Below are 41,734 nucleotides of genomic sequence, written 5' to 3' on the forward strand. Positions count from 1 at the left end.
GCTGAGCAGGGGGCCGCTGAGCAGGGGGCCGCTGAGCAGGGGGCCGCTGAGCTGGAGGCCGCCGGGCAGGGTAAGGCCGGGCAGGGGAGCGGGCGGGAAGCGGTCGCGGCCGACGCCGTCGCCCCGGCCGACGAGCGCCCCACCACCGCCCAGATCGCGGCGCTCGGTGCGGTCGGCCTCAGCGCCGCCGCCATCGGTCATTCGCGGGGCGTCGACGACGAGGCAGCCGCCGGCACAACCGAGCCCGGGGCCTCCGGACCCCGTTCGGGGAGTGCCACGGATGAGGGTGGGCTCGACGGAGCAGCCCCCTCGGAGCGAGGCAACCGCGCTGCCGACGTGGCCGCCTCGGAGCACCCTGCCGCCGGGGCCGCCGGGGCCGCCGGACCGGCGGACACCGCAGCCCCGTCCCGTTCCACCGGCGCGTCCGCCGACCAGGCCGGCGGTTCCGTCCAGGAGGCCGCCGGGGCAGCTGACCTCGGGCCGGCCACGCCCGCTGCGACGGCCGACCAGACGGTTGACTCCGCCGGAGCAGCCGACCTCGGTTCGGGCGTGAGCGCTGCGGCCACCGATCACACCGCTGACTTCGCCGGAGCAGCCGGTCTCGGGCCGACCGCCAGCGTTGCGTCCGCCGACCAGGCCGCTGACTCCCCCACAGCGGCCGACCTCAGGCCGACCGCAGCCGCCGATCAGACCGCCGGCTCCGCCGGGACAGCCGGCTTCGGCCCGACCGCCGGCGGTGCGGCTGACGGTCAGACGGCTGCATCCCCAGAAGCCGCCGACCTCGGACCGACCGTCGCCGCTGCGGCCGCAGGCTCGGTCGGCGGGGCGGCCGTGGCACCCGATGCCGGACGCACCGCCGAGGCTCGACCTACCGACACCACGCCCGAGAGCGGGCTCGCTGCCGAGGACGGACGCCCGACCGAGCGGGGACCTGATGCCCGCACCCCGGCCGAACAGGGTGACACCCTCGACCCGGACGCCGGGTCCGAGCGCCCGGGCCCCGGGCCGCAGTTCGACCGGCAGGACGAGTCGGCCGGTGTGCTGGAGCCGCTCAGCGCCGAGCAGCCGGGGCCGGAGGAGGCGGGGTCCAGCCGCTCCGTCGCCGCGGCCGTCCAGCACGCCCTGGCGGCACGGGCCCGCGCCGCGCAGCCGAACGGCGTGGTCGACCCCCGCCGCGGCGACGCCCGCGACCGGCTCCTCGCCGTGCTCCTCGACGACCCGGTGCGCGCGGTCGGCGCGACGGTCGAGCTGCAGAACCAGCAGGAGGAGTTGAGCCGACTCGCGGAAGAAATGCGGAATCGGCGCGACGAGCTCGGATCCGTCGTCCGCCGGCTGGCCGCCGCCGGCCTCGGCCCGGACCAGGTCGCGAAGCTCGCGGGCCTCGACCGCGCCGAGGTCGACCGCATGCTGAACACCCGCCGCCCCTGACCCACCGCTCGGCACGTGAGCTCCACGATCACTCCGAGCGGCACAGGAGCGCAGCTCCGACCGCGTTGAGGTGGCCGCCGGAACGATCACCGTCCACATGATCGTCGCGAGCGTCACAGGAGCGCGTAACGGGCAGCATCGTGGTGGCCCTCGGAACGATCACGGACTCGCGCAGTGTCGCTGCGAGTTCGACAAGAGTGCTCCACGGACCGCGCTGACGTGGCCGCCGGAACGATCACTGCGACCATGATCGTCGCGAGGGCGACAGGAACGCTCGGCGGGCAGCATCACGGTGTCCGTCGAAACGATCACCCGCCGGCCGGTCGCCGCGAGCGCCACCGGAGTGCGCTGCGGACGGCGTTGAGGTGACCGTCGGATTGATCAGGAGCGACGATGCAGGATCATTGCGAGTGGCACAGGGCACAGCTCGGACCGCTCTCACGTCACCGTCGAAACGAGCATGTGCTCGCAGCATGATCGATGCCAGCGCGACGGGAGCGCTCCTCGACCAGCGTCACGGTGACCGCCAGAATGATCACCGCACCCGTGATCGTCGCGAGCGTGACAGAAATGCTTGACGGGCAGCATCGAGGTGACCCTGGGAACGATGACGGGCTCGAGCATGCTCGCCGAACGATCACTCGCCCGAGCAGCGCTCCGAGGGTGACCGGAGCGCTCCTCCACCAGCGCCCCCGTGACCGCCGGAACGATCACCGCACGCGGATCAGCAAGGGCCTCAGCCCGCCACCCGGTGCAGCAGCGCGGACATGTGCGGCTGCATCGGCTGCCCCTCCATCGCCCGCTCGTCGACGTAGGCGAGGTCGCCCTGGTTGACCAGGCCGTAGAGCCGCTTGGCCGCGACGACGTCCTTGGCCGACGGCGTGCGCACCACGGCGTCGGTCTCGATCTGCCAGGAGCGCAGGTCGCCCTTCTCGCCGTACCACGCCTCGATGATCCCGGTGGCGTGGGCGATGAGGACCTCGAGCGAGCCGTCGGGCTGCGGGCGCCAGAACCCGGTCTCGCGCGCGGCGGGCCGGATCACCTTCCCGTCCTCGTCGAGCAGCCAGGCCCGGGCCTCGTACGAGACGAACGGGCGGCCGTCGTGCGCGAACACGAGCTGCTGGCCGAAGTGGAAGGGCCCGTCGATCGTCGGGTAGACGACCTCGCCGGTCCCGCGCCACACGCCGATCAGCGGGAGCAGGCCGACGCACTGCTCGTGCAGGTCCGGGCCCTGCCGGAGGTTCGCGGTGTCGTCGGGAACCGGCAGGTCGTCCCACTGCGGCCGGTTGCGCTGCGGGGAGTCCGGCGCGGCGTTGACGGGGCCGGTGATCGTGGTGGGGACGTCGTTGCCGTCGGGCTGGGTCATGCGGAGGGCTCCTCCGGGACTTCCTCGGTCGGCCGGGCCGCGAGCGCGGCGGCGGCGTCGGGCGCCGTCGTGAAGAGCCGCCGCAGCAGGAAGCCGGTGAAGGCGACCGTGCCGGCGCTCGCCGCGATCAGCAGCACGGTGAAGAACCAGTGCACGGCGGGCGAGCATAGTCCCGCCGACCCCCCGTTCGCCCGACCCGGGTGAGGGCGGCGCGCCTCCGTCCGGACCAGGCTGCCGGGCGGGAGGCGGAATGGGTGCGCTCGCGGCCGGGCCGGAGACGACGGTCGTCCGGCTGATGGACGGTACGGCGGTGGCCTTCGAGGTGCTCGGCGCGGCCGTACTGGTCGTCGGTCTGGTCTGGTCGGCCGTGCTGTCGGCCCGGGTCTGGCGGGCGACCGGGCGCGGCCGTGACGGCTACCTGACCCTGCGCGAGACCTTCGGCGGCACGCTCCTGCTGGCGATCGAGGTCCTGGTCGCCGCGGACCTGCTCCGCACGATCGCGGTCGAGCCGACCCTGCAGAACGTCGCGATCCTCGGCCTGATCGTCGTGATCCGGACCTTCCTCAGCTTCTCCCTGGAGATCGAGATCGACGGCGTCCCGCCCTGGCGCCGGGCGTTGACGAGCGGCCCGGAACGGATGGTCGCCGCGGCCGTGCGGGGGCGCGACCGGACCGCCACGTCGGCCGGTGGGAGCGGCTGAGTCACCCGCTCCGGGCGGTGCCGCCCGCGCGCCCGGCCGCGAAGGTGGGCGACCGGCGCGACGACGGGAGAGTGGTGATGGCCCAGGCGGACGAGGCCGCGAGGACGGGGACCGGCACGGGCACGACGGCACCGCTGTCCCCCGAGGCCGTCCTCCGCTCGTCCGGATACACCCGGCTCCTGCTCCTCGGCGCGATCGTCGGGGCGCCGATCTCGGCGGCCGCGTACTTCTTCCTCCAGCTCGTCATGGGGCTGCAGCACTGGACCTACACCGACCTGCCACGGACCCTGGGGCTCGGCGCTGCGCCCGTGTGGTGGCCGTTCCCGGTGCTCGCCGTGGCGGGCCTGGCGGTCGGGACCGTCATCCGCTACCTGCCCGGCCACGGTGGGCACTCGCCCGCCGACGGCTTCCAGACCGGCCGTACGCCCCTCCCACGGGACCTTCCCGGGATCTTGCTGGCCGCGCTCGTCGGGCTGGGGCTCGGGGTCGTCCTGGGGCCCGAGGCGCCCCTGATCGCGCTGGGCGGTGGGCTCGGTGTCCTCGCCCTGCAGCTGGCCCGGAGGGGCGCCGACGCCCGCGCGGCCGCCGTGCTCGCCGCGACCGGCAGCTTCGCGGCGATCAGCACACTGTTGGGGTCGCCGATCCTGGGGGCCTTCCTGCTGATGGAGGCGTCGCTGGCCGCGGGCGCGGCGCTCGGCGTGATCCTGCTGCCCGGCCTGCTCGCGGCCGGGATCGGCTCGCTGATCTTCCTCGGGCTGGACTCGCTGACCGGGCTCGGAACGGCGTCGCTGAGCCTGCCCGGCCTCCCGCCGTTCGGCCGCACCGACATCGTCCAGTTCGGGTGGGCGGTGCTGGCCGGCCTGCTCGCGGCGCTGGTCGGCACCGGTATCCACCGGCTGACCGCCGTCGTGCGGCGGCAGGTCGAGCCCCGGATCGTCGCGGCGGGGCCGGTGATCGGGGTGGTCGTGGCCGGCCTGGCCGTGCTGGCGGCGGTCCTGAGCGGGCACGACGTGTCGTTCGTGCTGTTCTCGGGACAGGATGGCCTGGGTCAGCTGTTGGCCGGCCAGGCCGGGTGGGCGCCCATGGCGTTGGCGGTCGTGCTCGTCGCGAAGGCGCTGACGTACGCGCTGTGTCTCGCGAGCTTCCGCGGCGGCCCGATCTTCCCCGCGCTCTTCATCGGTGGCGCGGGCGGCCTGCTGCTGTCGCACCTGCCCGGGCTGCCGCTCGTGGCCGGGGTGGCGATGGGCATCGGCGCGATGGCCGTGGTGATGCTGCGCCTGCCCCTCACCTCGGTGCTGCTGGCGACGCTGCTGCTCGGCTCCGACGGGCTGGCCGTGATGCCGCTTGTCATCGTCGCGGTCGTCGTCGCGCACGTGACCGCCGCGCGCCTGGCCCCGGCACCACCGACGGTCTGATCCCGACTCGCGGAAGCTCAGGCCCCGACTCGCGGAAGCTCAGACCCCGACTCGCGGAAACGACACCGCCCCGGTCGCCACGAGGGCGACCGGGGCGGTGGTCGTACGGATCCGTCAGGCGACTGCGATCTCCGTCCGGTGCAGGCCCGGCGCCTCCGGCGCGAGCGTGGCCTCGCCGTTGCCGCTGCGGGACAGCGCCCGCACGGTCCAGGTGCCCGGCGCGGCGAAGAACCGGAAGTCGCCGGAGGCCGACGACACGACCTCGGCCGTGAACTCGCCGGTGCCGTCGAGCAGCCGCACGAACGCGCCGCCGACCGGCTTGCCGGCGGACACGACGCGCCCGGCCAGCACGGTCTCCTTGGTCAGGTCGGTCCCGGCGGGCAGCTGCGCCGCCTGGTCAGGTGCTCCACACATACGTCACTTGCTCCCCAGCTCGATCGGCACGCCGATGAGCGAGCCGTACTCGGTCCAGCTGCCGTCGTAGTTCTTCACGTCGGTGTGCCCCAGCAGCTCGCGCAGCACGAACCACGTGTGGCTGGAGCGCTCGCCGATGCGGCAGTAGGCGATGGTCGACTTGCCGGCGTCGAAGCCCGCCTCGCCGTACAGGGCGGTGAGCTCGTCGTCGGACTTGAAGGTGCCGTCCTCGTTGGCCGCCTTCGACCACGGGATGTTGATGGCCGACGGGATGTGACCCGGCCGCTGCGACTGCTCCTGCGGCAGGTGCGCCGGAGCGAGGATCTTGCCGGAGAACTCGTCCGGCGAGCGGACGTCGACCAGGTTCTTGGTCCCGATCGCCGCGACGACCTCGTCGCGCAGGGCGCGGATCGAGGCGTCGGCCGGCTTGGCGGTGTAGCTGGTGCCGGCGCGCTCCGGCACCTCCGTGGTCAGCGTGCGGCCGTCGAGCTCCCACTTCTTGCGGCCGCCGTCGAGCAGCACGACCTTCTCGTGGCCGTAGAGCTTGAACTCCCAGTACGCGTAGGCGGCGAACCAGTTGTTGTTGCCGCCGTACAGGACGACCAGGTCGTCGTCGGCGACGCCCTTGCTCGACAGCAGCTCGGCGAACTGCTCCTGCGACACGATGTCGCGGCGGACCGGGTCCTGCAGCTCGGTCGTCCAGTTGATCTTGACGGCACCCGGGAGGTGGCCGCCGTCGTAGGCGGTGGTGTCCTCGTCGACCTCGAGGAACACGACGCCCTCGGTGCCCAGGTTCTTCTCCGCCCAGTCGGCGGTGACCAGGACGTCCTCGCGGCTCATGCTGATGTCACTCCTGTGTGTCGATGTGTGTCGTGAACGTGTGGGTGGTTCAGGCGCGTGCGGCGCGCGCCCGGGCGAGCAGGCCGTACATCTCGCAGCCGAGGCAGAAGCCGAAGGCGGCGTTGAGGAAGGCTGCCACCAGCGCGAACGCCGCGGCGACGATCCCGAGCACGGTCAGCCCGGAGAAGTAGCCGATCGCGCCGACCGCGGCGAAGACGAAGCCCACGGTCTGGGAGAAGCGGACCGGTGCCGCCTCCTCGCGCTCGGCCGGCCGCCCCAGGCGAGGCGCGACCGCCAGCCGGTAGAGCACGCCGTAGGGCGCGAACCGCATGCCGGCGAACGCGCCCGCCGCGAACACCAGCGCCTGCGCGGCGGCGAGCCAGCCGCTGCCGCTGACGAGGACCAGCGCCAGGACGACGGTGGTCAGTCCCGCGGCGAAGCGGACGCCGCGAGGGTCCAGGGGCGGGTCGGCCGAACGCGCGGGCGCGCCGGACCCGTCCGGTGCGGACATGGGGGAACTCCTGAGGTTCTCGACGAGAGCGGTCGGTTCAGGAGCGCCGACACAGGCAGCCGGCGACGCGGCACAGATCGACTGCGCGGCGTCGGGTCAGCGGCCAGTTCACGGCAGCGAGGGTAACCGAAACGTCCGGTCGGCGGGAGCGGCGTCCCGGAAGATGGACGCCCGTCACGCCGGACGTCCGCGCAGCTCGGGGGCCAGGGCCGCGTCGAGCTCGGCACGACGGGGCACACCGGACACCCGCAGCAGCTCACGGCCGGTGCGATCGAACCCGATCGTGGTGGGCGTCCGCATCACGGACAGGGCGCGTGCGACGTCGGGGCGGTCGGCGACGTCGATCTCGACGTGCCGCACCCCCGGCTCGCCCGCGGCCAGCTCACCGAGCACGCCCGCCGTCTGCCGGCAGGGGGTGCAGACCGGCGACGAGAGCTGCAGCAGGAGCACCTGCTCCGCACCCTCGGGGGTCGATCCGGTGAGCGCCCAGCCGTCCGGGGAGCCGGCGCCGGTCGTGGTGCGCACCCGGCCGTTGCGGGCGCGCAGCACCAGCCCCACCGCGGTCGCCAGGGCCAGCGCCGCGATCAGGACCACGAGTCCCGTGCCGCTCATGTCCCGGGCCAACCCGGCGGCCCGCCGCGATGTTCCCGGGTCAGCCGGCCGCACCCGATCCGGGGACGGCCCCGATGACGACGTCGCGCGTCTGGCCGGAGATCTCCAGCGTGCCGTCGCGCGCCTGGAGCTTCGTGGGCACCACGCCGAACGGGAGCCCGCCCGGGTCGATGCGCAGCGCGAAGGTCTGCTTCGCGAGCTCGGTGATCGCGTCGGGCAGCGGCTTGCCGTCGCTGCCGCGGACGTCGCGCGGCACCACCCGCATCGCGCCGTCGGCCACCTGGAGCTCGGCGAGCACGACCGGCTGGTACTTCTTGCCGGCGACCGTCACCGTGCCGGCGAGCCGCGCGACGGAGTCCGGGTCGAGCTGCCGCATCGTGGGGTCGCCACCCTTCTTCACGACGTCCGCGATGCCGTTGGCGTCGATGTTGCCGACGCTGAACTGCTCGACACCCGGGAGCATCCGCTGCAGGTCGTCGGCCCCGACCCGGGCCGCACCCTCGGCCGTGCTCACGCGCAGCCCGGGCGTGCCGGAGCCGAGCAGACCGGACAGCGGCGCCTCGACGTCGCGCAGGTCGGCGCGCAGCTGCACGTTGTGCAGGTCGCCGATCTGGAGCCGGTCCGCGCGGACCTCGACCGAGCGGTACTCGCCCGAGACCGCCTGGGTGAGGAAGGGGAACCCGTTGATCCGTACCGAGGGGTCGTCGGCGAGGCCGAGGCGGTCCCGCAGCTGGCGGGACACCACCGACTCCGCGGCCGCCGCCGTGGCGTAGTCCGCGGCGACCAGGACCCCGGCGAGGACCAGCACCGCGACGATCAGGCGTTTCACTCTCGGACCTCCGGCTCGCACGCGTCGCGCGAGCCAACCTAGAGACCCCGGTGAACGGCGCGGACGCCGGGCCCGTCACCCGCCGTCCGTCACGGTGCCTTGACGACGGCGTAACGCGCCTGAAACGACAACGGCGTCCGGGTGGGGGAATTGGTCACGCAGCGGTATTTCTGCAGCGCACGGGCTCGTCGAACGGGGTGAGCTGGCTCGCGGAACTCGTGTCCGCGCCCGCTGCTCGCTTATTCTTGACCGATCCGCGTGACGGACCCGCCGGGTCGCGCGGTGCGAACGGAGGTCGGCGTCGCCCACCGTGACCCGAACGACGGACGCCGGTCGTGGTGTCCGCCGTCGACATCTCCGGTGGAGAGGAGGCAGCGGTGGAACTACTACTGCTGACAGCGGATACGGACCCCGGTTCGGTGCTCCCCGCGCTGACCCTGCTCCCGCACGGCGTCCGCACCGCGGCGCCCGAGGTGGCCGCCCTGCTCGACGCCGGCCCCCACGACGCGGTCCTCGTCGATGCACGCTCCGACCTGGTCGCCGCGCGGAGCCTGTGCCGGCTGCTCGGCAGCACCGGTACGGACGTGCCCGTCATCGCCGTGCTCAACGAAGGCGGACTCGTGGCCGTCTCCGGTGAGTGGGTGGTCGACGAGATCCTGCTCCCGTCCGCGGGACCCGCGGAGGTCGATGCGCGCCTGCGGCTGCTCAAGTCCCGTCCGGGGGCCGACGCGGCGAACGCCGGCGGTGCGCTGGTGCTGGGCGAGCTGGTGATCGACGAGGCGACCTACGCGGCGCGGCTGCGCGGGCGCCTGCTCGAGCTGACCTACAAGGAGTTCGAGCTGCTGAAGTACCTCGCGCAGCACGCGGGCCGGGTGTTCACCCGCGCCCAGCTCCTGCAGGAGGTCTGGGGCTACGACTTCTTCGGTGGCACCCGCACCGTCGACGTCCACGTGCGGCGGCTGCGCGCGAAGCTCGGCCCGGAGCACGAGCAGATGATCGGGACCGTGCGCAACGTCGGCTACAAGTTCGTCCGCCCCGGCCGGGCCGGGCTGGGCGTGCCGGCCGGCGGGATCCCGGAGGAGAGCGACACCGACACGGACGACGACGGCGACCGAGCCGCCCTCCGTGGCCTCCACCAGTTGCACTGAACAGGTCGGCTCCGGCCGCCGGCGCTCCCCGTCGACACCGGTCCGTCGAGCACGGCGCACCGGGACGGCCCGCGGGTAGGGTCGTCCCGGTGAGCGCCGTCCGGGTCCTGTCCGAGATCGACACCGTCACCACGGCCGGCGTTCGCGCCCTGGCCGAGGCGGCGGAGCGGGCCGACGGGCGGGAGCCGTTCTCCGAGCAGTTCCTGCTGAACCTCCGCGGCGGCGCTCGCGAGAGCGTCGTGCACCTCGTCGTCGGGACCGAGGGCGCGACCGACCGGGCGGGCAGCGAGTCCCCGGGCGTCGAGGACGTCGTCGCCGGGTACGCCCAGCTCGACGGCACCTCGGCCGAGCTGGCCGTCCACCCCGACCACCGTCGCCGCGGGATCGGCACCGCGCTGCTCGCGGAGCTGACCACGCGGGCCGAGAAGCTCGACGTCTGGGCGCACGGCGACCTCCCGGCCGCAGCCGCCCTCGCCGCGTCCCGCGGCCTCGAGCGCGCCCGGGTGCTCTGGCAGATGCGCCGCACCCCCGACGCCGGCCCACTGCCCGCACTGACCGTGCCCGAGGGCGCCACGATCCGGCCCTTCGTCGTGGGCGAGGACGAGGCCGAGTTCCTGCGCGTGAACAACGCCGCCTTCGACTGGCACCCCGAGCAGGGCGGCTGGAGCATCGACCAGGTCCGCGAGCGCGAGGCCGAGGAGTGGTTCGACGCCGAGGGCTTCCTGCTCGCGGTCGACGCCGGTGGCACGCTGCTCGGCTACCACTGGACCAAGGTGCACCCGCCGACTGCGACCGAGCCGTCGATGGGCGAGGTCTACGTGCTCGGCGTGGACCCGGCCGCGCACGGCCGGGGCCTGGGCCGGGTGCTCACCCTGGCCGGCCTGCACCACCTCGCGGGGCGCGGGCTCGACACCGTGCTGCTCTACGTCGAGGCGGACAATGCGCCCGCGGTACGGGTGTACGAGAAGCTCGGCTTCACCGTCCACACCGCGGACGTCATGTACTCCTCGTGAGGCGCTCCTAGCCGGGTGTCACCGGTCCGTGCGGCACGTCACGCCGCAGGTCACGGGCCGGTCACGTGCAGTCCAGCACGCGATGAAGCCCGTGCCGTTCGGGTTACCTGTTCATCCTCCGTTCATCCGTAGTGGGTCGAGCGTCCACCGGACCCACTTAGCGTTCGTCGCCGTGCGGCCGTCCGGGCCGCGTGTGCGGCCGGTTCCGACCGGCGACCCCGAACACGGAGGAACCAGCAGTGAAGACCATGCGCCCGAAGCGCGCGCGGATCGCCGCCGTCGGCCTTGCGGCCAGTGGAGCCATCGTGCTCGCCGGCTGCGGTGCGGCCAACGAGGGCTCGTCGTCGGGCGGGGCGTCCGCCGCCCCGTCGGCCACCGTGTCGGGCACGATCGCCGGCGCCGGCGCCAGCACCCAGCAGGCCGCCACCCAGGCCTGGGTCGCGGGCTTCACTGGCAGCAACCCCGACGCCACGATCAACTACGACCCGAGCGGCTCGGGCGCGGGCCGTACGCAGTTCATCGCCGGCGGCGTGGACTGGGCGGGCAGCGACGCCTATATCAAGGGCGACGAGGTGGCCAAGGCGCAGCAGCGCTGCGGTGGCGACATCGTCGAGGTCCCGGTCTACGTCTCGCCGATCGCGGTCGTCTACAACTTGCCGGGCGTCGACAACCTGCAGCTCTCGCCGTCGACCCTGGCGAAGATCTTCGACAAGAAGATCACCACCTGGAACGACCCGGCCATCGCCGCGGACAACCCGGGCGTGACCCTGCCGTCGACCGCGATCGCGCCGGTCAACCGGTCGGACAAGTCCGGCACCACCCAGAACTTCACCGACTACCTGAAGGCCGCGGCGGGGGCCGACTGGCCGTACGATGTCAGCGACAGCTGGCCGGTCCAGGGCGGCGAGGCCGCGCAGGGCACCTCCGGTGTCGTCGGCGCGGTCAAGGCCGGCGCGGGCACCATCGGCTACGCGGACGAGAGCCAGGCCAAGGGCCTCGGCCAGGCGAAGATCAAGGTCGGCGACCAGTTCGTCGCCCCGACCCCGGGCGGGGCGGCCACGCTGCTCGAGTCGTCCGAGCGCGTCTCCGACGGCGGCCCGAACGCCTTCGCCTACAAGCTCAACCGCACGGTGACCGACGCGAGCGCCTACCCGGTCTCGCTCGTGTCGTACACCATCGCGTGCAGCAAGTACTCCGACGCCGGGAAGTCGGCGCTGGTCAAGGCGTACCTGAACTACGTGATCAGCCCGGAGGGCCAGCTGGCCGCGCAGCAGGCCGCCGGTTCGGCCCCGCTGACCGACACGATCCGCCAGCAGATCACGCCGGCGGTCAGCGCCATCGCCTGATGAGCACCTGAGCCGGCGGGCCCGGTGATACCGCCCCCCGCCCACCCCCGCCCCCGACCGGTGCCGCCCCACCCCGCATGCAGAGAGGACGCCGTGAGCGCCCCCACCACGACCCCCGCGACGGCGACCCCGTCGACCAAGCCCGTCCGTCAACTCGGCGACCGGATCTTCGCCGGGTCCGCCACGGGCGCCGGCGTCCTGATCCTGATCGTGCTCGCCGGTGTGGCGGTCTTCCTGATCGCCCAGGCGATCCCGGCCTTCACCGCCTCGCCGGCCGAGCTGCCGGGTGGCAAGAGCCTGACCGCGTACATCGGCCCGCTGGTCTTCGGCACGCTGCTCTCCGCCCTGATCGCGCTGGTGATCGCCACGCCGCTGGCGGTGTGCGTCGCCCTCTTCATCACCCACTACGCACCGCGCCGCCTCGCCCAGGGGCTCGGCTACGTGGTCGACCTGCTGGCCGCGGTGCCCAGCATCGTCTACGGCCTGTGGGGCGTGGCCGTCCTCGCGCCCGCCTCGCTGCCGTTCATGACCTGGCTGCAGGACTACCTCGGCTGGATCCCGCTCTTCGCCGGGCCGGTGTCGGCCACCGGCCGCACGATGCTCGTCGTCGGCGTCACGCTCGCCGTGATGATCCTGCCGATCATCACCGCCGTCTCGCGCGAGGTCTTCCTCCAGACGCCGAAGCTGCACGAGGAGGCCGCCCTGGCCCTCGGCGCCACGCGCTGGGAGATGATCCGCATGGCCGTGCTGCCGTTCGGCCGCTCCGGCATCATCTCGGGCGCCATGCTGGGCCTCGGCCGCGCGCTCGGCGAGACGATGGCCGTCGCGATCATCCTGTCCGGCTCGGGCATCATCACCTTCAACCTGATCAGCTCGAGCAACCCGTCGTCGATCGCGGCGAACATCGCCCTGCAGTTCCCCGACTCCACCGGCGTCGCGGTGAACACCCTGATCGCGTCCGGCCTGGTGCTCTTCGTGATCACCCTGCTCGTCAACTCCATCGCGCGCTGGATCATCAACCGGCGGCGCGAGTTCTCGGGGGCGAACTGATGACCAGCGACACCCGCACCGACACCGACCGCTCCCGGACGGACGGCGAGCTGGCCGAGCAGGCCGTCGTCCCGATGCCGCTCGTGCGCGCGGAGCTCCCGCGCTGGGCGCCGTGGGGCATCCTCGTCGCCTCCCTCGTCGTGGTCGGCGGCATCCTCGCTGCCACCGGCAACTTCGGCATCGGGCTCACCCTGGTGCTCGGCGCGCTCCTCTACGCCGTCGTGACCTACGTCGTCTCCCGCTCCGTCGAGGGCGGGCGCAAGGCCACGGACCGCGTCGTCACCATCGTGGTGAACGTCGCCTTCCTGATCGCCCTGATCCCGCTGATCTCGGTGATCGTCACGGTGCTCCAGAACGGGATCGCCCGCTTCGACGGGGCGTTCTTCACCAACTCGATGCGCGGCGTCGTCGGTGAGGGTGGCGGCGGCTACCACGCGATCATGGGCACGCTGATCATCACGGCCCTGGCCGCCGCGATGTCCATCCCGGTCGGCATCCTCACCGCCGTCTACCTGGTGGAGTACGGCAAGGGCCGCCTGGCGCGGGCCATCACGTTCTTCGTCGACGTCATGACGGGCATCCCGTCGATCGTCGCCGGCCTGTTCGCCTTCGCCTTCTTCGCGCTCTTCGCCGGTCCGGGCATCCGCTTCGGTTTCGGCGGCGCGGTCGCCCTGTCGATCCTGATGATCCCGGTGGTCGTGCGCTCGACCGAGGAGATGCTCAAGATCGTCCCGAACGAGCTGCGCGAGGCGGCCTACGCGCTCGGGACGCCGAAGTGGCGCACGATCCTCAAGGTCGTCATCCCGACGTCGATCGCCGGCATCGCCTCGGGCGTGACCCTCGCGGTCGCCCGCGTCATCGGCGAGACGGCGCCCCTGCTGATCATCGCGGGCCTGACGACCGGGGTGAACCTCAACCCGTTCAGCGGCCGCATGACCACACTGCCGGTGTTCGCGTACAACTCCTACGCGGCCCCCGGCGTCCCGCGCGAGCCCTTCATCGACCGCGCGTGGACCTCGGCCCTGGTCCTGATCATCATCGTCCTCATCCTGAACCTGCTGGCGCGGCTCGTCGCCACGCTGTTCGCCCCCAAGACCCGCTGAACCGAGGTAGCGACGTGAGCAAGGCAGTCCACGCCAAGGACCTGAACATCTACTACGGCTCGTTCCTCGCCGTCGAGGGCGTGAACATCGAGATCAAGCCGAAGACCGTCACGGCGCTGATCGGCCCGTCCGGCTGCGGCAAGTCCACCTTCCTGCGGTCCATCAACCGCATGCACGAGGTGATCCCGGGCGCGCGCGTCGAGGGCAGCCTGACCCTGGACGGCAAGGAGCTCTACGGCGCGGGCGTCGACCCCGTCGGGGTGCGCCGGCAGATCGGCATGGTCTTCCAGCGGCCGAACCCCTTCCCGACGATGTCGATCTACGAGAACGTCATCGCCGGGCAGAAGCTCAACAACAAGCGCGCCGGCAAGAAGGCGACCGACGAGCTCGTCGAGCGCTCGCTGCGGGGCGCCAACCTGTGGAGCGAGGTCAAGGACCGCCTCGACAAGCCCGGCTCGGGCCTGTCCGGTGGTCAGCAGCAGCGGCTCTGCATCGCCCGCGCGATCGCGGTGCAGCCCGACGTGCTGCTCATGGACGAGCCCTGCTCGGCGCTCGACCCGATCTCCACGCTCGCGATCGAGGACCTGATCAACGAGCTGAAGACGGACTACACGATCGTCATCGTGACCCACAACATGCAGCAAGCGGCGCGGGTCAGCGACTTCACCGGGTTCTTCACCATCGAGGGCACCGGTAAGCCCGGCCACCTCGTGGAGATGGACGAGACGAAGACGATCTTCTCGCAGCCGAAGCAGAAGGCGACCGAGGACTACGTCTCCGGCCGGTTCGGCTGAGCCGACCGAGGACCTGCGGGAACGGACGCCGGCGGTGCGCGACACCGCCGGCGTCTGGCGTTCTCGGGGTCCGGCCCTCCCTAGAGCTGGAACGCCCCCGATTGCTGGCCGGTCACGACGTAGACGGTGCGCTCGGCCAGGGAGACCGCGTGGTCGGCGATGCGCTCGTAGAAGCGCGCGAGCAGTGTCAGGTCCACGGCGGCGGGGATGCCGCAGTTCCACTCGTCCCCGAACATCAGGGTGAACAGGTCGCGGTGCAGCGCGTCGACCTGGTCGTCGTCGGTCTCGAGTTCGAGGGCGAGGATGACGTTGCGGGTGCGGAGCACGGTCACGGCCTTGCTCATCATCGCGCCGACCTGCGTGCTGAGCTCCACCAGGACCTCCCGCGCCTCCTCGGGGACGCACGAGTCCGGGTGCCGGCGGCGGGCCGACTCGGCGATGTGCTGGGCGAGGTCGCCCACCCGCTCCAGCTCGTGCGCCGACTGGATCGCCGCGACGACCACGCGCATGTCCGGCCCGACGGGGGCGAAGATCGTGATCGTCTCGGTGGCGAGCACCTCGATCCGCGCCCGCAGGTCGTCGATCGCCGGGTCGCCCTCGATCACCCGCTCGGCGAGGCGGGGGTGCCGGTCGAGCAGGGCGGCGCAGGCCGCGCGGAACGCGGCCACGACGGCGTCGCCCATCTCGCCCAGCAGCGCCTGCATCCGGGCGGTGTTGCCGTCCAGGGTGTCCCGTGCCACCGGGCCAGCCTAGGAAACGGGCGAGTCGGTCACGGCCGGAGGTGCGTGAACGGTCGATGAACGGCGGGCGTTCCCAGGAGACCGCCGAAGAACCCCGGCCTCCTACGAGGACCGGGGTTCTTCAGCGATCTCCTACGGGTCGAGACGGAAGCCCACCTTCATGCCGACCTGGAAGTAGTCGACGGCCCCGTCCTGCAGGTTCCCGCGGATCTCCGTGACCTCGAACCAGTCCAGCCCGCGGAGTGTCTCGTGGGCACGGCTCACGCCGTTGCGGATCGCCGCTTCGACGCTCTCGGGGGAGGTGCCGACGATCTCGGTGATGCGGTACACATGATCCGACATGCACCTGTGTAGCCCGATCACGGGGTGCCCCAAACGCTGGAGCGGCGATCAGACGGCGAGCGGCCCCGGCATCTGCCCGGTCACGACGTAGACGATCCGGCGCGCGACCGCGACCGCGTGGTCGGCGTAGCGCTCGTAGAACCGGGCGAGCAGCGTGACGTCGACCGCGGCCTCCACGCCGTGGGTCCAGTTGCGGTCCATCAGCACCGTGAACATGTGCTTGTGCAGGTCGTCCATCGCGTCGTCGTCCGACTCGAGCTCGGCGGCGGCCGCGAGGTCGCGGCTGCGGATGACCGCGCCGGCCTTGCGGGCCAGCGCGACGCCGACCCGGCCCATCTCGGCGAAGTACGGCGCGATCTCGTCCGGCAGCACGGGCTGCGGGTGGCGGCGCCGCGCAGCCTGTGCCACGTGCAGCGCGAGGTCGCCCATCCGCTCGATGTCGCCGGCACCGTGGATCGCGGAGACGACGATCCGCAGGTCCGTCGCCACCGGGGCCTGCAGGACGAGGAGCGCGAAGGCCCTCTCCTCGGCGGTGTGCCGGATCTCGTCGATCCGGATGTCCTCGTCGATGACCTCCTCGGCCAGCCGGAGGTCCGCGTCGAGGAGTGCACGGGTCGCCTTCTCCATGGCTGTCGCGACGTCCTCGCACATCCCCGCGAGGGCGTCGGCGAGCTCGTCGAGCTGTTCGGTGTAGGCGTCGCGCATGCTCCGAGGGTAAAGGGGTGCGATCAGGCGCACAGCCTCAGGACGTGAACCGGCGATGAACGCTCGGGGCGGGATCAGCCGCAGGAGGCGGTCGGCGCGGTCTGCGCGGCCGGGGCGGCGGTGTCCGTCACCGGGGCCCGGACGGTGCCGTCGAAGGAGCTGCCGAGCACCAGCTGCAGGGTGCCGGTGCTGCCCGGGTCCTGGACGAGCCGCGCGCCCGGGACGACCTCGCCGAGCAGCTCGGCGGCGTCGGCGCGGTCCGGGGAGAAGCGCAGGAGCGTCTCGGCGGCGGGCTTCGGGGCGTTGCCGACCTCGCCCACGCCGAAACCGAGGGACCGCAGCGCGTCGCCGACCTGGCGGCCGAGCCCGTCGCGGCCCGCGGCGTTCACCACCCCGACCGTGACGTCGGCGGGCTTCGGGCCCTCGGACGACGCGACCGGAGTCGTGGTGGTCGGGAGGGGCTGGTCCTTGCGCAGCGCGGAGAAGAGCCGGGAGGACTCGGTGTCGCGCAGCTCCAGGTTGCCGCGGGTGTTCGGGACGGGCGAGACGGGTAGCGGGAGGAAGGTGACGCCGTCGGCGTTCGGCCGGTCGAGCGCGGAGGTCAGCCGGACCATCTCGTGCACGCCGACGTCGTCGGCGAGCATGCTGCGGCCCAGCGCGCCGGCGAAGTCCCGGGTCGTGCCCGGGGAGAGCAGGGTCGAGGCGGAGAGGGCCTCGCGGAAGGTGGCCGCGAGCAGCCGCTGCTGGCGTTGCAGTTGGCCGAGCGCAGGGGAGGGGTCGGTGGGCACCGACGCCGCCTCGGCGAACCGGACGGCCTGCGCCCCGTCGAGCCGCGTGGTCCCGGCCTTCGGGATCACGGTGCCGAGCGTGCGGTCGTCGACGGGCTGCTCGACGCAGACGTCGACGCCCCCGATCGCGTCGACCATGCCGGCGATACCGGGCAGGTCCAGCGCGACGAACCGGGTCACCGACATCCCGGTCATCTGCTGCACCGTGCGGACGAGGCACCGCGGCCCGCCCACCGCGTAGGCCGACGACAGCGCGGTCCGGGTCTCGGCGGGAACGGTCTCGTCGAGGTAGGTCGCGGCCGCGGGGTCCCAGCGCGGGCAGGGCGGCCGGTTGATCTCCAGGTCCATCGGGAAGGAGACGCCGACGACCCGGTCCCCGCCCGCCGCGACGTGCGCGAGCATCAGCGTGTCCGTGCGTTCGCCCGTCGCCGCCGGGGTGCCCGAGCTGCCGGAGGCGGTGCCGAGGACCAGCACGTTGTCGTCGCTGGCCTGGCCCTTGGCGTCGATCACCCCCGACTCGGGGTCGAGCGCGGCGACCGTGCGGATCGTGGAGTCCATCCAGCGGGTGGCGCCCCAGCTCAGCGCGACGCCGAGGAAGGTCAGGAGCGCCAGCGCGGCCGCGGTGATCCGGCCGGCCACGGCGAGGCGGGACGGGGGCTTCGGCGGGGTGTCCGTCGCTGCCCGGCGGTCGGCGCGCCGGCTGTGAGGGGCCCCGTCCCCGTCGGCGGCGTCCTCGTCGCTGTCCTCGTCGCTGTCCTCGTCGTCGAGGTCGACGCCGGCGTGGGCGGCGGTCAGGCGGGTGAGGCTCGCGTCGATCGCGCGGGTGCGATCGGCGAGGGCGTCGGCGTCGTCATTGTCGTCGTTGTCGTCGCGGTCCTCTGCCGGTCCGGCGCCGACCGGGGGGACGAGGGCGGTGTCATCGCCGCGGGGGGTGCGCAGGGCGCGGCCGGGGGTGTCCGGCCCTGACCTGGCACGCAGTCGGGTGGTGGAGTCGGCGGGCCGGCGTGTCGCGCCGGTGCTCGTCGTGGGGGCGGCGTGCTCGGCTCCGTTGGGCGGCAGGGGAACTTGCGGTCCCGTGCCGAGGGGAGGCTGTGGTCCAGTGCCGTACGGCGGCAGGGGAGGTTGCGGTCCGGTGTTGTGGGGGGGTAGGGGCGGTTGCGGGCCGGTGCCGTGGGGCGGCAGGGGCGGTAGCGGTCCGGTGCCATGGGGCGGCAGGGGCGGTAGCGGGCCGGTGCCGGGTGGCGGCAGAGGAGCTTGCGGTCCGCTGCCGGGTGGCGGCAGAGGAGCTTGCGGTCCGCTGCCGTGTGACGGCAGGGAGGGTTGTGGTCCGGTGCCGATGGGCGGCATCTGCGGCCCGGTGCCGTGTGGCGGCAGAGGAGCTTCTGGTCCGGTGCCGTACGACGGCAGGGGAGGCTGCGGTCCGGTGCCGTGTGGCGGCAAGGGAGGGTGCAGGCCGGTGCCGTGCGACGGTCCCGTGTGGTTCGGCTGTCCGGCGCCGGGAGCGTTCGAGGTGCCGGGCCGGCCCGCGGAGCGCGGGGCGGTCCGCGAGGTGGTGCCCCTGGCGCCCGCCGGAGCCGACGGCGGCGCTGCGGAACCGGTCGATCGGCGCGAGGGTCCGGTCGTGGGGTCGGAGGGCCACCCGTCCTGGCCGCGAGTCCGCGCGCCGGCAGCACCGGTCGGGAGGCCGAGGGTGCTCGCTGGGTCGGCGGGCACGCCATTGGGTGGCCGGTTCGGTGGGCCGACGGTACCGGTCGGCACGCCGACGGCGCCGTCCGCGGGGTCCGCGCTCCCGTGCGGTCCGCGCCGGTGGGACCCGTGAGCGCGGATCCCGGTGGTCGCGGTGGCGTCGGAGGTGTCGGGCTGTCGCGGCTGCCCGCTCCGCACGTCGCCGCCCGCTCGCGGCGGTTCGGCCATGCCCGGCTCCTCGCGGCGCCCGCCGCCGCCCCCGGGCAGCTGCGTACGGCCGGTCGGCGCGTCGGTGGTCGGCCCGTATCCGTCGCCTGCGGCGCCGTCCCACCCGCTCCCGACCGGCGCGCTACCGGCCTGGCCGGAGGCGTCTGACCCGCTCCGGCCGTCGCCGGCGGGCCGGTACCCGTTCCGGCCGTTCCCGTTGCGGCCGCCTTCGGTGGGGCTGTTTCCGGTCCGGCCGTCGCCGGCGAGGCCTTCCCCACTCCGGCCGTCGCCGGCGGGCCGGTAGCCGTTCCGGCCGTTCCCGTTGCGGCCGCCTTCGGTGGGGCTGTTCCCGTTCCAGCCGTCGCCGGCGAGGCCTTCCCCACTCCGGCCGTCGCCGGCGGGCCGGTACGTGTTGCGGCCGCCTTCGGCAGGGCCGTCCTCGTTCTGGCTGCTTCCGACGGATCCGTATGCGCCGCGGCCGACGCCGTTCTGCCCGGCGCCGTGGTGCGTCGTGCCGTTCGGGCCGTCTCCGTTCGCGCTCCCGTTCGGGGAGCCGTAGCCGTTCCGAGCGGCGCTGTTCGCGCCGAAGGCGGTGCGCTCGTCGCCGTATCCGCCGTTGCGGGGCTGCTCGTCCCAGCCGGACAGCCCGGCGGACCACGGGGCACCACCGCTCCGGCCGGCGCCGTCGCGGGCTCCGTCGTCCCGGTTCCGGCCGTTCCTCGGTGACGCGGTGCCGTACCCACCGGAATCCCTCGAGCCGGGGGAGAAGTCCCCGGGAGCGCTGGGCGGCAGGTCGTCGTCCTGCTCCAGCCACGGGGAGGGCCCGGGTTCCTCCGCGGCGCGGATGCCGAGCCGGGCGAGGACGTCGTCCGCGGGGGGAGGCCCGTCCCCCCGGGCACGCCGGCCCGCGCGGGAACCCCGCGACCGCCGGTCGTCCTCGTCCTGCACGTCACCTCCGGCCCACCGACAGCGGGAAGGGCGGAGTAGCCGTCACCGGCAGTGTCCGCCCCGCGGTCGAGTTTACGGAGTCGTGATGCTCCGTCCGGCGGAGGGTCAGCCGGTCGTGCGAACCGGCTGGGGTATGGATCGGCGCGCCCCGGCCGCCCCGGCGAGCCGCACACGGCCACCGCGCGCGGCCCGGTAGGCGACGGCGTTGCGCCCCGCCTCCTTCGCCGTGTAGAGCAGCATGTCCGCCTCGCCGATCAGGCGTTCGACGTCGGCGACACGCCCCGCGGCGTGCGCCACCCCGATGCTCACGGTGACCCGCAGGTCGGGGTGCAGGTCCGCCCAGTCGTGCCGGGCGATCCGGTCCCGCGCCAGCTCGCTGATCTCCACCGCCTGGGCCAGGTCGCGGCCGGGGAGGACCAGCGCGAACTCCTCGCCGCCGTATCGGGCACAGAAGCCGCCCTCGGGCAGCGCGGCGTCGAGCTCGGCGACCATGCGCTGCAGGACGCGGTCGCCGAACAAGTGACCATGGGTGTCGTTGACCAGCTTGAAGTGGTCGATGTCCACCAGGGCCAGGCACAGCCCGGTGGTCCGGAAGGGTGTGCCGTCGAGGTCGGCCAGCAACGCGGCAAGCCGTTCGTCGAGGTAACGGCGGTTGTAGCTGGCGGTGAGGCTGTCCCGGCGGCTCTGCTCGCGGGCCTCGGCGTGCTCGCGGCGGAGGCGGTCGAGCTCGTCGTGGGCGTCGGGCAGGGGTTCGTCGCCGTGCAGGAGCTGCAGCGCGGCGTGGAGATGGCCGTACGCCTGCTCCCACTCACCCTCGGCGGCCAGGCGTTCGGCGGCGGCGGTGTGCAGGGCGGCGCGGTTGCGCGGGGAGGCCGGCGGGGTGTCCGTGACCGTCGGTGCGTCGTGCACCAGGGTCCGTACCGTCGTCATGCCGTCCATCGCGATCACCCCCTTGCTGCCCCTATCGTCGTCGTGACGCGTGTGGTTCTTGAGACGGACGGGACGTTCCTACCCGTTCGCGCCCCACTCCACCCGTCCGGGCGAGCGGTGATCCACAGGGCGTCGGCGCGCGAGGTCACCCGCCGGAGTGCTCCAGCTCCGCGCCGAAGGGCACGGACGGGTCGTCGGCGTCGTCGAGCCAGTGCTCGGGGAGCACGACCTTGCCCGGCGAGCCCTGTCGCCCGCGCGGGCCCTCGGCGTCGGCCGGGAACTCCTGGTCGAGGTCGAGCTGGGCGAGGAGCTCGTCGAGCTGGTCGATGCTCTCGACCATGCCGAGGCTGCGCCGCAGCTCGCCGCCGACCGCGAAGCCCTTGAGGTACCAGGCGATGTGCTTGCGGACGTCCCGGATGCCCTTGTGGTCACCCATGTGCTCGCAGAGCAGCACGGCATGCCTGCGGAGCGTGGCGGCGACCTGGCTCAGGTTCGGCGGGGTGGGCAGCGGGCGGCCGGCGAAAGCGGCCTCGAGGTCCCCGAACAGCCACGGCCGGCCGAGGCACCCCCGTCCGACGACGACGCCGTCGCATCCGGTCTCGCGGACCATGGCGAGCGCGTCGTCGGCGCTGAAGATGTCGCCGTTGCCCAGGACGGGGAGCCCGGCGGGCAGGTGGTCGCGCAGGCGCGCGATCGCTGACCAGTCGGCCTGGCCGGAGTAGCGCTGTGCCGCGGTCCGCGCGTGCAGCGCGACGGCTGCGACACCGGCGTGGGCCGCGATCCGGCCGGCCTCGAGGTAGGTGTGGTGGCCGTCGTCGATGCCGATCCGCATCTTGACGGTGACGGGCAGGTCCCCGGCGCTGTCGACGGAGGCCCGCACGATCCGCTCGAACAGCCGCCGCTTGAACGGCAGCGCGGCCCCGCCGCCCCGCCGCGTGACCTTGGGGACCGGACAGCCGAAGTTCATGTCGATGTGGTCGGCCAGATCGCGCTCGACGATCATCCGCACGGCCTGCCCCATCGCCGCCGGGTCCACGCCGTAGAGCTGCATGGACCGCGGCTGCTCGTCCGGGTCGAAGGCGATCATCCGGAAGGTCAGCGGGTTCTTCTCGACCAGCCCGCGACTCGTGATCATCTCGCAGACGTAGAACCCCGCCCCCTGCTCGCGGCAGAGCCGCCGGAACCCCGGGTTCGTGATGCCCGCCATGGGTGCCAGCACGACCGGCGTCGCCACCTCGTGGCGACCGATACGCAGCGGCGGCAGCACCGGGCGGGTGGTGCTCTCGGGGGTGTCCAGCAGTGTCACGGGACCCCATTGTCCACGTCGTCGGCGTGGGGGGTGGAGCAGGCGTCGCCGGCCGTCGGACCGCTCCCCGTGGCCGACGCGCACCTCGGACCCGCCGCTCGAGACGGCCGGGTCCCGCCACGGTCCAGTAGGCTCGTGCCGCGGTGGACCGGGCAGAGCCCGGCCGCGGCCAGGGCCTCTAGCTCAATCGGCAGAGCAGCGGACTTTTAATCCGCGGGTTCAGGGTTCGATCCCCTGGGGGCCCACCTTATCTGAGCAGGCAAGATAAGCGTCCAACTCGATCTTTCAACATCAGCTGTCAATGGCTCTGTCATTGGTAGGATGACAGCCGTGGCGAAGACCGCGGCAAGCTCCCGTCGAGCACGCGGGCACATCCGGCGACGGGGTCGGTCGTTTCAGGTGCTCGTCTACGCCGGCGTCGATCCGCTGACGGGTAAACCTCACTACCTGACCGAGTCGACGCTGGACGAGGCCGAGGCTCAGAAGATCTTGACCCGATTGCTCGCCACCGTCGACGCGCAGCGCAGTCCGCGAACCAAGGCGAATCTCGAGTCCACGCTGGAGGCTTGGCTTCGCACGCACGATGCCGAAGGCACGACGCTCGATACGTACCGCGGCTACGTGAACCGGACGATCCTTCCGGCGCTGGGCAACGTCGCCATCGCGAAGATCACGCCGCAGGTGCTGGAAGAGCTCTACGCGGAGCTGCGGCGCTGCCGGCAACGTTGTCACGCCGTCGGAGTGTCTGTCGATCACCGCACCAGCGTCGAGCACGAATGCCGGACAGTCCGCCACCGCCGCCGTCCCGGACGCCCCGGACCCGAGCCCCACGACTGCGAGAAGGCCGCATGCGTCATCGTGGAGTGCCCTCCTCACGTATGTCGGCCGATGGCCGCGTCATCGATCAGGCAAATTCACTGGATCCTCAGTGCTGCTCTGGCGGCAGCCGTCCGCTGGGGCTGGATCTCGTCTAATCCCGCTGACGCCGCGAAGAAGCCGCGGCAGCGTCGGCCGCAGCCGGAACCGCCAAGCGCCGAGGAGGCTGCGCGCATCGCCGAGGCTGCCTGGGCGCAGGACGAGGAGTGGGGCGCCCTGGTCTGGCTGGTGATGGTGACCGGCATGAGACGCGCCGAGGTGCTGGCTCTGCGATGGTCGGATGTCAATCTGGGAACAGGCATGCTCACGATCCGCCGTAGCTACGTCCGAACAGGCAGTCGAGGGATCGAGAAGGACACCAAGACTCACCAGATGCGCCGCATCTCCCTTGACGCGGAGACAGTAGCCATGCTGTCTGAACACCGAGCCCGATGCCAGACGCAGGTCCGCGCTCTTGGAGCGCAGCTATCAGAACAGACATTCCTGTTCTCGTACCGGCCCGTTCGGGATGCGCCTGCGGATCCGAGCGGTGTCACCCATCGGTATGGGCGCATGTGCAGCGAGCTCGGAATTGATAGTCACCTGCACGCATTGCGGCACTACTCGGCGACTGAGCTGCTCGCCGCTGGCGTTGACCTACGCACCGTCGCTGGCCGGCTAGGGCACGGCGGCGGCGGTGCGACGACGCTTCGTGTCTACGCGGCTTGGGTTGGCGAGGCGGACCGGCGAGCGTCGGAGATCCTTGGAAGCCGCATGAAGCGCCCTGGCCGGAACCCGCAGTAGCTACCGGTGTGCAACGAGCAGTTCGAGATGGCCCTTAAATAGCGCCGAAAAGGCGTCGAGAAGCGCATGCCCCTTCTCGGCAGACGCTAAAGAAGGGCGTCCGATGATTCCGCTGCTCGTGTAGCCGGCCATGCCGGCGGTGAGCAGGTACCGCCGATCAGGAACTGTATGATCTGCCGTGGTGTAGTCGTGTCGCACCGTTTCAGGTGCCTGGGCGAGAAGGATCGAGGTCTCAGCTTCGCCTCCATGCATATCTTCATGGTTATCGGTAGCAACACCGGCCGCGATTCTCGCCTCACGCCAGTCCTCGCTCCGCGGAAAAAGCAGCATGGAGCGCTTAGTGACATTAGATTCCTGTACGACGTTCGAGAGCGCGTAGTTTCCGCCATGTCCGTTGACAAGGACGAGATACGGCACGCCAGCCGTTGAGAGGGAATTGGCCACGTCTCGGACGACGGCGCTCAAGGTTGCCGATGAGATGCTCACCGAGCCGGCGAAACCTGCATGCTCATGAGAACAGCTAATTGTCACCGGTGGCAGGAGGAGGAGGTCGAAGTCCGCTGCGAGCCGCCGCGCGATCGCGCTTCCTACTAGGGTGTCGGTGCTGAGTGGGAGGTGCTCCCCGTGCTGTTCGAAGCTGCCGACGGGTAGAACGGCGACAGTAGCCGCTCGTTCCGCTTCATCTCGACTGGTGGCCGTGGAGATGAACACCTAGGTGGCTCCCTACTCACGCGACCTCTGCCAAGGCGTCGGTCAACTCTCGGACGGCGGGCTTCCGACCCAGCGGCCGGAGACGGGACGCGATGACGCGTATGGCGTGCAGCGACCGGCCCGACGGGGCTGACCGTACGCCCTCCAGGGCGAGCAGCGCGGCGTGGCAGGCCTCATCGAACTCGTGGAGTTCGACCAGTGCGATGCCGCGTCGAGCTAGACACAGCGAGCGGTCGCGGACGAGAGCATTTGGCCACCCCTCGAGCGCGGCGGTGCAGGCTTGCTCGGCAGCTGACGGCCGGCGCAGGAGCAGCAGACAGTGGGCGGCCTCCATCTGCACGTACGACGTCGTGCAATACGAAGCCAGATCCTCGGCCCCTTTCCGTGCAGCGTCGTCGTCCGCCAGACCCGCCGCGCGCTCGATTGCTTCCAGCGCCCCGCGCTCGTCTCTCAATCGTGCTGCAATCAAGGCCCGCTGTCGGAGGCAGACCGGCATCAGCTGCGGGAAGGCCTCGGCGGCATCTACGAGGGCCCGCTGCGCTGTGGACGCCGCTAGATGAAGGTCGCCTACCGCCGTGAGTACGTTCGCCTTGCGCATCCGGCTATAGGTCGTTAGTTCGGAATTCCCCGACATCTCGGCGAGATCGACGGCTTTGCAGGTGAGCCGGACAGCTACTGCGTCATTGCCGAGATCCTGATGCAGCCAACCCGTGAACTCCGCGTACTTGGCGGCCAGGGCCGCCAGCCCGCACGGCCGGGTTGATGTCAACTGCTCGATCTGCTGAAGCTGACAGATTGCGGTTCCGAGGACGAAATTCGGCCCCGCCACATTGTCAAAACGGGCGTGCTCCTTGAGCTGGCGTTCGAAATAGTCGACGACCGGGGTCGGGACTGCAAGGTGCCGTGCGGCGTGGCCCACGAGCCCTGTGCTGTCGATGCGGTCCCGCTCCCGCTCACCGCTGAGTCCCAAGGACTCAGCGTCGAGACCAAACACCTCCTGGAGGAGGAGCTGGTTCACAGGATCCGGTACGGCGCGATTGTTCTCCCAGCGGGAGATCAGAACTCGCAGGCTCGCGTCGCTCGCTATTGGGATGCCAAGGCGGCTCGCGGCTCGCGCGAGCTCTCGTCGCATCTTCACCGACGACCAGCCACGCGAGTGTCGCGCCTCCTGAAGCAATGACGACATACCTTCCTCCGGGTCGACTTGCCGTCAGCTCCCTTTCCAGGAGCCCGAGCAGTCTGCTTTCGAGGTGATGCATCGCCTCGGTACTGGCTGCTGCCAGCAGCGAGCGGCGTCAGAGGCCCAGCTGCGAGACTGCGACTCAGTCCAGACGACGATCCGGGAACTGGTCGGCGATGTGCGCCGCGATCTCAGTAAGAGCGTCCTTGGTTCGGAGCCGGAGCCGGTGGAACTCGATCCGACCGCCTGCGGCAAGGTGTGGGTCGCGCGGCAGGCTCACAACCGCGCGGACACGTGTGCGGAAGTATCGGGCGATCCGGTCGGTGTCGACGTCGGTCGAGCCGTCCTTGCAGTTCAGGACCACTACCGCGTTGCGCGCCTTGTCCTCGTGGCCGTGGCTTTCGAGCCAGTCGAGGGTGTGGCCGGCGCGGCTGGCTCCGTCGACCGTAGGGCTGCCGACCACGACCACGGTGTTCGCCATTCGCAGCGTCGGCCCCATCGTCCGATGCGAGATGCCGGTGCCGCAGTCGGTCAGAACGAGGTTGAAATACTTGGACAGAAGTGTGGTGACCTTTTCGTACTCCTTCGCGGTCAGAGCCTCGCTGACGGCCGGATCCTGATCCGAGGCCAGCACTTTGAGTCGGCCAGCGAGGCTCATATACGAAGTGATCTCCGTCAGGGTGTCGATGCTGCCTAGATCGCGGAGCAGGTGCCGGATCGTGACGCTCGTGTTCCCCGTAAGACGATCGGCGAGCGTGCCAGCATCCGGGTTCGCGTCGATTACGCTCACCTGATCGCCTCGAATCTCCGCCATTGCAAAGCCGATGCATGCGGTCACTGTGGTCTTGCCGACGCCGCCTTTGGTGCTGCTGACCGCCACCCGATACGGCTCGTGCAGTGGGTGCATAACCCGTGCCCGGAGCTGCTGGCGAGCACGCTCGGCGTCTCCGATTCCGGGGTTGATCAGGCCGCCGGAGGCTCGGTAGAGGGCGCACCGCCAGCCGTGTCGCGGAACATCGGCGCGGTGTCGTGTCAGGGTGTCGTGATTGAGCTCCTTTGAGGTCAGGTACCGCCCACGCGGGCCACCGGCCGCTTGTATACGATCTACAAGCTGGTCGGGTTGTAGGCCCGTCGAGGGCCGCCGTTCAGAGCGGGCGGCGGGCTGCGCCTTGGCTGGCGGCGCTTCCTCGAGGTCTGGGTCCGACGCCAGGGCCTCGTGGTGGCTGTCCTTCCCTGAGCGCTTGCTCCGGCTGACGAGGCCGTCCTGTGCGGCGTCGGCTGTGCTGAGTTCGTCTCGCTCGTCTTCCCCGTGCTCATCGACGTCCTCAGCAGGGGGCCAGGTGAGGGACAGCACAGGGCGTCCTCCTCCCGTGGGCAGGCCGTTCGTCGGCTGCGGAGCCGCGATCGGTCGCGACCGTGGCTGGACCGGGGGCGGGGGAGGAGTGCCCTCTTCGTCCCAGCCCTGCTGAAACATGTTGTTCGTCGTGCTCATCGGTGACCCCTGATGGTTTTCGAGAAATGAAAAAGTGGAGTGCTCTATTTCGGTAGCCCTAGTTGGTCGGCGCAGGCCGGCCAGGCGCTGTAGCCGCCGCGATCAGATCGCACTCTCTCCGCTACCGCGATCTGCTGTTCCTTCGTAGCCTGGTCGGCGGACGACGCGAACTTGTCGCCGCCATAGGCGGCCCAAGTTGCGGAGTCGAATTGTAGTCCGCCTTGGCGGCCGGTCCCAGTGTTGGTTGACCAGTTCCCCCCGGTTCGCATTTCGCGAGGCTTTCCACGTCGCATCCTCGGCCGGTACAGCCGCTGGTTGCTGGTCCTGCTGGTGGTCGCCCTGGTCTCCAGCGGTGCTGTCTCGACTCTCACCGCCTTGTGGCTCGTTCGTCGGGGCATCCCCGGCTTCAAGGTTGTGAATCTTCTCGGCGAGGTCCTGGGCCTTGGGGTCGTCGGTGGTGGCGGAGAGCTGGTCGACGAGGGCCTTCTCCTTGTCCTCCCAGGTCCCCCCGGCATGGCTGGTCCTGTTGGAACTGGCGTCCGGGTTTCCGACGGCAGAGCCGCTGGTGCCGGCCGCGGTGTTGTTCCCCGGCTGCTCGGGTGCCGTGACCTTGCCGCTCCTGCTGGGATGCGCTGGCCCTTCTCGCCGCGGGCTGGAGGTACCGGCATCCTCGGCCCCCAAACCGTCAAGAAGCTGCTGTGCCTCCATGTCGCTCGGCGCTGCTTGATTCAGCTCGTCGGCGAGCTTCTGGAGTTGGGCCTGGATGTCACTTGCACCCGTCGAGCTCCCGAGGCCACATACCTGCGTGCCTCGCAAGGTCGAGGAGTCATCGCTGTCGACGACGGGGAGGAGCGCCCGTCCGCCTGCGCCGCTTCCGAGCAGGGCGGCCATTGCGCTTGGGCGTGCTGCCTGGCCTGACGCTTCGGCGGTGCTGACGGATCCGCTGCCCGCGGTATAGGGGGCCGCGACCATCGGCCCGGCTTCATGCGCGGCCTGCTTCGGAGCCGGCGTTCCTTGAACGACCGGAGCCCTCTGCAGGTCTGCGGGAGTCGGACCATAGCCGGCCCTGGCGAGCACGATAGCTGGCCCACTCCCCGGTGTGGCCGTGCTGCGGAGCAGGACGTCGGAGGTGTCGTGCGCGGGTCTGGCGCCAGCCAGAGGCGATGGCCGGCGTAATCCCGGAGCTGCGCAGGACCTGATCGAGCGCCGCTGCCTGTGCGCCATCGCTGATCCCGCTGAGTGCGGTGACGAGCTCGCGAGCCTGCTGGATCAGCTCGGCCGCCCGTTGGAGCTGCTCGGGGGTAGGCTGCCAGCCCCCGTCGCTGTCGGTCTTGCTTCTCGATTGTGTACAGGTCGACGTGGCGCCTTCGCTCGGGCGCCCCTCGTTTGCGGTGACAGTTGGGCCGACGGCCAGCGCCGCGGTCAGCGCTGCCGCGGCGATGGTGATCAAGGCAGGCATCAGAGTCTCCTCGGTTGATCGCGAGGTGCGACGTGGGTCAGAGGTCAGCTGTCCGAAGAGCTGGAGTGGGAGTCCGAGCGGCCACCGTCAGAACCACTGCGGCGGGTGCGGTCGCGCCGTGAGTCGCTATGGCCCGTCCGCGAGCTGCGGGACGCATCGGAGCCACCGCTGAAGGCGTCGGAGGGGGTAGTGGACCCGTCTGCGGAGAACTGGCGGACCCAGTCGACATGCTCCTGGGTCTCTCTGTCCGGGTGGCCGAAGTTGTCGAGCTGGATGGTCAAGTGCATTGGTCCGGGCGGTAGGTGGGACTTGTCGGTGGTCTCGAACCACTGCTTGCCGTCGACGTAGTAGGCGATGTGGTCGGCGGTCCACTCGACAGCGAAGGCGTGCCACTGGCTCGCGTCGACGTCGACTGACGCCTTCTCCTGGGAGTTGTCGGCGCCGTAGTGCAGGAACCCGTCGATGGACTGGCGGGCCGGGTCGGAGATCTCCATGAAGTCGACCTCGCCGCCCTTGGGCCAGTTCTCCGCGTCCGGCCAGAGCAGCAGCAGGCTGTGCAGATCATTGGAACCAGCGGGGGAGCGCACGCACCCCTCCCAGCGGCCATACTTCTGCCCCGGGTTCCAGGCCATGCCGCCGCTCTGCCCGGAGGTGTCGCCGGTGATGGTGAGGAGGCCGTTGAGTACGGAGATCGCCGTCGGGGAGCGCGTGCCGTTGCCAGCGTGGCCCTGCCCGTCATAGAGACCCCAGTCGCCTTTGGAGGACTCGGAATCGAAGTCGTCCGAGCGGTTCGGCATGCCCCACCCGAACTTCTCTGCGGCGGTTGTCGAACAGTTGCCATCTCTGCTGGCGCTGCCAGTGCCACCGGTGGGAGTGGTCCCAGGTAAGGCGCCTGACCGGGACGAGCCACCGCCGCTCGTCCCGGTCGAGCTGTTCTCCGAACCTCCGATATCCCTGGTTCCGGACGTATCGGTCCTACCCGTGCAGTCGGCGGGCACGAAAGCGGGGTCGCTGGCGCCAGCATCCGCCAGGATCTGACGCAGGTTCTGCGCTCGGTTGCTCGTCTCGATGCTCAGTTCTTGGTAGAGCACCTTGGCCGCCAGCCGCCAGGAGCAGTCCTCTGTGCCGTTTGCAGCTCCGGCCGTGGTTGCAGGGAATGATGCTGCTGCGACGGACAAGGCGGCAGCCGCGGCGACCGCGGTTACGGTCAGTGCCATCGCTTGGGTCCCTGATCGCTTGAGTGTCTGGGCATCGGGTTGACCTCCGTGAGTGGGGATCGGGCCTGACGACGCGTCAGCAGGCGCCCCGTCGGGTTTGGCTGTGCACGGCTCCGTGATGGGTATCGCCGTCGTCGTTGAGGTCCTGGCTCAGGTCGACGGTGAGCCCGCCGTAGCGGTTTCGAGTAATCGGAATGCGCAACCGCTTCCACTCCGAGTCACACGCGGCCCAGCCGGGCGCGGTTGGGCTCGGGGCCGCGGCGGGGACGGCGCGTCCATCTGGTTCGTGGTCCGGAGCTGGGTGCAGCGGCCAGACGACCTGCTGTACCCGCGTGTAGGGAGTGACTCGCACCCGCACATCAACGGTCACATGCGTGTCGTCGACGCGTATGACCCGGCCCGCTGTCGCGGTCTCCGCACGCTGCCGGCCGGTGCCGTCCCAACCGAGATGCTCGGTCTTGACGTGGGGCAGGTAGCGCGCGAGCACCGCGTTGCGCCGCTGCGGGTGCTCCTCGTCCCAGCTCTCGAGGTCAAGGGCGAAGGCCCACGCCAGAGCGGCTGCCTCACTGTCCTCGATAGGTTGCTCGTGTGGCTCGGGCTCAGGCTCGGGTTTTGCGTGTCGGCCGCCGGTGCTGACCGCTCGCGTCTGCGGTCGAGGTTGAGGCGGCCAGTGGAACCGGGATTCCGTCCCCGGCGGGCATGCCGTCCTCGGATGTTGCCCCTCGTCCCGTGAGTTGCACGCGCGTGGCTCAGTGATCAGCTGCAGGGGAGCTGTGATCTCAGCGAGTGTCTCTGGAGGCAACAGTCGCGCGGCCGGCGGCAGCGTTGCGGCCGTCCCCCGATCAAGCTGCTGACCTTCTGCTGTGGACGCCGCGGGCAAGGCGAGCTGCGCGCGACGCTGCGGTCGGTAAATGACGGCACCGCTCGTCAGGGCTCGCTGATGCTCGGCGAGCCGATGTACGGGCGGTTCGGTGCTCCGCCGAGCGCGTCGAAGGCGCATCAGGGGCCCTCATGAGCTGCGGCGTCGGATGGAGTGATCATGGCGACGGCTCCCCTCGGCGGTGGGCGTGCAGGGGCTTGGCGGAAGCAATACGGCGGCGAGTCACATAGCTAGCTATCCGCCGAGCAGGTGCAGTTATACCAGCAAAGAGCAAGATGTGTAAATTAGCCAGCGATAGCGCCACGCCGCCCGGGCGGCGACCAGCGGAAGCGCGGTGGCTGAGCAGGGCAGGTTGGACACCGCGCGCTGCACAAGGGCCCTGCGATCCTGCCCCGTGGTCGAGGAGGGTTGTCCTTCTCCCCGCGGGCATGACGTGACGTGATCAATCGGACGCGGAGAGGTAGCGTCCGATTCGGAGCGGTCGGCTGATCGAAAGGCTGGTCAGCGGTGAGAGGGGTTACCAGAGCGTGTTGAATCGGAGAGAGGCCGTGGTGGTCGAGGGCACCCCGCTGCACTACGAGACCACCGGCTCGGGTCCGGCGCTGCTCGTGATCCAGGGCGGCGTGAGCGACGCTGGTGGCACCGCCCAGCTCGTCGAGCTGCTGGCCCCGAGGTTCACGGTCATCACGTACGACCGACGCGGTCTTTCCCGCAGCTCGACGCCCGGTCCGCCGCGTCAGGGTGCAGTGCTGGAGCAGCACGCGGACGACGCTGCCGCCCTGCTGTCCGCGCTCGACGTCGGCCCCGCGCGCGTCGTCGGCGCGAGCCTCGGCGCCGTCATCGGCCTGCACCTGCTGGTTAGGACGCCGGACGCGGTGACGGGGCTACTGGCCCACGAGCCTCCACTGCCCAGCCTCGTGCGCGATCCGATGAGGGAGGACGGGCTGGACCAGATAGCGGCAAGGGCGGCAACCGGCGACCTGCTCGGCGCAATAGGTGACATGGGCCGGCTGACCGAGCCCGAGCCCGACGCGGAGCCAGGTGCGCAGCCCTCCGCGCCCCCGAACCTGCTTGAAAACCTGGCATACTTCTTCGCCCACGACTTCGCGGCCGTGCGAGCCAGCACGCTGCGCCCCGAGGCCGTAGCTGAGGCCGCGAGCGGCGAGCGTGTGTGCCTCACCGGGGGAGTCCGGTCCCGCGGGCGGTGGGAGTACCGATGTGCGGCCGCGCTTGCCGAGATGCTGGGCCGTCAGCTCCTCGAACTGCCCGGAGGCCACAACGGGCTTGCGAGCCACCCGCGCGGTGCTGCCGCGCTCATCGGTGAATTCATCGACACGGGACTGCTGTAGTGGCTCGCCGCAGCAGGGACGCCCGGGGCTGGCGAAATGACCTGCACCTACGCCGCGGAGTCCGGAAGATCCTTCGAGAGCTGGACATTCAACCCCCGCTCGATGTGTTCGAGCTGTGCGACCGGCTCGGCGAGCTGCGGGGCAAGCCGATCCAGTTGTTCGACTACCCCTTGCCCGCACCAGGGGTGTTCGGCTTCTGGCTCGAAGGAGAGTCGTCGGACTACATCATCTACCAGCGCGACACCACGACCGTGCACCAAGATCACATCATCCTGCACGAGATCGGGCACATCATCAGCGGCCACGGCGGGAACGGCGGTGACCTGCCGATGATGGCTCAGCTGATGTCCCGCCTACCGCCTGACAGTCTGCGCAAGGGACTCCGACGCGAGGGCTACGACCAAGCCATCGAGCGGGAGGCCGAGATGGTCGCCACGGTGATCAAGGAATGGGCCACGCTGCTCGACCGCCTGGAGTACGGGGGCAGGCGCACGGCCATCGCTCGGCGAGTCGACGCCGCATTCGACGATCATCAGGGGTGGTTGTGACCGTTTCCAGCATCGTGATGTGGGTGGTCACCACGATCGCCACCGTCTGGAAGATCTCGCAGGTCATACGCGTGCCCGACGACCGCTATCTGCGCGCCGTCACGGCCTGCACAGTCTTCGTGTTCATCGCCTTGAGCGCGCAGCTCGCCACGAGTCTACCGATCAACATTCTGGGCCCCTACCTGCCTAAGCTGGTCCAGAACGTGGTTCTGACGTTCTTCTTCGCCCTGCTGCTGATCGTCTTGCAGGCCTCGGTGTCCCCGTACCGGGCGGCGCGACGTGCACGCGGCGAGGTCCTGCTCGGCGCAGCCGCCAGTGTTGGCCTGGTCGTCACGTTCGTCGCCACCTCGCCTGAGCACCGTGGCGTGAGCTACGAGATCGCGACGGGCGACGCTGGCGCAGTGTGGTTCTACCTGGTCGGCAACGCTTACATGGCTTACGCGACCGCTCGAGGTGCTGTGCTCGCCTGGCAGGCGGCTCGTCAGACTCGCTCCCGGGCGAGGCTGAGCCTGCGCGTCGCCGCGGCGGGGCTGGCGATCTGCTTCGCCGGTACGCACCTCCCGAGGGTCATCGCCACCTCCGGCCACCTCGCTGGGCAGCCCACTGAGATGCTGCGGACCGAGGTGTGGACGACACCGCTCCTGGCGGGCGGCATCGCGGTGTTCTTCATCGGCATCGCCTACCCCGGAGCCCGGACGGGGATGCTCAAGGCGCACCTGTGGCTGGAGGCGCGACGTAGGTACCACCAGCTCCGACCGCTGTGGTTCACCGTCTGCAAAGCGTTCCCGACCATCGCTCTGTTCGCACCCGTGCCGCTCGTGCGGGAGCTGTTGCACTTCCGCTACATGCGACTGCGCTACTACCGACGGCTCATCGAGTGCCGTGACGGCCTGGTCTGTCTGAGTCCGCGCCTCTCCACTGAGGGCCTTCCGGCACCCGAGCTCGCCCAGCAGATCAGCGATCTGGTGGGCACTGGGACACGGGAACGGCCGGCTCCGGCGCAGATGATCCTGGCGGAGCCGGTCGGCGACAGCGTCGAGGAGGACGTGGGAGAGCTGGTCAAGCTTTCCCGAGAGCTGCGGCGGCTCGGCCGGCCGTCAAGCAGGCGACCCCGTCTCGGGTTCGCCGGCGCCTGACCGGCCCGCCGGGTTATCCCCGATCACCCCTCGCCGGAGTCGCGCCGGCGCCGTCGTCGGCCCTGCTGGCCGGTCCGCTGCTCCAGGTCACTCATCTCCTGGATGATCCGCACGATGGACTGGCGGGTCTCGGGGCTCAGGTCGAGTGTGCGCAGGGCGATGTCCTTGATCCCCTGGTCGCGGATCGCCTGCAGTAGCGCGATCTCCTCGTCGACGGCCCGGGCCTCGGTGTCATCGAAGAAGTAGGCCACAGGAACCCCGAAGAACCGGGCGATGGCCTCGAGGTTCAGCTTCGTCGGGTTGTCGCGCTTTCCCCGGTGGAGCTGGTTGAGGTAGGCAGCCGAGATCGAGGGCCCACCCTGCGCACGGATGCCGTCGGAAATCTCCTCCAGCGTGTACGGCCCCCGGTCGGCAGGGTGCACCGTCTGGATCAAGTGGTCGATCCGCTCCGCTAGCGATTTTCCCGCCAGCTCCTCGTGGCTGGTCATGACACAGCCCCCCTCGTTCGCCTGCCAAGCGGTATCAGTCAAGCGCGTCAACCGTCCGGCCACCAACTCAACCATGGCCCATTCTGCTGCTCCGAGCGGGTGCTCTCCGGAGACCTGGTAGCGGAGAGCTGCCAGGTTGGCGGCGGGCGCAGGCCAGATGGGTGAACGGTTCCGCTGAGGCTGGGACGTCAAGTGTTTGCCAGACCTGAGGTTGACAAGGTCGGTCAGTGCCAGCATATTTCTATGCGCTGGATTTAGCTGACTTCCTGCAGGTCGGCTGGCTGGGGGACCCGAACGGCCCAAACCTGCGGTGGGACGTAATGGCGACGTCAGCCCAACCAGGCGGCTGCTGCTCGAGGGGGTGGTGAGCCTCCTCGCGACCCCGAGTAGCACCTCCGAGTTCGAATGGCTCGCCGCCGCGGGCCGTAACGCCTATGAAGGGACTCGCTTGCGATGACTAGCTACTACTTCGCGCAACTGTCGACCGAGGGCGCGACCGGGTGGTTGGCGAAGAACGCGATCCCCCTAGCAGCCGTCGGGATCGGCCTCGTCGCGATGATGGCCGCGGCCAAGCAGGACATTGGCAAGATTGCCTCGATGCTGATCGGCGTCGTCCTGGCGTTCATCGTCATCGGCATCGGACTGATCCCCGGCGCCTCCGAGAACGTGGCGAAGTTCGTCGCGGGCCTATTCACTGGGTCCTGAGCCGATGCGCTCGCGCTCCGACGACGAGCTGTACTCGCTCCAGAACCGCTACCTGGGCCCGCCCGGGCGCACCCTAATGTGGCAGGCGCGGTACTCCGCTTACGGGCTCTGGCTGGCCTACGGCTTCGTCTTCTTGATCATCCGCGCGCAGCTCGGACTGTTCGACGGCTTCCTCGGCTACGTGATCGTCGTGGTCGCCGCCGTGGTCGCGACCCAGTACACGATGCGTGTGATCACTCCCGACCGGCCGACGGTCGCGGTTCTGCGCATGTTCGCCGCCGAGCTGCGCGCTCCTCGCCCGGAGAGTGACACCGTCGTCTCGGTCTCAGATCCGCGCCACGTGCTCGTCTCCCCAACCCGTCCCCGCCCGCGGGAGGTTCGCCGATGACCTGGGACAACACCGCTCCGCGCCGCACCAGGCAGGCGCCGCTCAGCTCGAGCTTCCCGTTCCAGCTGGCTCCCGACCCCCCTTCCCCTGCGGGCGTGTCCTTCAACCGCGGAGCCGGGAGGGCTGCAACCCACCGGCCCTCCCGCAGCGAGCGCCGAGCCGCGCGTCGTGCGGCCCGCTGGACCGACGCGCACCAGCTCGGCGGGCCACCGCGGGCCAAGGAGTACCGCCCCCGCCTCGCGCTTCGCGGGATCAGCGGCCACCTCACCCGCACCGACTCCGGGACGATGGCCTGGTACGCCCTGGCGCCCCGCCCCTGGTCGATGCGAGCCGACCACGAGCGGGAGGCCCTGATGGCCGCGGTCGGCCTGGCCCTGGCTGCGCTGCCGGGCCGTTGGCTGCACTGGCGGGTGACCTGGCGGCCTTACCCGGCGGCGGAGTGGGCACGCGCGCACGACAAATGGGCGATGCCGCTCCCCGACCAACCCGACGGCGTGAGCTGGGAAGATCACGTGATCGCCGAGCAGGAGCGCGCTCTGGCTGTGCCGAAGGCAGTCAAGGAGGTCTACCTCGGCGTCGAGATCCGGGGAGGTCGAAGCCGGCTCGGCAGCATCGGCGACCAGCTCGCCCGCAGCCGCAGCGCCACGATCAGTCGCTTGGCCGGCGGATGGGTCGACGCCGAGCTATCGGCGCTCGACGAGGAGATCCGCCGGGTCGACTCGCTGATGGCGACCTCCGCACTGGGCGGGGAACCGGTCACCGCCGGACAGATGCTGCACCTGCTCTACCGGTCCTGCGCGCTGGGCCTGCCGCCGGAGACGGTCATGCCGGCAGCCCCACACGCACAGTGGGAGACCGAGGACCTGGCTGCGGTCGACCAGCTCGCCCGGTGGACCGCCGAGCCCTACGCCCCCACCCTGCGCGTCACCGGCGCGGCCGGCGGCGAGCGACACAGCCGCCACGTCTTGATCGCTTCGCTTGGTCGGATGGGCGAGGTCGACGTCCCGGCCGTGGACCTGCCCTGGATGACCGTCCCGGACAACGTAGCGGTCCCAGTGGAGTGGTCGGCACGGATGCGGGTGCTGCCACAGGAACAGGCCAGCCGCAGCCTGCGCCACGTCGCCGACCGGGTCGATGCTCAGCAACGCCACTACGAGCACGACCACGGCATCGAGGCCCCGCCCATCCTGGCCCGCCAAATCGAGTTGGCCTCCGCGGTGCGCGACGAGCTCGACACCGACCACACCGGGCTCTCTGCGCGCTGTGAGGGCTGGTGGCGCATGGCGATCCCCGGCCGCACCGAACACGAGGCCATGGAGACCTTCGATCTGATCCGTCACCTCTACCACCCGAAGATCGCCGTCGAGCGCTCCGAGGCGCAGTACACGCTGGCTCGCGAATTCATTCCGGGCGAACCGCTGGCGACCACCGCCTATCGACGCCGGATGAGCCTGCGGCACGTGTCGATGGCCGTCCCGACCTCCACCGAGATCATTGGCGACGACCATGGCCTGCTGCTGTTCAACGCCCGCACCTCGGGCCGAGTGATCCCCTGGGATCCCTGGTACGACATGGACACCCGCCAGGTCTCCGGGCTGACCCCGGTCGTCGGTGGGCTAGGTTCGGGCAAGACCTTCCTCATGGGCACCTTGGCGGCGCAGGTAGTCCGCGCCCACGGCGCCTACGTCACCCTGCTCGACCCGTCCGGCCCACTCACTCAGCTCACCGGGATGCCGGAGCTGCGTGGTTACGCCCGCGGCCTGTCGCTGATGGACGCCCCGGCGGGAACCCTCAATCCATACGCGATGATCGCCGACCCGAATCGTCGGCAGTACCCACCCGGGCCTGCGGGAGACGAGGTGTTCGGTCGGGATCTCGATGCGGCGCAGGCGCAGCGCTCCACCCTGGTGATCAGCGTTGTGACGCAGTTGCTGCCCGCGTCGATCCGCCGCGAGGCCGGCGTCCAGCAGCTCCTGTTGCAGGCGGTGGACCGGGTCGGGCCGGGCCCAGACCACGACCTCGCCGAGGTAATCTCCGCGTTGCGCACAGCCGGGGCCGAGGGCGAGCGTCTGGCCGGATCGCTGGGCCCGATCCCGTCCACCTCGGGGCCGGCCCGACTGCTGCTGGGCGGCCCAGCAGGGGAGCGGTGGGCCAGCGACACCGACCGGCTGCTGGTGCTGTCAACCAAAGGCCTGATGCTTCCTCGTGAAGGAGTCGATCAGCAGGACTGGGGACTCGATGAGCAACTGTCGCTGCCACTGATGCACCTGGCGGCCTGGCTGGCCTACCGGCGGGTCTACGAGCTGCCGAAGGCCGCACCCAAGATGGTCGGGCTCGACGAGCTGCGCTGGCTGTCAATGACCGCCACCGGGCGCACGCTGATCACCCAGTTCTCCCGCGACAACCGCAAGTACCGGGCCCGGGTCATCGTCGCCGGCCAGCTCGCCTCCGACGTGCTCCGGCTCGGCGGTGACGACAGCGGCCTCGCCTCGCTGTGCCACGATGTATTCGTAGGTCGCACCACCGACACCGCGGCCCAGCGCGACGCACTGCGGCTGCTGCGCGTCCCGGTCGACGTCGGATATGAACCCCGGCTGGGCGAGCTGAGCAGCGGCGTCGGCGTCCTCGGCTCCGGCCTGGCCGCCGACGCACCACGCGAGTTCATCTGGCGCTCGGGCGACTACTGCGAAGACGTTCGGCTCGATGTCAGCGGTCACCACCTTGCTGGGCTCCGCGAAGCGCTGGACACCAACGCCGCTCGCTCGCGGGAGCAGCGATGAACAACCGGTGCTCGCACCGGACGCGGCGCTGCACCTGGCGCGTACCCGTCCCCCCGCGAGTTCGACTGCACGACTGTCTGCGGTTCCGTCGAAAAGAAGCTCCCGCCGCGCTGCCGTGCCCCGGCCGTCGGTCTCGCCGCTTCCTCCGGTTCGGCGTCCTGGTCACGCTCGTGTCGGTCCTGCTGGTTTCCGCCGCGCCCGGAGCATCAGCGTTTCCGCCGTTCGACGACTGCAAGAGCCCGCCTATGCCGAGCGACCCGGCCGGCGGTTTCCTGAGCACCCTCGACCCGATGGTCCTGCACGACGTGATCTCCGGCCCGCTGCCGACGGACAGTTCGAAGGTTCAAGGCGAGCTGATCACCTGGTACGGCTACGCCGGCCTGCAGTGGTCCACCTACGACCTCGGATGCGGCGGCAGCGTCCGGGACCCCGGCGCATCGGTGGACACCATGTTCGGCGGATTCTTCCTCTGGACGGCCAAGGCGCTGTTCGCCGCCCAGCAGGGGCTCGAGGATCTGGTCTACGGCGACGAGACAAAAGAGGACGTCACCGACGCCGCAGACAAGACCGGACTAGCGCTTTACAACGCGATCTTCTCGCCGTGGGCCGGAGCAGCGCTGGTCCTGGCTGGCTCGGTAATGATGATCGCCAGTCGGCGCGGCGACGTCGGGGAGGTCCTCACCCGCCTGGTCCTGGTGCTCGTCGCGGTCGGCATCGCCGCGCTGTCATTTGGCTCCGGCGCACAATTGTCGCGCGAGCTGAGTGGGACATTGAAGTCGGCGCTCCAGGATGCCAAGAGCTCTGTTGCCGCCAAGGCGTTTCCGCCGCGGGACGGCTCCACGCCGAGGTACGCCATGCGGGATGCGGTCTATCAGCAAATCCTCTATCGGTCCTGGAAGAACGGCGAGGTCGGCTCGTACGGCCGCGACGAGATCGCCTGGGAGCTCTACCAGGCACAGGCCCTGGACTACAACGAATGGTGGTCGATCCTGGACGCTAAGGTCGACCAGGAGCAGCTCTATAAGGACAAGGGCCAGCGATGGATGGACGCTGCTGACAGCCGGACCACGCCCACTGAGTACACCAACATCCAGGGGAAGGGCGAGTCCCGAACCGCGGCCGGCGCGGGCGCCTTGATGATGATCGCACCCATAACCGTCTTGCAGATATTCGCGCTCCTCATCCAATACCTGATGTTCCTTTTCCTGGCGTTCCTGCCGGCGGGCGCTCCACTTGTCGCGTTGCTCGGAATTGTCAATCCAGACACCCCGGAGAAGGCAGTCAAGGTCGTCGGTGCGGTCGTTTTCGGCGGGATCGTGGCGAGCGTCTGCGTGCTCGTCCACTCCATCGTCGTGATGACGATTGCCAGCCGCGGAGACATGACCGACGCGAGCATGATCCTTGTCTCCTGGGGGAGCGCGGCAATCCTCTACAAGGTTCTCAAACCCATCGTCGCCCTGACAGGGATTTTTTCCTCGGCCCGTGCCATGACCGGCCACGTCAGCCGTCGCGCAGGCCGGGTCAGCCGATGGCTCAAGGCCGAGGCCCGCCACAGGGAGGCGGCGAGCGTCGGAGCCCGTCAGCATGAACAACTTGTCAGCGCTCTTCGTGCGCGAAATGGCAGCGGAGGTCGCGGCCCGGAAAGCAACGGGCCCTCCACTGGCCGCGGCGGACCGCCCGGTCCCGGGGGCCCAGGTGGTCCCGGCGGCGATGCCGGCGGAGGCCGCCGACCGGACGGGCCGACCGGTGGTCCGACCGGCGGTCCGCGAACACCACGACCGAACGGAGGGGGCGCGAGCCCGATGAACAAGGCCGACGACCGCCGACCTGGAGACGAGCCCGGAGCGCGCCCGAGTACCCCGCCTTACGAAAGCGGGCCCGGCCCACGGGGCAGTCGCGGTGGTGGCGCGAGCTTGCGTGGCGTCGTCGCCGAGCTGCTGGCTGGGACTCGTCCGGCCTTGGGTGGGTCCGGCAACGGGCACTTCGCGCAGTCCTCCCCGGGAGCCCCTCAGATCCCTCGCCTCGGCCCGAGGTCCGGCACGGCGGCTACGGCACGCCTCGGGGTGGATCACACCGCACCCGAACGGGCAGCAGCCGAACAAGCCCGTCGCCGCGGCCCAGGGCTCTACCGGCCTCCGGCGCGTGTTCGTGGGTCGATTCGACCGGAGGCGTCGTCTGCAGTCGTCGCTCCGCGACCTGAAGTGCGGAGGTCGCGGCAGTGGTGAGGAGGCCGATCTTGCGGTGGCTGCTCCACAGCCGGCGTCGCTTCTACACGGTGGTCGTTGGAGCCTTCGTGGTTGTGGTCGTCGCGGCCCGAGTGGCTGCCGCGGCGAACGTCCCGCACTCCCTGACGACCGCCGCGGCGCCAACGCCGGCTGCGAGCTCGTCGGTCCCGGCGCCGAGCACCCAGGCCCCGCCGCCAGCCACGATGGCCCCGCTGGCGGAGCCTTCCTCACCGCGGGCCGTCGCCGAGCAGTTCGCGCAGCTCTGGGCGTCGCCGGACACCCCGTCGTCCCAGTGGTTGAAGCAGCTGCAGCCGTTGGCTACCGAGGAGTACGGCTCCGTCATTCTCACTCAGGTGAACCCGGCCAACGTGCCTGCTCGCGCTGTCGCCGGCCCGGCCCGGGTCGTCTCGCAATCGGCGGATTCCGCGACCGTGACGGTCCCACTCGACACGCTGGGCATCCGTATCGAGCTCGTCGATGTTGGCGGCGGAACATGGCGCGTCTCGGACGTGCAACCACTCTCGGACGCCTGACCGATGCCCGGGCTGCTCTGCGCGCCGCCCTCACCGCCCCGGCGCCGCGTCGTTGGTGGCGTGGCTGGCGGGCTGGTCGTCTTGACCGTCGCGCTTCTTGCTGCAGTCAGCGCAGTCGTGGTCACCGAGCCTGCCTTTGGCTCTTTCAGGGCAGGATGCGTCGCGGCCCTCGCGGCGCCCCCGCCGAAGCGACCCGGCAGAAAACAACCGGGCGTGCTGGCGGTGTGGTCACCGGACCAGCGTGCTAACGCTCAGAGCATCGTCGACGTCGGTCGACAGTTGGGAGCGCCCATAAGGGCACAGTGGATCGCGCTTGCTACCGCGATGCAGGAGTCGATGCTGGTCAATCGCCTCGGCGGCGACCGCGACTCGGTCGGGCTGTTCCAGCAGCGCCCGTCGCAGGGCTGGGGCACCCGGGAGCAACTGACCAACCCAGAGTTCGCAGCACAAGCGTTCTACGAGCGGCTGCTTGCGCTGGCAGGCTGGGAGGCGATGCCCCTGGCTGAGGCCGCTCAGGCGGTCCAGCGCTCGGCGTTCCCGGAGGCCTATGCGAAATGGGAACAGCCTGCAGCTGACCTTCTCGCCGAATCAGGCAACTCGGTGGACTCCCTGGTGTGTGGCATTGCGACAGTCGCGGCCGGCGCGGCCGGGGTGGCGCTGGAGTTCGCGGACGAGCAGTTGGGCAAGCCCTACCAATGGGGCGCAACTGCCGGGGTTCCACAGATGATCCGGGTCTGACGACTCGTCCGAGGCTCGCACCGCT

At 70.8% G+C, this 41,734-nt stretch carries 43 protein-coding genes and 1 tRNA gene; 21 read left to right on the forward strand and 23 right to left on the reverse strand.

Annotated features, from left to right (window positions below; translation table 11 throughout):
* Positions 1-201, reverse strand: a 201-nt coding sequence (locus tag LWC33_RS29060; protein ID WP_233307887.1) for a hypothetical protein, incomplete at its 3' end; no start/stop codon positions are given.
* A 630-nt stretch (positions 202-831) separates the two neighbouring features.
* Between LWC33_RS29060 and LWC33_RS29065 the strand changes: the two genes are divergently transcribed.
* Positions 832-1,428, forward strand: a complete 597-nt coding sequence (locus tag LWC33_RS29065) for a hypothetical protein (protein WP_233307888.1) — start codon at positions 832-834, stop codon at positions 1,426-1,428.
* Positions 1,429-2,164: 736 nt separating this feature from the next.
* Here LWC33_RS29065 and LWC33_RS29070 read toward each other — a convergent pair.
* Entirely contained in the window at positions 2,165-2,794 is a 630-nt protein-coding gene (locus LWC33_RS29070) for a heme-binding beta-barrel domain-containing protein (RefSeq protein WP_232872407.1), read from the reverse strand.
* A complete protein-coding gene (locus LWC33_RS29075) occupies positions 2,791-2,949 on the reverse strand; it encodes a hypothetical protein (RefSeq protein ID WP_156067801.1) in 159 nt (52 codons plus the stop codon). The genes LWC33_RS29070 and LWC33_RS29075 overlap by 4 nt, the downstream gene beginning before the upstream one ends.
* 95 nt (positions 2,950-3,044) lie before the next feature.
* Between LWC33_RS29075 and LWC33_RS29080 the strand changes: the two genes are divergently transcribed.
* Positions 3,045-3,494, forward strand: a complete 450-nt coding sequence (locus LWC33_RS29080) for a DUF1622 domain-containing protein (RefSeq protein WP_233307889.1) — start codon at positions 3,045-3,047, stop codon at positions 3,492-3,494.
* A 77-nt stretch (positions 3,495-3,571) separates the two neighbouring features.
* A complete protein-coding gene (locus LWC33_RS29085) occupies positions 3,572-4,909 on the forward strand; it encodes a chloride channel protein (protein ID WP_233307890.1) in 1,338 nt (445 codons plus the stop codon).
* Between the two features lie 114 nt (positions 4,910-5,023).
* On the opposite strand, the gene LWC33_RS29090 is transcribed toward LWC33_RS29085, so the two are convergent.
* From LWC33_RS29090 to LWC33_RS29110, 6 genes are read right to left on the reverse strand one after another with little or no spacing between them, the layout of a single operon-like run.
* On the reverse strand, positions 5,024-5,323 hold the full coding sequence (locus LWC33_RS29090; RefSeq protein WP_233307891.1) for a DUF1416 domain-containing protein: 300 nt from the start codon (positions 5,321-5,323) through the stop codon (positions 5,024-5,026).
* 3 nt (positions 5,324-5,326) lie between these two features.
* On the reverse strand, positions 5,327-6,163 hold the full coding sequence (locus tag LWC33_RS29095; RefSeq protein WP_233307892.1) for a sulfurtransferase: 837 nt from the start codon (positions 6,161-6,163) through the stop codon (positions 5,327-5,329).
* Between the two features lie 49 nt (positions 6,164-6,212).
* Positions 6,213-6,674 carry a DUF4395 domain-containing protein gene (locus tag LWC33_RS29100; RefSeq protein ID WP_233307893.1) on the reverse strand — a complete coding sequence of 154 codons (462 nt, stop codon included), beginning with the start codon at positions 6,672-6,674 and terminating at the stop codon, positions 6,213-6,215.
* Between the two features lie 37 nt (positions 6,675-6,711).
* A complete protein-coding gene (locus tag LWC33_RS36650) occupies positions 6,712-6,852 on the reverse strand; it encodes a putative leader peptide (protein ID WP_372476714.1) in 141 nt (46 codons plus the stop codon).
* Positions 6,849-7,286 (reverse strand): thioredoxin family protein, encoded by a 438-nt coding sequence (locus tag LWC33_RS29105; protein WP_233307894.1) that lies wholly within the window; start codon positions 7,284-7,286, stop codon positions 6,849-6,851. The genes LWC33_RS36650 and LWC33_RS29105 overlap by 4 nt, the downstream gene beginning before the upstream one ends.
* 40 nt (positions 7,287-7,326) lie before the next feature.
* Positions 7,327-8,115, reverse strand: a complete 789-nt coding sequence (locus tag LWC33_RS29110) for an LmeA family phospholipid-binding protein (RefSeq protein ID WP_233307895.1) — start codon at positions 8,113-8,115, stop codon at positions 7,327-7,329.
* Between the two features lie 377 nt (positions 8,116-8,492).
* Between LWC33_RS29110 and LWC33_RS29115 the strand changes: the two genes are divergently transcribed.
* From LWC33_RS29115 to pstB, 6 genes are all read left to right on the forward strand, one after another.
* Entirely contained in the window at positions 8,493-9,263 is a 771-nt protein-coding gene (locus tag LWC33_RS29115) for a winged helix-turn-helix transcriptional regulator (protein ID WP_233307896.1), read from the forward strand.
* 89 nt (positions 9,264-9,352) lie between these two features.
* Positions 9,353-10,276 (forward strand): mycothiol synthase, encoded by a 924-nt coding sequence (gene mshD / locus LWC33_RS29120; RefSeq protein WP_233307897.1) that lies wholly within the window; start codon positions 9,353-9,355, stop codon positions 10,274-10,276.
* 248 nt (positions 10,277-10,524) lie between these two features.
* On the forward strand, positions 10,525-11,622 hold the full coding sequence (gene pstS, locus LWC33_RS29125) for a phosphate ABC transporter substrate-binding protein PstS (protein ID WP_233307924.1): 1,098 nt from the start codon (positions 10,525-10,527) through the stop codon (positions 11,620-11,622).
* Positions 11,623-11,715: 93 nt separating this feature from the next.
* On the forward strand, positions 11,716-12,672 hold the full coding sequence (gene pstC, locus LWC33_RS29130) for a phosphate ABC transporter permease subunit PstC (protein ID WP_233307898.1): 957 nt from the start codon (positions 11,716-11,718) through the stop codon (positions 12,670-12,672).
* The gene (pstA, locus tag LWC33_RS29135; protein WP_372476715.1) at positions 12,672-13,775 is read left to right on the forward strand and encodes a phosphate ABC transporter permease PstA; all 1,104 of its coding nucleotides are present in this window, start codon (positions 12,672-12,674) and stop codon (positions 13,773-13,775) included. Before pstC ends, pstA begins: the two co-directional genes overlap by 1 nt.
* 14 nt (positions 13,776-13,789) lie before the next feature.
* Positions 13,790-14,569: a phosphate ABC transporter ATP-binding protein PstB gene (pstB, locus tag LWC33_RS29140; protein ID WP_233307899.1), complete on the forward strand. Its 780-nt coding sequence runs from the start codon at positions 13,790-13,792 to the stop codon at positions 14,567-14,569.
* 80 nt (positions 14,570-14,649) lie between these two features.
* Here the strand turns inward: pstB and phoU (LWC33_RS29145) are convergent, their stop codons facing one another.
* The 4 genes from phoU (LWC33_RS29145) to LWC33_RS29160 form a co-directional block, all read right to left on the reverse strand.
* The gene (gene phoU / locus LWC33_RS29145) at positions 14,650-15,309 is read right to left on the reverse strand and encodes a phosphate signaling complex protein PhoU (protein WP_233307900.1); all 660 of its coding nucleotides are present in this window, start codon (positions 15,307-15,309) and stop codon (positions 14,650-14,652) included.
* A 132-nt stretch (positions 15,310-15,441) separates the two neighbouring features.
* Complete coding sequence (locus LWC33_RS29150; protein ID WP_233307901.1) at positions 15,442-15,651, reverse strand: dodecin; 210 nt, start codon at positions 15,649-15,651, stop codon at positions 15,442-15,444.
* A 48-nt stretch (positions 15,652-15,699) separates the two neighbouring features.
* Positions 15,700-16,356: a phosphate signaling complex protein PhoU gene (gene phoU, locus LWC33_RS29155; protein ID WP_233307902.1), complete on the reverse strand. Its 657-nt coding sequence runs from the start codon at positions 16,354-16,356 to the stop codon at positions 15,700-15,702.
* Between the two features lie 74 nt (positions 16,357-16,430).
* Positions 16,431-17,783, reverse strand: a complete 1,353-nt coding sequence (locus LWC33_RS29160) for an LCP family protein (RefSeq protein ID WP_233307903.1) — start codon at positions 17,781-17,783, stop codon at positions 16,431-16,433.
* Positions 17,784-17,846: 63 nt separating this feature from the next.
* On the opposite strand from LWC33_RS29160, the gene LWC33_RS29165 reads away from it, so the two are divergent.
* Complete coding sequence (locus LWC33_RS29165; protein WP_233307904.1) at positions 17,847-18,110, forward strand: hypothetical protein; 264 nt, start codon at positions 17,847-17,849, stop codon at positions 18,108-18,110.
* 1,980 nt (positions 18,111-20,090) lie between these two features.
* Here LWC33_RS29165 and LWC33_RS29170 read toward each other — a convergent pair.
* Entirely contained in the window at positions 20,091-20,915 is an 825-nt protein-coding gene (locus tag LWC33_RS29170; protein ID WP_233307905.1) for a GGDEF domain-containing protein, read from the reverse strand.
* A 145-nt stretch (positions 20,916-21,060) separates the two neighbouring features.
* On the reverse strand, positions 21,061-22,221 hold the full coding sequence (dusB, locus tag LWC33_RS29175; protein ID WP_233307906.1) for a tRNA dihydrouridine synthase DusB: 1,161 nt from the start codon (positions 22,219-22,221) through the stop codon (positions 21,061-21,063).
* A 172-nt stretch (positions 22,222-22,393) separates the two neighbouring features.
* On the opposite strand from dusB, the gene LWC33_RS29180 reads away from it, so the two are divergent.
* A tRNA-Lys gene (locus tag LWC33_RS29180) sits at positions 22,394-22,466 on the forward strand.
* Between the two features lie 85 nt (positions 22,467-22,551).
* Positions 22,552-23,880 carry a tyrosine-type recombinase/integrase gene (locus LWC33_RS29185; RefSeq protein ID WP_233307907.1) on the forward strand — a complete coding sequence of 443 codons (1,329 nt, stop codon included), beginning with the start codon at positions 22,552-22,554 and terminating at the stop codon, positions 23,878-23,880.
* Here the strand turns inward: LWC33_RS29185 and LWC33_RS29190 are convergent, their stop codons facing one another.
* The 7 genes from LWC33_RS29190 to LWC33_RS29220 all read right to left on the reverse strand — a co-directional run bounded on the left by LWC33_RS29190 (position 23,881) and on the right by LWC33_RS29220 (position 30,426).
* Positions 23,881-24,591, reverse strand: coding sequence for a creatininase family protein (locus tag LWC33_RS29190; protein ID WP_233307908.1), 711 nt, complete (start codon positions 24,589-24,591; stop codon positions 23,881-23,883).
* Positions 24,592-24,607: 16 nt separating this feature from the next.
* Positions 24,608-25,777, reverse strand: a complete 1,170-nt coding sequence (locus tag LWC33_RS29195; RefSeq protein WP_233307909.1) for a helix-turn-helix domain-containing protein — start codon at positions 25,775-25,777, stop codon at positions 24,608-24,610.
* 136 nt (positions 25,778-25,913) lie between these two features.
* Positions 25,914-27,125 (reverse strand): MinD/ParA family ATP-binding protein, encoded by a 1,212-nt coding sequence (locus LWC33_RS29200; RefSeq protein WP_233307910.1) that lies wholly within the window; start codon positions 27,123-27,125, stop codon positions 25,914-25,916.
* Between the two features lie 182 nt (positions 27,126-27,307).
* Complete coding sequence (locus LWC33_RS36305; protein ID WP_308191023.1) at positions 27,308-27,931, reverse strand: transglycosylase family protein; 624 nt, start codon at positions 27,929-27,931, stop codon at positions 27,308-27,310.
* Between the two features lie 314 nt (positions 27,932-28,245).
* On the reverse strand, positions 28,246-28,722 hold the full coding sequence (locus tag LWC33_RS29210; protein ID WP_233307911.1) for a hypothetical protein: 477 nt from the start codon (positions 28,720-28,722) through the stop codon (positions 28,246-28,248).
* Between the two features lie 44 nt (positions 28,723-28,766).
* A complete protein-coding gene (locus LWC33_RS29215) occupies positions 28,767-29,939 on the reverse strand; it encodes a glycoside hydrolase family 16 protein (RefSeq protein ID WP_233307912.1) in 1,173 nt (390 codons plus the stop codon).
* A 76-nt stretch (positions 29,940-30,015) separates the two neighbouring features.
* A complete protein-coding gene (locus tag LWC33_RS29220) occupies positions 30,016-30,426 on the reverse strand; it encodes a hypothetical protein (protein WP_233307913.1) in 411 nt (136 codons plus the stop codon).
* A 941-nt stretch (positions 30,427-31,367) separates the two neighbouring features.
* Here LWC33_RS29220 and LWC33_RS29225 point away from each other — a divergent pair.
* From LWC33_RS29225 to LWC33_RS29235, 3 genes are read left to right on the forward strand one after another with little or no spacing between them, the layout of a single operon-like run.
* On the forward strand, positions 31,368-32,168 hold the full coding sequence (locus tag LWC33_RS29225; protein WP_233307914.1) for an alpha/beta fold hydrolase: 801 nt from the start codon (positions 31,368-31,370) through the stop codon (positions 32,166-32,168).
* Positions 32,168-32,716, forward strand: a complete 549-nt coding sequence (locus LWC33_RS29230; RefSeq protein ID WP_233307915.1) for a hypothetical protein — start codon at positions 32,168-32,170, stop codon at positions 32,714-32,716. The genes LWC33_RS29225 and LWC33_RS29230 overlap by 1 nt, the downstream gene beginning before the upstream one ends.
* 17 nt (positions 32,717-32,733) lie before the next feature.
* Complete coding sequence (locus LWC33_RS29235; protein ID WP_372476716.1) at positions 32,734-33,852, forward strand: MAB_1171c family putative transporter; 1,119 nt, start codon at positions 32,734-32,736, stop codon at positions 33,850-33,852.
* A 23-nt stretch (positions 33,853-33,875) separates the two neighbouring features.
* Here the strand turns inward: LWC33_RS29235 and LWC33_RS29240 are convergent, their stop codons facing one another.
* Positions 33,876-34,415 (reverse strand): helix-turn-helix domain-containing protein, encoded by a 540-nt coding sequence (locus tag LWC33_RS29240; protein WP_233307917.1) that lies wholly within the window; start codon positions 34,413-34,415, stop codon positions 33,876-33,878.
* A 378-nt stretch (positions 34,416-34,793) separates the two neighbouring features.
* Here LWC33_RS29240 and LWC33_RS29245 point away from each other — a divergent pair, with 378 nt between their 5' ends.
* The 6 genes from LWC33_RS29245 (at position 34,794) to LWC33_RS29270 (ending at position 41,709) form a co-directional block, all read left to right on the forward strand.
* The gene (locus LWC33_RS29245) at positions 34,794-35,045 is read left to right on the forward strand and encodes a hypothetical protein (protein WP_233307918.1); all 252 of its coding nucleotides are present in this window, start codon (positions 34,794-34,796) and stop codon (positions 35,043-35,045) included.
* Positions 35,046-35,049: 4 nt separating this feature from the next.
* A complete protein-coding gene (locus tag LWC33_RS29250; protein ID WP_233307919.1) occupies positions 35,050-35,433 on the forward strand; it encodes a hypothetical protein in 384 nt (127 codons plus the stop codon).
* Positions 35,430-38,213: an ATP-binding protein gene (locus LWC33_RS29255; RefSeq protein ID WP_233307920.1), complete on the forward strand. Its 2,784-nt coding sequence runs from the start codon at positions 35,430-35,432 to the stop codon at positions 38,211-38,213. The genes LWC33_RS29250 and LWC33_RS29255 overlap by 4 nt, the downstream gene beginning before the upstream one ends.
* A gap of 170 nt (positions 38,214-38,383) precedes the next feature.
* Entirely contained in the window at positions 38,384-40,438 is a 2,055-nt protein-coding gene (locus tag LWC33_RS29260) for a hypothetical protein (RefSeq protein ID WP_233307921.1), read from the forward strand.
* Between the two features lie 11 nt (positions 40,439-40,449).
* Entirely contained in the window at positions 40,450-40,971 is a 522-nt protein-coding gene (locus tag LWC33_RS29265; protein ID WP_233307922.1) for a hypothetical protein, read from the forward strand.
* A 60-nt stretch (positions 40,972-41,031) separates the two neighbouring features.
* Positions 41,032-41,709: a hypothetical protein gene (locus LWC33_RS29270; RefSeq protein ID WP_233307923.1), complete on the forward strand. Its 678-nt coding sequence runs from the start codon at positions 41,032-41,034 to the stop codon at positions 41,707-41,709.
* Positions 41,710-41,734 lie beyond the last annotated feature (25 nt).

This window comes from Pseudonocardia terrae, from assembly GCF_021343995.1.
GTDB classification, from domain to species: Bacteria; Actinomycetota; Actinomycetes; order Mycobacteriales; family Pseudonocardiaceae; genus Pseudonocardia; species Pseudonocardia terrae.

What these genes read in the sequence shown, in the direction of transcription:
- LWC33_RS29100 (WP_233307893.1), bottom strand. Translation starts at nt 6,674, where the DNA reads ATGTCCGCACCGGACGGGTCCGGCGCGCCCGCGCGTTCGGCCGACCCG.
- pstA (WP_372476715.1), top strand. Translation starts at nt 12,672, where the DNA reads ATGACCAGCGACACCCGCACCGACACCGACCGCTCCCGGACGGACGGC.
- LWC33_RS36305 (WP_308191023.1), bottom strand. Translation starts at nt 27,931, where the DNA reads ATGCCGGTACCTCCAGCCCGCGGCGAGAAGGGCCAGCGCATCCCAGCA.
- LWC33_RS29170 (WP_233307905.1), bottom strand. Translation starts at nt 20,915, where the DNA reads ATGACGACGGTACGGACCCTGGTGCACGACGCACCGACGGTCACGGAC.
- LWC33_RS29105 (WP_233307894.1), bottom strand. Translation starts at nt 7,286, where the DNA reads ATGAGCGGCACGGGACTCGTGGTCCTGATCGCGGCGCTGGCCCTGGCG.
- LWC33_RS29210 (WP_233307911.1), bottom strand. Translation starts at nt 28,722, where the DNA reads ATGCCTGCCTTGATCACCATCGCCGCGGCAGCGCTGACCGCGGCGCTG.
- LWC33_RS29090 (WP_233307891.1), bottom strand. Translation starts at nt 5,323, where the DNA reads ATGTGTGGAGCACCTGACCAGGCGGCGCAGCTGCCCGCCGGGACCGAC.
- LWC33_RS29070 (WP_232872407.1), bottom strand. Translation starts at nt 2,794, where the DNA reads ATGACCCAGCCCGACGGCAACGACGTCCCCACCACGATCACCGGCCCC.
- LWC33_RS29215 (WP_233307912.1), bottom strand. Translation starts at nt 29,939, where the DNA reads ATGGCACTGACCGTAACCGCGGTCGCCGCGGCTGCCGCCTTGTCCGTC.
- LWC33_RS29255 (WP_233307920.1), top strand. Translation starts at nt 35,430, where the DNA reads ATGACCTGGGACAACACCGCTCCGCGCCGCACCAGGCAGGCGCCGCTC.
- phoU (WP_233307902.1), bottom strand. Translation starts at nt 16,356, where the DNA reads ATGCGCGACGCCTACACCGAACAGCTCGACGAGCTCGCCGACGCCCTC.
- LWC33_RS29235 (WP_372476716.1), top strand. Translation starts at nt 32,734, where the DNA reads ATGTGGGTGGTCACCACGATCGCCACCGTCTGGAAGATCTCGCAGGTC.
- LWC33_RS29245 (WP_233307918.1), top strand. Translation starts at nt 34,794, where the DNA reads ATGACTAGCTACTACTTCGCGCAACTGTCGACCGAGGGCGCGACCGGG.
- LWC33_RS29150 (WP_233307901.1), bottom strand. Translation starts at nt 15,651, where the DNA reads ATGTCGGATCATGTGTACCGCATCACCGAGATCGTCGGCACCTCCCCC.
- LWC33_RS29195 (WP_233307909.1), bottom strand. Translation starts at nt 25,777, where the DNA reads ATGTCGTCATTGCTTCAGGAGGCGCGACACTCGCGTGGCTGGTCGTCG.
- pstS (WP_233307924.1), top strand. Translation starts at nt 10,525, where the DNA reads ATGCGCCCGAAGCGCGCGCGGATCGCCGCCGTCGGCCTTGCGGCCAGT.
- LWC33_RS29095 (WP_233307892.1), bottom strand. Translation starts at nt 6,163, where the DNA reads ATGAGCCGCGAGGACGTCCTGGTCACCGCCGACTGGGCGGAGAAGAAC.
- LWC33_RS29250 (WP_233307919.1), top strand. Translation starts at nt 35,050, where the DNA reads ATGCGCTCGCGCTCCGACGACGAGCTGTACTCGCTCCAGAACCGCTAC.
- LWC33_RS29085 (WP_233307890.1), top strand. Translation starts at nt 3,572, where the DNA reads ATGGCCCAGGCGGACGAGGCCGCGAGGACGGGGACCGGCACGGGCACG.
- LWC33_RS29080 (WP_233307889.1), top strand. Translation starts at nt 3,045, where the DNA reads ATGGGTGCGCTCGCGGCCGGGCCGGAGACGACGGTCGTCCGGCTGATG.
- LWC33_RS29240 (WP_233307917.1), bottom strand. Translation starts at nt 34,415, where the DNA reads ATGGTTGAGTTGGTGGCCGGACGGTTGACGCGCTTGACTGATACCGCT.